Raw genomic sequence first — 49264 nt, forward strand, 5'->3', positions numbered from 1 at the left:
GGCCAGGCGTGGTGGACAGGAAAAAAGTCGGGATGATCGGGCGACCGGCGGCGCTGCTGCTGGCGACCGTCGTCGCGCTGGCGGAGCTTCCCGCCGGCGCGGCGCCGACCGGGACGATGCACGACATCGTCTATGCCGGTGCGCGGGCGATCGACCCCGAAACCGGGCTCGACGCGATCCGCGACATCGCGATCGACGGCGACCGGATCGTCGCGGTCAGCGAAGCGCCGCTGCGGGGACGGCGCATGATCGATGCGCGCGGGCTGGTCGCGGCGCCGGGTTTCATCGATATCCATTCGCACGCGACCACCCGCGAGGCGGCGGGCTATCAGGCGAAGGACGGGGTGACGACGCGGCTGGAGCTGGAGATCGGAACCTGGCCGGTTGCGGCCTGGTACGACGCGAAGCGCGGCCACGAGCTTTTGAACTATGGCACGAGCGTCGGCCACACGGCGGCGCGCTATTTCATCCAGAAGGGCGAGGGCGCTTCGGGGCTCGCGGCGCTCCGCGATCCGATGGAGAAATTCGGGGCGAAGGAGGCGGACGAGCCGCTGTCCGAGGCGGCCTCGATACGGCTCGCCGCGCTTCTCGAAGAGGGGGTGCGCGACGGCGCGATCGGCATCGGCAGCGGGACCCAATATGCGCCCGGCATCTCCCGCCGCGAGATGCTGGACGTTACCGCGATCGCGGCGCGGACGGCGACCTGCCTCTTCACCCACATCCGCTATGGCAGCCTGGTCGAGCCCGACAGCACGTTCGAAGCGGTGCAGGAAAGCATCGCCAACGCCGCTGTGACCGGCGCCTGCGTGCACGTCGCGCACATCAACAGCATGGCGATGCGCGACGCCCCTTTCCTGGCCATGCTGATGCACGACGCGCAGCGCCGCGGCGCCGATATCACCACCGAAACCTATCCCTGGGGTGGGTCGGTGGACGCCGTCCGCAGCCATTTCTTCGATCCGGGCTGGGAGCAGCGCTGGGGCGTCGGGGTCGGCGACCTGCAGTCGCGCCGGACGGGCGAGCGTCTGACCCAAGCCGATTTCGACGCGCTGCGCGCCGGGACGGCCGACGATGGGGTCATCATGCATATGAACAGCGAGGCGACGATCGCCGCGCTGCTCAAGGATCCGTCGGTGTTGATCGCGAGCGATGGCGGCCGGATCGAGGGCGCGAACGGCCACCCGCGTTCGGCCGGCACTTTTGCACGCGTCCTGGGCCATTATGTGCGCGAGACGGCGACGATCGGCCTTGCCGAAGCATTGAAAAAGATCACGCTGATGCCGGCGCGGCGGCTGGAGGCGTTCGTTCCCGCGATGAAGCGCAAGGGGCGTCTCCAGCCGGGCATGGACGCCGATATCGTGCTGTTCGATCCGCTGACCGTCGGGACGCGCGCGACCTATGGCGACGCCGCGCGCTATTCGGACGGGTTTCGCTATGTGATGGTGAACGGGGTGCTGGTGGTTGACGGCGGACGGCTTGTCGAAGGCGTGAGCCCCGGCCGCCCGGTCTTTTCGAAGTATAAGCGATGAGCATCCTGCTCAATCGCCCGTCGGCTGCGTCGCCGATCCCGCTCGCGGCGCTCGACCTGCCGAAGCCCTATCTGCTATTTTTGGGCGATGCGGCGGATACGACCTTCTTGAAGACGGGGCTGGGCTTGCGCGACTGGGCGCCGGATCTCTGCATCGCCGAGCATAAATGCGCGGGCGCGGCGGCGACATTGGAGCTTCCGGTCATGCCGCCGCGCGCGGCCTATGCGGCGGGCGCTCGGGCGCTGGTCCTTTCGGCCGCCTCGATCGGCGGCGCGATCCGCGAGAGCTGGATTCCCTATCTGGTCGAGGCACTCGCAGCGGGGCTCGACATCATCAGCGGCGCGCACGACCGGCTCGCGGACAATGGGCGGCTCCGGCAGGCGGCCGAGGCCCATGGTCGTCGCCTGATCGACGTCCGCACGCCGCCGCCGGGGTTGCCGATCGCAAGCGGGCGGCGGCGCAGCGGCAAGCGGCTGCTGACCGTCGGCACAGACTGCGCGCTGGGGAAAAAATACACCGCGCTCGCGCTCGCCGAAGCCTTTCGGGCGCGCGGGCTCGACGCCGATTTTCGCGCGACGGGACAGACCGGCATTATGATCGCGGGGCGCGGCATTCCCATCGACGCGGTCGTCAGCGACTTTGTCGCGGGCGCGGCCGAGATGCTCAGCCCCGATGCCGATCGCGCGCATTGGGACGTGATCGAGGGACAGGGCTCGCTGTTCCATCCCTCCTATGCCGGCGTTTCGCTCGGACTGCTCCACGGCTCGCAGCCCGATGTGCTGATCCTCTGCCACGCCCATGGCCGCGATCGGATCGTCGGCCTGCCCGACTATCCGCTGCCGTCGATCGGCCGCGCCATCGAGGTGACGGTGCAGCAAGCGCAGCTCACCAATCCCGCCGTCCGCTGCGCCGGCGTGTCGCTCAATACTGCGGGCCTGTCCGCCGACGAGGCCGAACGGGCGATCGCGGCGCTTGCGCGCGACTGGGGGCTCCCGGTGGCCGATCCGATGCGCGGTGGCCCGGCCTTCGACCGCCTGGTCGAGGCTTGCCTCCTATGATCCGCCTCCTGCTCCTCTTTGCGCTGGCGCTCGGTCTCGCCGGTGCGGCGGTGGCGCAAGGAAGCGACGATACGAAGCGCGATGCGGCGCTCGCCGATATCCGCGCGATGGTCGCGGGTGCGGCGGGTGAGAGCGCGCTCGTCGTTGCGATTACCGATCGCGACCGGACGCTGCTTGTCGCGTCGCACGGCTATGCCGACATCGACCGGCGCGTGCCCGCGACGTCCGACACGCGCTTCGCGATCGGGTCGATCTCCAAATCCTTCACGGTGGTCGCGTTGATGCAAATGGCCGACGAAGGGCGCTTCGACCCCGATGCGCCGATCGCGCGCTACCTGCCCGACTTTCGTCCCCGCAGCGCCTATGCGCCGATCACCGGACATTCCCTGTTGTCGCACGGTTCGGGATTGCCCAATTATCTCTCGCATGTCGCATCGATGCGCTTTCTCGTCACTGCGCTGCGGGATTTCGAACCGCGCTATCCGCCCGGCGAGCATTTCTGGTATTCCAATTCGGGATACCAACTGCTCGGTTATGCGGCCGAGGCGATCGACAAGCGGCCATTTCCGCTGATCCTGCAGCAGCGCATCTTCGATCCGCTCGGCATGGCGACGACGGCGCCGCAGATCGATGACCGGCTGCGCGGGCGGATCGCGAACAGTTATGTGCGGGCGCCCGACGGCGGGTTGGTGGCGGCGCCGTGGTTCGACTATCTGTCGGCGGACGGGGCGATCGTCTCGACCGCTCCCGACATGAGCGCCTATGCGCGCATGTTGCTCGCGCGCGGCAATGCCCCGAAAACCCGGCTTCTTTCCGACCGCGCCTTCACGCGGATGACGACGCCGGTTCGCGACGACTATGGCTATGGTTTCGATATCGCCGGCGGAGGCTACAGGCTCGTTCACACCGGATCGATCGCGGGCTTCCAGGCCTATCTCGCGGTCGACCTCGGGCAAGGTCTGGGCCTTGTCATCCTCGGCAACGGCCCCGCCGACCAAGCGCTTCGCGGGCGTATCGTCGCGCGTCTTTTCGGGACGTCCTCCCCAGAGCAGCCCGATCTTCTGTGGCGCGACCCGGCAAGCTTTGCGGGCCGTTTCGTCGGGGCAGACGGCAGGACCCTTGGCTTCCGAACCGGACCGGCGGGCGATCTGTCGGTCGATGCGGGCGGTGAGACCCTCGCCCTCGCGCGGCTTGGCCGCGAAGCATGGGGGGCCTTTCTGACACCGGCGGGCCCGCGCGCGTTCCTCTTTGCCCGCGACGCGTCGGGCGCCGTGACGATGGTCTCGGAAGGCGATGCGACCTATGTGCGGGAGGACCTGCCCCGACCGATCGCGCCACCACCGGCTTTTCGTCCCCTCGTCGGGCGCTATGCGGCGCATGGCGAAGAAGGACCGAGTGTGCGCATTTTCGCGCGCGGGACGGTGCTGATGATGTCCTACGCCGATTCCAGCCTGGCGACGCCGCTTGTCGCCGACGGCCCGGGCCGGTTCCGTTTCCGGGAGCCCGACTACGCCCCCGAATGGCTTGAGTTCGACACGATCGGGGAAAACAAGGCGCAGCGCCTCATTCTCAGCGGCGTTTCGCTCTATCGTATCGACCTGCCATGATCGATGTGCGGCGCATCGGCCTGGCGCTGTCGCTCCTGTTCTGGACCGTTCCGGCCGCCGCCGAACCGTCGACCGACGCGGCCTTTGTCGGCTGGGCGCGCGACCATGCGATCGCCTTGCCCGCTTGTTCCTCGATTTCGTCGGGCGCCGATTATTCCGCCATCGCGAATAGGATCGGCGGCGCGCGTCTGGTCGCGCTTGGCGAGCCGGTGCATGGCGCGCACGAACCGCTCGCTCTCCGCAATTGCCTGTTTCGCTATCTGGTCGAGACGCAGGGATTTACCGCGATCGCCCTCGAATCCGGCCTCCATGAGTCGCGGCGACTGAGCGATTATGCCGCAGGCGGTCAGGGCGATGTTCGCGATATCGCGCGTTCCGGCTTCACCTGGGGCTTCTGGCGCTTTCCCGAAAATATCGAACTGCTCGAATGGATCCGCGCCTATAATCTTGATGCCCGGCATGTCCGCAAGATCGCCTTCTATGGCATCGACATGAGCGGCGGCGACGCCGATGGGGCATGGGCGCGGGCGCGGGTGACGCTCGATGACGGGATCGCGTATCTGGCGCGTGCGGCGCCGGCAAAGTCGGCGCCTGTTCGCCGGAAGATCGCGCCTTTTCTCGCGCGCTTCTCCGTGCCGGGCTACCGCGCCCTCGGCAAAGGCGAGCGTGCGCGTCTGCGCCAGGGGATTGGCGATATTCTGGGCTTCTTCGATCTCCATCGCGCCGCGTTGATCGGCGCATCGTCGCGCGAGGATTATGACTGGGCGCGGCAGAATATCGTTGCCGCCCGGCAGCTCCAGGCCCTCTTCGACGTGTCGCGAGACCCCGGCGCCGACGCCGCCTTGATGCCCGACGACTATCGCGCCGATGCGGCCCGCGATGCCGCGATGGCCGACAATGCGCGCTGGGCCCTCGGTCGCATCGGTCCCAAGGGGCGCATGTTGCTTTTTGCCCATAATGGGCATGTGATGAATGGGCGTACGCGCGGTGGCCTTTGGTCGGTCTATGCCCAGCCGCCCGCCGCCATGGGATTGCATTTGCGCCGGGCGTTCGGCGACGACCTGCTGATATTGGGCACGAGCGCGCCGGCAGGGAAGAGCGAGGCTGGTGCAATATCCGGAACCGTCGACGCCGCGCTTGCGTCTACCGGCCTCGCGCATTTCCTGATCGATATCCGCTCGCCTGATCCGGCCGCGTCGGCCTGGCTCTCACGCGAGCAATCGATCAGCGTGAATTATGCGGCCGTGAATTTGATCGAGCCCCGCCAGGCCTTTGATGCCCTGGTTTTCGTCAGCAGGCTGACGCCGTCCGGCGGAACACGCTAGATTGGCCTCGACGACGATCGACCCGTCAAAGCAGCGACGGCATCGGCTGGCGTCCGGGCGTGGCCAAAGCGGTTTGTGACAGGCCTTCTTGATATGTGCCGACGATCTCGGCGACGATCGACAGCGCCAGTGTCGCCGGGTCGCGCGTCGCGGGAATGAGGCCGGCGGGCGAGGTCAGCCGTCCAATCGCCGCGTCGTCGAGACCCTGTGCCCGCAACATCTCCAGCCGGTCGCGCCGGCTCCGTTGGCCGCCGATGGCGCTCACGAAAAGATGCGGACTAGTCAGCGCCCAGGGCAGCATCACCTCTTCCCAATCATGGTCGTGGAACAGGAAAGCGAACGCCGTCCAGGGGTCCGGGACGAGGTCGGGCATCGCCGATCTCATGGTCAGCAGCGAGGCTTCGACCCCGCTCGCCGACAATGTCGCCACATCGTCGACGGAGGGAGAGAAAGCGCGGGTTTGAGCACCAAAAAAATGCGCGAGCCGTGCGGTGGCGGTCAGGGCGTCGCCATGACCCATGACCATGATACGAAGGCACGGCCGATAGGCGACGCGGAAGGAGTCGCCGCGCCATTGCGGTTCTCTTTCGGCCGGGTCGCCGAGCGACAGACCGTCGCGTGCGATTTGCATGGCGGCCGGGCGGCGTGCGTCGAGCGATGCGACAAGGGCCGCCAACAGACCGGGGTCGGGCCGCGGCGTGAACAGCAGGTCGATCCCGCCCCCGCACGGCAGGCGAATGTCGACATAGGGCGAGCCGGTGCCGAAGCGGACGACCCTGCTCTGGTTCGCCTCGAGGACCGACAGCGCTTCGCCGACGATCGCCGCCTCGACGCAGCCGCCGGAGAAGGAGCCGCAAAACCGCCCATCGCCCGTCACCATCATCTGAGCGCCGAGCGCGCGCGGCGACGAACCGTCGATGCCGACCAGCGTGACGAGAATGGACTCCTCGCCGTGCTCGGCCTGCAGCGCGAAACGCAAAATATCCGCCGGTCCGATTGCCAGGCCGCTCATTTTACGGAACAGGGGGCGCAGGGCGGGCGCGAAGGAGAGGCGGGCATGATCGATCGGCGGGCCGTCGGCGCCATCCTGCTCGCCGCCGGGCGATCGCGCCGGTTCGGACCGGAGGACAAGCTTTTGTCGCCGCTCGAGGGCCTGCCGGTGGCGGTGCATGCGGCGCGGGGGGTCGTCGAACTCGCCCCGTCGCGGCGTATCGCGATCTGTCCCGATCGCGACGGGGCGCTCGCGCGCCTGCTCGCGGGCGAGGGGTTCGAGATCGTCGCCAATCCCCATCCCGAGCGCGGCTTGTCGGAATCGCTGCGGCTAGGAATCGGCGCGCTGTCGCCGGGGCCGGCACAGGCGGCGCTGCTCTGCCTCGCCGACATGCCCTTTGTGCGCGCGGACCATCTGGCGGCGCTCCTCGCGCGCTGCGATCCCGATCGCGCGCCGGTCGTCGCGTCGGCGCGCGATGGCGTGGCGATGCCGCCGGCGCTGTTCGCGCGATCGCGGTTCGCGGCGCTCGAACGGGCGAGCGGCGACCAGGGTGGCCGAGCGCTGCTGGAGTCGGCCGTTCTCGTCCCGGCGCCGCCGGGGCAGCTGGATGATATCGATCGGCCGGCGGACCTGCCTCCCGGTTGAGGCCGAGGCGACGGCGTCATGCGATGTCCGGCAGCTTGTCGATCAGCTTGTCGAGCGTGACCGGATAGTCGCGGACGCGAATGCCCGTCGCATGATAGACGGCATTGGCGATCGCCGCCGCGACGCCGCAGATGCCGAGCTCGCCGACGCCCTTCGCTTTCATCGGCGACGTCGTCGGGTCGACCTCGTCGAGGAAGATCACCTCCTGATGCGGGATGTCGGCGTGGACCGGCACCTCATAGCCGGCGAGGTCGTGGTTGACGAAAAAGCCGAAGCGTTTGTCGACCGCGAGTTCCTCCATCAGCGCCGCGCCCGCGCCCATCGTCATCGCGCCGATGACCTGGCTACGCGCCGCCTTGGGGTTGAGGATGCGGCCCGCCGCGCACACCGCGAGCATCCGGCGGATGCGGATTTCGCCGGTGTAGCTGTCGACCGCCGCTTCGACGAAATGCGCGCCAAAGGTCGATTGCTGTTCCTTTTCGCCAAGATCGCCGAATTCGATGATATCCTCTGCGACGAGATCGCCGTCGGCGCTCGCCTTGGTGAGCGCGACGCTCTTGCCGCCCGCGCGGACCTCGCTCTTGTCGAAGACGGCATCGGCAGGGTCGAGGCCCAGCTTCTCGGCGATCGCGGTGCGCAGCTTGACGCAGGCGGCATAGACCCCCGCCGTCGAGCTGTTCGCACCCCATTGGCCGCCCGAACCCGCCGAGACGGGGAAGCGCGAATCGCCCAGCCGCACCTCGACCTGGTCGAGCGGCACGCCCATCATTTCGGCGGCGGTCTGCGCGATGATCGTATAGCTGCCGGTGCCGATGTCGGTCATGTCGGTTTCGACGACGATCCGGCCCGAACGCTCGAGCCGCACCCGCGCCGCCGAATTGCCGTTGATGTTGTTGCGGAACGCCGCAGCGACCCCGGTCCCGACCAGCCAGCGCCCGTCGCGGGTCTGCCCCGGCTTGGGATTGCGCTGCTTCCACCCGAATTTTTCGGCGCCCAGCGTCAGGCATTCGTTGAGCCGCCGCTGCGAGAAAGGCCGTTCGGGCTTTTCGGGGTCGACCTGCGTGTCGTTGAGGACGCGCAGCGTCACGGGATCGATGCCCAGCTTTTCGGCCATTTCGTCGATCGCGATTTCGAGCGCCATCAGCCCCGGCGCCTCGCCCGGCGCGCGCATCGCATTGCCCTCGGGCAGGTCGAGGACCGACAGCCGCATCGCGGTCATCCGGTGCGGCGCGGCATAGAGCAGGCGCGTCTGCCCGACCGCAGTTTCGGGTCCGCCGCCCTTCAGGTCGCCCGACCAGCTTTCATGGCCGATCGCGGTCAGCTTGCCGTCGGTCGTTGCGCCCAGCCGGACGCGCTGGATCGTCGCGGGGCGGTGGGTGGTGTTGTTGATGATCAGGGGTCGCTGCAGCGCGACCTTGACCGGCCGTCCCGCCACCTTCGCGCCGAGCGCGGCGAGCACCGCATCAGCGCGGACGAACAATTTGCCGCCGAACCCGCCGCCGATATAGGGCGACACGAGCCGGACATTCGCCTTCGGAATGCCCAGCGTTTTCGCGACGTCGCCGACCGACCAGTCGATCATCTGGTTCGACGTCCACAGCGTCAGCCTGTCGCCGTCCCAGCTCGCGATCGACGCGTGCGGTTCCATCATCGCATGGCTGTGGTCGGGCGTGGTGTAGCGCGCGTCGAGCGTCACCGGCGCGCTCGCGAAGGCCGCATCGAAATCGCCGAAGCGGCTGTCGGCTTCGGTGCCGAACGAGGGCGGCGGCTTGACCGCACCGTCCAAAGATTTGGCGAGGTCGAACTGGCCCTTGGCGCGCTCATATTCGACGCGGACTAGCGACGCGGCGGCGCGCGCCTGTTCGAAGCTTTCGGCGACGACGAGAGCGACGGCCTGGTGATAATGCTGGATCTCGGGACCGCCGAGCAGGAGCGCGGTGTTGAAATCGCCCTTGACGAGCGGACCCGCGCTGGTCGCGGTGACGATCGTCAGCACGCCCGGCGCCGCCTGCGCTGCCGCAAGGTCCATCGACGCGATCCGGCCCTTGGCGATCGCGGCGCCGACGATGAAACCATAGGCCTGGTTTGCCGCCGCGTCGTGCCGTTCATAGGCATAGGGGGCGGTGCCGCTGGTCTTCAGCGTCCCTTCGATCCGATCGGTCGGCTTGCCGACGACCCTTAATTGATCGATCGGGTTTTCGGTTGCGGGCGTGTCGAACTTCATGGCTCAACCCTTCGCTTGCGCCAGCACCGCAGCGAGCGTGCGCTCGACCAGCGGCAGCTTATACGCATTTTCGTGGCTCGTCCTGGCGCCGGCGAGCAGCGCTGCGGCGACCGCCTTGGCGCCGCGCGGCATTTCGGTATCGGCCGCCGCGACGCGCCAGGGCTTGTACCCCACTCCGCCGAGCGCGACCCGGCCGCTGCCGTCCTTCTGGACCACCGCGCCGACCGAGATCAGGGCAAAGGCATAGGAGGCACGGTCGCGGACCTTGTGATAGATATGCGTGCCGCCGATCGGTTTGGGCAGCGTCACCGCGGTGATCAGCTCGCCCGGCGCCAGCATCGTTTCGAGATGCGGCGTGTCGAGCGGCGCGCGATAGAAATCGGCCAGCGGAATCGCGCGCGTCTGACCCGCCGCATCGACCGTCTCGACCGTCGCGTCCAAGGCCTGCATTGCGACCGCCATGTCGCTGGGATGGGTGGCGATGCACGCGTCGCTTGCCCCGACGACCGCGTGCAACCGGCTGAAGCCGCCGATCGCGGCGCAGCCGCTGCCCGGCGTGCGCTTGTTGCACGGCTGGTTGGTGTCGTAGAAATAGGGGCAGCGTGTGCGCTGGAGCAGATTGCCCGCCGTCGTCGCCTTGTTGCGCAATTGCCCCGATGCGCCCGCGACCAGCGCGCGCGAAACAAGGCCATAGTCGCGCCGTACCCGCGCGTCGGCGGCCAGGTCGGTGTTGCGCACCATCGCCCCGATCCGCAGCCCGCCTTCTGCCGTCGGTTCGATTTTGTCGAGCGACAGCCGGCTGACGTCGATCAGGTGCGCCGGTGTCTCGATCTCGAGCTTCATCAGGTCGAGCAAATTGGTGCCACCCGCGATAAAGCGCGCACCCTTGGTGTTCGCAAAGGCGGCGGTGGCGGCGGCGGGCGTCGCCGCCCGCTCATAGGTGAAGCTCTTCATGCCTTCACTCCCGCGACGTCGGCGATCGCATCGACGATGTTCGAATAAGCGCCGCAGCGGCAGATATTGCCGCTCATTCGCTCGCGCAGCTCGCGCGGCGTGACCTGCGGCGCATCGGTCAGGTCGGCGGTGACATGGCTCGGGATGCCTGCTTCGATCTCGCCCAGCACCGCGACCGCCGAACAGATCTGGCCCGGGGTGCAATAACCGCATTGATACCCGTCATGGGCGATGAAGGCCTGTTGCATCGGATGCAGCGTGCCGGGCAGGCCCAGCCCTTCGATCGTCGTGATCTTGTCACCGTCGTGCTGGACGGCGAGCGACAGGCAGCTGTTGATCCGCCGTCCGTCGACGATGACGGTGCAGGCGCCGCACTGGCCATGGTCGCAGCCCTTCTTGGTCCCGGTCAGGCGCAGATGCTCGCGCAGCGCGTCGAGCAGGGTGGTGCGCGTGTCGAGTTCCAGGTCGTGCGGCGTGCCGTTCACCTCGAATGCCACGCGCGCGGTGGGCGGCGGAGCCGCAGTCTTGCCGGTCGCCGCGACGGCTGTTGCGGGCGACGTCACGGTCGCCGCCGCAACCGACGCGGCGCCGCTGGCGAGCAGCCCGCGCCGCGAAATCGAAAAATCGTCCGGTGTCGCCATGCCATGTCCCCGATGATCCGTATCGCTCGCGGACGTGCAGTCCCCGCTGAGCCTCGACGATGATATGCTGGGCGGGACGATGCGTTGCCGTCCCTCGATGATTTTGGTTGTTCGTGAAACTATCACAGGGCGGGGGATCGCGGCAACCGCCGAGAATGGCGTGGCGCGGTCCGAACATCGGCGGCCCGCAACGATCGCTTGACCCTGTAGGGGCTACAGGGTGCATAGGTTCGCCGACTCGATAGAGGTCGAGAGGGAATGATTTTGACCGATATGCCAATCACAAGCGCGAGCCGGGCCCGATTGCGGCTTCGTTCCGTTCCTGTTAGGCGGCGGGCGATGTCGGCTTTCCTCGTCCGCCTTGCCCTCACGATCGCGCTGCTGTTCGGCAGCGCCGTGGCGCCGGCGATGGCGGGCGCCGAGGCGGGACATATGATGGAAATCATCGACCTCGATTGCGACATGTTTGCCGTCCCGGCGGATGTCGATCAAAAATCTTCGGACAGCGCGCCGCCGTTCCATCTCGATCATCATCATTGTTCGGCCTGTGCCGAACTGAATGGTCGTTCGCCGTCGCCGGACCGGCGCGTTGCGAGCGGCTTGTTCTTCCGTGAGCCCGCGACGGTCCTCGCGTCCTACGCGACGGCCCCCCCGACCCAGCCTCCCGCCGCCTGATCCTTGCTTCGCGCGGGCCTTCGCCTGCGTCGTCACGCATTGATCAGGAGTATTTATGTTGAAATCATTGGGCACCCTGCTGTTCGCAGGGATGCTGGCCATCGCGGGCGGTCCGGCGCTTGCCGAACCTGTTGCGCTGTCCGACGCATTGGCGCGCGGACAAGAGGTGTCGCCCCGCATTGCCAAGGCCAAGGCCGAACTGAAAGCGGCCGAAGGCCGTGCCATGCAGGCGGGCGTGCGTCCGAACCCCACCATCTCCGCCGAGGTCGAGAATTTCAGCGGCACCGGCCCCTATCGGACCTTCGGGCAGACCGAGACGACGGTTGCGGTGTCGCAGCCGTTCGAACTCGGCGGCAAACGACGGGCGCGTAAGGCGGTGGCTGCGGCCGAACGCGCGTTTGCGCAGATCGCGCTGCGGAAGGCCGAAGCCGATCTCAGCTATGACATTATCGTGTCGCATGCTGAGCTTCGCGCTGCCGAGGACCGCGCGATACTGGCGCGCCAAGTGCTGGTCCGCGCGGCTGAACTCGCGCGGATTGCCGAGACGCTCGTCGATGTCGGTCGCGATCCGCCGCTGACCAGGCTGCGCGCCGATGCCTTGTTTGCGGAAGCCGGGGCCGAACGGCTGCGCGCCGAGGCGGAACTGCTGTCGGCCCGGCAAAGGCTGGCGTCGCTGATCGGGAGCGAGGATCCGGAGCTTTCGGCGCTGCCGCAGGATATGGCACCGCCGCCGACCTTGCCGGCAGGCGCGCAAAGCCTCGATGAGCGCCTTGCGGTCGCCGAGCGCGATGCCAGCAGCGCCCGCGTCCGGCTCGCCGAAGCCGATGGCGTTCCCGATGTTACGGCGTCGGGTGGCGTGCGGAGTTTCCGCGAAAGCCGCGACACGGCGTTCATCGTCGGTGTTTCGATCCCGCTCCCGCTGTTCAACCGCAATCGCGGCCATATCGCGGCGGCGCGGGCCGATGGCGATGCGGCCGAGGCCGGGCTGGCACAAACCCGTCTCGACACGCGCGTTTCGCGCCGCGACGCCGAATGGATGCTGGCGGCCGCCACGGAACGCGTGACCGCCTTGTCCAGGGTCGGCCTTTTCCAGGCGAACGAAGCCGCGCGGGTGGCCGAGATCGGATATCAGCAGGGCAAGTTCACGCTGATCGAACTGATCGACGCGCAAGACGCGCTGACCGGCGCTCATCTCAAACTCATCGAAGCCGAACTCGATCGGGCCCGCGCGCTGGCCGCGCTGGGCCGCGCGAACGCGCAATAAGGAACAGACATCATGCAAATCTTGGACAATCGAAATCGCCTGCTGGCGGTGGTCGCGGTCGCGGTGCTGGCCGTGGGCGGCGGGGGCGTGCTGATCGGCCGGTCGATGACGCCGCCGGATGCGGCGCTCGCGGCGGCTCCCGCCGGGAAGGAAGAGGAGGGCCATGGCGAAGGGCAGATCCTGATGGACGAAGCGCGGGCCAAAGGCGCGGGCATCGTCACCGAGACGATCGGGGCGGGCGGCCTCGGTTCCGAAATTCTGGCGCAGGGCGTTGTGGCCCCGACTCCCGAGGGCGAGGCTATCCTGACCGCGCGCGCCGACGGCGCGATCATCGCGATCCATCGCCGTCTGGGCGACGCCGCGCGTGCCGGAGAAGCGGTCGCGGTCATGGAAAGCCGCGACGCGGCGGCGATCGCATCGGAGCGTAGTTCGGCAACCGCGCGTCTCGCGCTCGCCCGATCGACCTATGTGCGCGAGAAGAAGCTTTTCGACGCGCGGATCACGGCGAAGCAGGATCTGGATGCCGCCGCAGCGGCGCTTGCCGAGGCCGAGGCCGAAGCGCAGCGCGCGCGGTCGGCTGCATCGGCCGCCAATCTCTCGGGCGATGGCCGCACGCTGGCGGTGACCAGCCCGATTTCGGGGCGGATCACCCGATCGGATGCGAAGCTCGGCGCCTATGTGCTTGCGGGAACCGAATTGTTCCGGGTCTCCGACCCCCGGCGCATCCAGATCAACGCCGCAGTACCGGCCGCCGACGCGCGGCGCATCCGGCCGGGTGATACCGCAGTGATCGAACTGGCGGCCGGCGAGACCGTCAACGCCGTCGTGCGCTCGGCGACGCCCAGTCTCGACCCCGACAGCAAGGCCGCGACGATCGTCCTCGTGCCCGACGGCATTGGCGGCCTGACCCCCGGTCAGGGCCTTCGCGCGCGGATCAAGCCGTCGGGCGCGGCGGGGGCGACGCTCATCGCGCTGCCCGAAGAGGCGGTGCAGACGGTGGAGGGGCGCGCGGTCGTATTCGTCAAAACCGCGAAGGGCTTTCAGGCGACGACCGTGGTGACCGGCCAGCGCGGCGGTGGCCGCATCGAAATTGTCGACGGCGTGAAACCGGGCGCGGTCATCGCGACCAAGGGCGCTTTCCTGCTCAAGGCCGAAATCGGCAAGGGCGAGGCGGAGCATTGAGATGATCGAAAAACTTCTCGATGCGTCGATACGCTTTCGCTGGGGCGTGGTTCTCCTCACCCTCATCGTCGCGGCCTATGGCATCACGCAGCTGCTCAAGCTGCCGATCGATGCCGTGCCCGACATCACCAACAAGCAGGTGCAGATCAACACCGCCGAGCCCAATTTGGGGCCTCTCGACATCGAACGCCTTGTTACCTTCCCCATCGAAACCGCGATGGCCGGCATACCGGGCCTGCAAACATCCCGTTCGATCTCACGCAACGGGTTCAGTCAGGTCACCGTGATCTTCGACGATCACACCGACCTTTATTTTGCGCGCCAGCAGGTCGCCGAACGGCTGGCGCAGGCCAAGGGCAACCTGCCCGACGGCGCCGAGCCGCAGATGGGACCTGTCTCCACCGGGCTCGGCGAAGTGCTGATGTACACGGTCGATTTCGACCGCAGCATCAAGACCAAATCTGCGGGCGCCGGCAAGCCGGGGCTCCAGCCCGATGGCTCCTATATCACGCCCACCGGCGAAGTGCTGGCCGACGAGGTGGCCAGGCTCGGTTATCTGCGGACGGTTCAGGACTGGGTGATCCGCCCGCAAATGCGGTCGGTCTCGGGCGTCGCGGGAATCGACTCGATCGGCGGCTATGAAAAACAGTTCGTCGTCCAGCCCGATGCGACGAAACTGGCGAGCTACGGCATTTCCTTTTCGGAGCTTGCCGACGCGCTCGAACGCGCCAATATTTCGGTCGGTGCGAACTTCGTCGAGCGCGGCGGCGAGGCTTTCCTGGTCCGCGCTGACGGACGCATCCGCTCGCTCGACGAGATTTCGCGTGCGGCGGTTGCCAGCCGCGGCGGCGTCGCCGTCACGGTCCGCGATGTCGCGACGGTGCGGATCGGCGGTGAATTGCGGACGGGTTCCGCGTCGGAGAATGGCAAGGAGCTGGTCGTCGGTACCGTGCTGATGCTTGCGGACGGCAACAGCCGGATCGTGGCGTCGGACGCCGCCGAACGGTTGCAGGCGGTCGCGAGGTCGATGCCCCCGGATATCGTGGTCAAGCCGGTGCTCGACCGCTCGCAGCTCGTCGATGCCACCATTGGCACGGTGGAAAGGAATCTGGCCGAAGGCGCGTTGCTCGTCGCGGCGGTGCTGTTCTGGTTGCTCGGCAACGTCCGCGCCGCCATCATCGCGACATTGGTCATTCCGATCTCGTTCCTGATCATGGGGACGGGGATGACCATCACCGGCACGTCGGGCAATCTGATGAGCCTTGGCGCGCTCGACTTCGGCCTGATCGTCGATGGGTCGATCATCATCATCGAAAACTGTCTGCGGCGACTGGCCGAACGCCAGCATCACGAAGGGCGACTTCTGTCCCTGAGCGAGCGACTGCACGAGGTGTTCGAAGCGTCGCGCGAAATGATCAGGCCCACCATCTATGGTCAGGCGATCATCTTCCTCGTCTTTGTGCCGCTCCTCACCTTCACCGGGGTCGAGGGCAAGACCTTCGCGCCGATGGCGATCACGGTGCTGCTGGCGCTGGCGGGGGCGTTCGTCGCCTCGCTGACCTTCGTCCCGGCGATGGTGGCGCTGCTCCTTCGCGGCAAGGTCGCCGAAAAGGACGTGCGCGCCATCGCTTGGGTGAAGAGGCGGTATGCGCCGTTGCTCCTGCGCGTGATTGCCCGCCCCTGGCCATGGATCGGGGCCGGCGGCGGGACCTTCGCGGCGGCGATCATGGCATTCGCCATGCTCGGCAGCGAATTCATCCCGGTGCTGGGCGAAGGCAATCTCGCGATGCAGGCGCTGCGCATCCCCTCGACATCGCTGAACCAATCGCAGGCGATGCAGTTGCAGGTCGAAAAGGCGGTATCCGCGCTGCCCGAGGTGGCGTTCGTCTATTCCAAAACCGGTACGGCGGAGGTCGCGAGCGACCCGATGCCGCCGAATGCGTCCGACACGTTCATCATCCTGAAGCCGCGCGACGCCTGGCCCGATGGCGTCCGGACCAAGGATGAGGTGATCGCCCGCGTCGAGAAAAGGCTGGAACCGCTCGTCGGCAATGCCTTCGAGGTCAGCCAGCCGATCCAGCTGCGCTTCAACGAACTGATTGCCGGCGTGCGCGGTGACATCGCGATCAAGCTGTATGGCGACGATCTCGATGCGATGGGCGAGGCGGCGCAGCAGGTGGCGGCCGTCCTGAACCGGGTTCCGGGCGCCGCCGACGTCAAGGTAGAACAGACGGCGGGCTTTCCCGTGCTCGATGTGCAATTCGATCGCGACGCGATCGCGCGCTACGGGCTGACGCTTCGGGACGTCAGCGATACGGTCGCGGCCGCGCTGGGGGGGCGCGAGGCCGGGATCGTGTTCGAAGGCGATCGGCGGTACGACATCGTTGTTCGGCTCGACAGCGCGACGCGCGACGATCTGGACGCGATAGGGGCGCTTCCCGTGCTCCTTCCCGGTGAGGGCGGCGCGCGGGCTTCGGTGCCGCTCGGCGAACTGGCAAAGTTCGGCTTCTCCGAAGGCCTGAACCAGGTCAGCCGGGAAAACGGCAAGCGCCGCGTCGTCGTGCAGGCCAATGTCCGGGGCAACGATCTGGGATCTTTCGTTGCCGAAGCACGGGCGAAGGTCGACGCCGAGGTCAGGCTTCCGGCCGGGAGCTTCATCGAATGGGGCGGGCAGTTCGAAAATCTGCAAGCCGCCACCGCGAGGCTCTCGATCGTCATCCCGGCAATCTTTGCCGCGATCTTCGGCATATTGTTCCTGGCCCTGGGCGGCGTGCGGCAGGCGATCGCGGTCTATTCCGCCATTCCCCTGGCGTTGGCCGGCGGCGTCTTCTCGCTGCTGCTGACCGGACTGCCCTTTTCGGTATCGGCGGCGGTGGGCTTCATCGTGCTTTCGGGCGTGACGGTGCTCAACGGGCTGGTCGTGATGTCGAGCATCAACGGACGCCTCGACGCAGGAAAGGCCGTGGATGTCGCGATTGCCGATGGGGTCATGGAGCGCGTGCGCGCGGTGCTGATGACCGGGATCGTCCCCGCCATCGGCTTTGTCCCGATGGCGCTCGCCACCGGAACCGGCGCCGAGGTCCAGAAACCGCTGGCGATCGTCGTGATCGGCGGGCTGATGACCTCGACGCTCCTCACTTTGTTCGTTTTGCCCGCGATCAGCCATTTGCTGCTGCGCGGCCGCCCTGTCGGGCCCGCGATGGGTGACGATACGCCAAATGAGCGGGGCGCCCTTCAGGATGCGGGCCGGAAGGGGGAAGGAGCGCGCGCAAGCTGACAAGCGTGAGCGCCGCAGGCATGGGGACGCCTGTGCCGGCGGCGTGCACGATATCGGACCGACGATGGTCTCATCTGAAAATGCGCCATGATCTGGCGATGATGGTGCGCGACGCAGTCCGTGCCGGACCAGTCTCACGCGCGAATTCCCTGATAGCAGGCTATTAACAGGGAAAATCCGCAAAAATGGCACGATATTGGCATTATTGCTCTCGCGCGATGCCCGGAAAACCGGGATTTTCAACAGCATTTCCCTGCTCCCGGTATCAGGGAATCGACCATGGCATAACAGGGAACAACTGAAGCATTAACAGGGAAGTCCGGCGGGCTAACAGGGAATTGCGTCATTCGCCGATTCCGTCAGCTTTCGACGCTCTCCACCAGCTGTCGGCAAAGCCGGTCCAGTAGCCGCTCCATCTCGACATCCGGGGCGATCGATGCTGTTCGCCAGCGCCGATGTTCCAGGAAAAGGGTCGCCCATAAGCGCGGTCGAGGCCGACCGTTCACGATCCAACCAGCACGAATTCAACGGAACCGCGCCTCTGCGCGGAGCCTTCGGCAAATATCAGCGACGCATTCCGACCGATTTTGTCCGGATGGCGGACGATGGCTCGTGGATCTCGGCATCCAGCGACCTGACCTGGTACGACGCGCGGGCCATGCATCCGACAAGGACCGAATACCGGCTATACTATCGTAACAATGCGGTCACGACCCTGACGGCCGAGGGTGACGTGTTAGTCTTGTCTTTGCGATCTGACGACACCGCCCTTGCGCTGGTGGCGCCCGGTTCTGGACTTGCCGCTGCCCGAATCTTCTGGCTGTTCGGAATAGAGATCGCTCCGGGTGCGGGTTTCGCGGCGCTGGACCTCGATCCGGAAGCGCAGCAAGGCATCGCTACACGTCTCGGGCTGGGGTCTCACCAGGCGGCTGACGCCTGGTCGTCCGACGATCCGGTCCGGGTGTCGCTAGGCGATGCTACGCTGCGGGACGAGACGTCACGCCTGCAGCAGCTGATCGGAACAGTTACCAAGTCGAACGCGGACCCCGGCCTGGACGATTGGTTCCCCGAACAAGTGCCGGCGGCACTCGGCGGTGAAGGCATGGGGCAGACCATCCGCGGCATTCTCGCTCCCCGTTCCGGGCAGTAAACGGCCGAAACGCGCTCCTCGTTGCAGATCAGGCGGACGCCACATAATGCTGCTCGAAATAGTGGTGGGCCAGACGGTCCGTATATTCGTCGAGGTTATCCTGCACGGTGAGTATCCGGCAATGCTCCTTGCCGCCGTTGGCCGGTCCGCGCAGGCCACGGCCGGCCATCTGCATGTAGAGCGCCGGGCTGAATACCGGCCTCGCGATCACGATGAGATCAGTCGCCGGGGCGTCGAATCCAGTCGTCAGCGCCGAATGGTTGCACAGGACGCGGATATCGCCGCGCCGGAAACCAGCAATGAACCAGCGGCGCGAGTTCCGGTCGGTTTCTCCTGATACCGCAGCCGCCCGGACGCCGCGCAGATTCAGCTGCGCTGCGAGGCGGCGGCCATGGGCGACCGACGTCGCGAAGACGAGCGCGGATTTCTCCGGAGCGGCGCAGATAGCATCCACGATCATGTCATTACGCTCCCCGATTTCACCGAGGCGCTCGAGTGCCGTATCGGGCACCTTGCCGAATTTGCTGATTGTCCGTCGTCAGAACATTTGGCACAACTCGCGGCGCAAATTAGCGGAGTGCGGGCCTCGTCAGGGGGTTGATGTTAGGCGGCGAGCTTGCGGTGCTGCAAGCGCCGATGTTCGATGGTCTGTCGCTTGATCCTTTCGCGCTGTTTGATGATTGCCGGAGCCCTGCCGAAGTAAGCGTCGGCGGGCGTCACGTTGTTCAGGCTCTCGTGGTATCGCTGGTGATTGTAGTGCTCGACGAAGGCCTCGATCTGGGCTTCGAGGTCGCCGGGCAGGAAGTAGTTTTCCAGCAGGATGCGGTTTTTCAGGGTCTGGTGCCAGCGCTCGATCTTGCCCTGGGTCTGGGGATGACACGGGGCGCCGCGGACATGGCTCATCTTGTTGGCCTCGATATATTCCGCCAGCTCACCCGCGATGTAGCTGGGGCCATTGTCGCTGAGTAACCGGGGTTTGTGCAGCCCCGTGGCGCTGTCGCAACCAGAAGCCGCCAGGGCGAGGTCCAGCGTGTCGGTGACGTCCTCGGCTCGCATGTTGGTGCACAGCTTCCAGGCGATGATGTAGCGCGAGAAGTCGTCGAGCACGGTCGACAGATACATCCAGCCCCACCCGATGATCTTGAAGTAGGTGAAGTCGGTCTGCCACATCTCGTTCGGCCGCGTGGTTTTCGTGTGGAACTGATCGGCAGCCTTGATCACGACATAGGCCGGGCTGGTAATCAGGTCGTGGGCCTTGAGCAGCCGGTAAACCGTGGATTCCGATACGAAGTAGCGCTGCTCGTCGGTGAAGCGCACCGCCAGCTCACGCGGTGACAGGTCGCTGTAATCCAGCGCCAGCTCGATGATCTGGTCGTGGATGCCCGCCGGGATGCGGTTCCACACCCGGCTCGGCGCCGACGGCCGATCTTCCAGCGCCTCCGGCCCGCCTTCGAGGTAACGGTCATACCAGCGATAGAACGTCCGGCGGGGGATGCCGAGCTGGTCCAGCGTGCGCTTGGCCGGCAGGTGCGACTGCTCGACGATCCTGATGATCTCGAGCTTCTCGGATGCGGGGTACCTCATTCGTCGTCGCCCCCATCCGCGATCATGCTTTTTTTAAGCAGGCGGTTTTCCAGGGTGAGGTCGGCCACGCATTCCTTCAATGCCCGGGCTTCGCGGCGCAGGTCCTGGACCTCGCCGGTGGTCGCGGCACGGGCGGTGTCGCCGGCCAGGCGGCGCTTGCCAGCTTCCATGAACTCCTTCGACCAGGTGTAATACAGGCTCTGCGCGATGCCTTCCTTGCGGCACAGCTCGGCGATGCTGTCTTCCCCGCGCAGGCCATCCAGCACGATGCGGATCTTGTCCTCGGCCGAAAAGTGGCGCCGGGTCTGTCGGCGGATGTCCTTCACTACCCGCTCTGCTGGGGCCTTGGCGGGCGATTTTACATTGGAGGATCTGGGCTTCATCTTCGTTCCTTCGTCACTACGACGAAGCCCAGATCCTCCTTAAATCACAACCTCAAATCTGTGCCATTGGTGCTGACGGCAGACAATGTAGGCGTCGCCCGCGCCCGATAAGATAAGCCGGCGTGATCGCGGCCACCGCCGCGTCGAACGGCCGCTTCCCGGGGCATGTTGAATCCGTTTGAAGGGCTAAAATCGGGCGCAGAGCCGACAAAAAAGGCGGCCTGTGAAGGCCGCCAGGTTGATGATGAAGGAGCACCTTCATCGGGTCGCGCCGCAGCCCTTACCGCAGCGTCAGGGATTCGCTACGGAAATAGACCGCGTGTCATTCGAATAGATTGTAACTGATGCTGCCGCGCAACACGTTGTAACATTGGAAACTATTCAATCGGTTTTTCGAAATCTCGGTGAAAAAACAGTCGTCATTTCGAAAGGGCAATGGCGGCGTTCACCAGATCCCGTACCTTGGCAGCCTCACCGGCCAGATCCTGTAGCAGCCGGGGAATTTCCTCGTCGTCGATCCTGCGTGTGGTGAGGAAGGCCGTGCTGCAATCCTCCATAATCATACCGGCTTGCGTGCAGAGCTGATCGATCAGGTCCCGCGTGTCTCGATCCATAGCGCACCTCCGACGTCTACAAGGCCGAGGGGGCGCGAGAAGTCGATATCCAGCTTTTTCAACCAATTGAGATCTTTGAGACTGGACTTGGGCGGGTGTTCGAGCATTGGTCGTCGGGCTGAACCGGATCGAGGTTCGGATGCCGCGGGGCGCTGCCTGTAGCGGCCTTGGGTCAGTGGGAAGGCGCAATCATGTGTCTGCCCCCAAGGAGACCCAAGATGACCGACACCGAACTCAAACCTCCCGTCGCACCCTCGAAGGCAAGCATCGTCGAACAGCTACTGGCCAAGGCGGCGGGCGCATCGATTGCCGAGATTGGCGCTGCAACCGGGTGGCAGCCCCACAGCTGCCGCGCCTTCCTCACCAGCCTCAAGAAGAAGGGCAGGGTGATCGAGCGCTCGAAGCGCAAGGACGGAACGACGATCTATCGGATCATCAAGCCGGGTAAGTCGAAGGTTGTCGTTGCAAGCCCGGACACGGCGACTGTGCCGGCGACGGCGGGTGCCAGCTGATGGCGCGATCACGCCTCAAGCTGGACGACGTCGATACGCTCGGCACCATCGACGCTCGGGAATGGTGGGTGCGCCTTTATGGCGCACCCGCACCTTCGATCGCACTCCCGCTCCTTAAGATCGGCCTCGCGTATCGCGTGCAAGCCGACGCAGCAGGGATACGGAACAGGAAGCCGCCGACGTTCACAGAAGCGCCGGGGAAGGGCAGGGTGGTACGATCGCGTAAGTTGACACCGGGTACCCGGCTGGTGCGCGATTGGCATGGTATCGGGCATGTCGTGACCGTCCGTGAAGACGGGTTCGACTATGACGGCCGGCACTGGACATCGCTGACCGCGATCGCGAGCGCAATCACCGGCGCGAAGTGGTCGGGCCCGCGGTTCTTCGGGCTCGCGTCATGAGCGTTGTCGTCAAGACTGTTCGCTGCGCGGTCTATACGCGCAAGTCTACCGAGGACGGCCTTGAACAGGAGTTCAACAGCCTTCACGCCCAGCGGGAAGCGTGTGAAGCCTATATCATGAGCCAGCGTCATGAAGGATGGACGCTGGTTCCCAACCAATATGATGACGGTGGCTTTTCGGGCGGGTCGATGGCGAGGCCGGGTCTGCAGCGACTGCTCGCCGATATCGAGGCCGGGCAAGTCGATGTCATAGTCGTCTACAAGGTTGACCGGCTGACCCGGAGTCTCGCGGACTTCGCGAAGATCGTCGAACGCCTCGACCAGAAGCAGGCAAGTTTCGTGTCCGTAACCCAGTCATTCAACACGACGACCAGCATGGGACGGCTCACACTCAATGTGCTGCTGAGCTTCGCGCAGTTCGAGCGCGAGGTCACCGGCGAGCGGATCCGCGACAAGATTGCGGCTTCGAAGAAGAAGGGGATATGGATGGGCGGCCCGTTGCCGCTCGGCTACGTGGTCAAGGACCGTAAGCTAGTCGTCGAGCCTGCCGAAGCCGATCAGGTCCGCCATATCATGCGCCGCTACCTTGAGATCGGATCGGTGCCGGCGTTGATCGACGCGTTGGACGAAGAAGGCGTCCGCACGAAAGTCCAGCACCGGACCAGCGGCCCGCACCGCGGCGGCATACCATTCCAGCGCGGCAGCCTGTTCCATCTGCTCAAGAACCCGATCTACCGAGGTATGATCGTCCACAAGGGTCAGGCCTATCCCGGCGAGCATGAGGCCATCATCGACGATGAACTCTGGGACGCTGTTCAGAATCGCCTCCGCGACAAAGCCCCGTCCCGGCGGAGAGCAACGAACGATCGCCAGCAGGCAATGCTCGCTGGTCGCGTCTTTGACGCAGAAGAGCGCCCGATGGTGCCGAGCTACAGCGTCAAACGATCACGGCGCTATTGCTATTATGAGACCCGTTCCGATCTCGCGGGGAAAGGGCGGCCCACGCGCGCCCGCGTTCAGATGGCTCAGCTCGACGCCTATATAGTCGGCAGTGTGCGCGAACTGCTCGGCGATCAGCATCGGCTGCGGCGGATATCGGGTATCGCAGATGGCGCAGGCCTACATGCGATGTTCGTCGATGCCGATCGACTGGATAAAGCGCTGCACGACGGGCCGAGCCACACAGAAACGCTGCGCTCCCTCGTGCAGTCGGTTCAGGCGACGCGTGACCGACTGCTCGTAAAGATCGACGCCCGCCCGTTGCTCGGCAGCGATGATGAGAGCTGCATATGGGATATCGTGCTGCCGCCGCTTCCCAGGAAGCCGTTCCGGGAGGCCAAAGTGATCATGCCGGTGGACAACCGACCGGGCATCTCGGCCGATCCCAAGCTCGTCGAGTTGCTGCGCGATGCCGCCAAGGCGCTCGCGCTAGTCGAAAGCGATCCCGAGCTTCCCCTTCATCGTATCGCCGAGCGTGAAGGTCGATGCCGGAAGCAGATGACACAACTGCTCAAGCTCAGCTGGCTGTCGCCACGGATCGTGGATTCAATAGCGGCAGCCGATCAGCCGAAGGGTCTGACCCGGCAGCGACTGATGGCCATCGACCTTCCTTATCGTTGGCAGGACCAGGAGGCCTTGCTCGGGCTCGCCTGACGAGGCTGTATACATCTCGGGTACAACTCGCCGCCTCAGCATTGAGGCGGCATTTTTGTTGGTGGAGACTTTGAGCGGAAATCGCCAGTTGGCGTCGCGACGAGGAGCGTCTCTCGCCACATAGCGCTATACGTGTCGTCGCAAAGCGCGCGGAACTGCGCCGCTTTGCGGTATATCGCTGCTCGGCAGGTAAAAACTCGCGTCCCGCAGGACTGAGTGGTGCGGTCGAGAAGACTCGAACTTCCACGGCCTTTCGGCCACAACGACCTCAACGTTGCGCGTCTACCAGTTCCGCCACGACCGCACATCATGATGGTCCGGATCGGGTCCGGTACCAGGTAGGAGCGGGCGCCTAGCAAAGCTTTTCGGGCGATGCAAGCAAGCTGTGCCGCATTTATTATTGCACCTGCGAACAAGCCGCCTCGCGCGCTTCGGCGCATGTCACGAAAACGACTCCAAAGAGTCTCCCAACTGTCATCGCTCTGGCGTCAGACCGTCACCGAATCACCCTAGTGGCGGCGTCACCGGGGGCGCGGCGGGACAATCCCTTCGCACCGGCCGGTGATTTTTCAGCAGGGGCGCCGCTCGACCGATCCGGGGGCGCACAGCGGACAACGGAGAATTTCATGGCGGCTTTCGCGCGCGTTCGTTTGGTCATGCTCAGCGGCGTGGCCTGTTCTATCCTGGCCGCTTGCGGCGCCGATGGCGTTGCCTCGCCCGGCGAAGGGGTCATCGTGATTCCCGCGCCGACGCCCACCCCGACCCCGACCCCCACGCCGACCCCGACCGGCGTCACCCCCGCCGCCGCCTGCCCGAGCATCGCCGGCCCCGCGCTGTCGGATCTCGGCACGATCACCGGCCCGCAGGGCACCTGGCGCAACTGCGGCTTCCCCGCACGCTTCACTGCCTCGACCGCGATCCCCAAGGTTGCGGGCGTCATCTATTCGCTCCCCGGCCGCGTCGATGTCGGAACCGACCAGGGCGCGACGAGCACCAACACCGACGTCACGCTGACGATCGATCCGGGCGTCACCATCTTCGGCGCGACGGGCGTGTCCTACCTCGTCGTCAACCGCGGCAACCGCATCGACGCGGTCGGCACCGCGGCGCAGCCGATCGTCTTCACCGGTCGCGGCAACGTCGTCGGTTCGGCCGATGACAATACGTCGCAGCTGTGGGGCGGCGTCGTCCTGCTCGGCCGCGCGCCGGTCACCGACTGCCTCGCGCCGGGCGCCACGCCGGGCACCGCGGCTTGCGAACGCGATACCGAGGGCACGTCGAACGCGCTCTATGGCGGCGCGCAGCCGGCCGACAATTCGGGCCGCATGTCGTTCGTCCAGATCCGCTACTCGGGCTTCATCCTCAGCGCCGACAAGGAACTGCAGGGCCTGACCCCGTCGGGCGTCGGTTCGGGAACCACGATCGAGAATATCCAGGTTCACAACAGCTCGGACGACGGCATCGAAGTATTCGGCGGGCGCGTCAACATGCGCAACCTCGCGATCACCGGCGCCGAGGACGACGGCCTCGACACCGACGTCGGTTACAAGGGCAATGTCCAGTTCCTGCTCGCGGTGCAGCGCGCCGGCGGCACGGTCGGCGACTCGATGCTCGAAATCGACTCGAACGGCAATGAAGACACGACCCCGCGCCAGAATGTCGCGCTGTCGAACTTCACCTTCATCCACCGCGCCAATGCGGCGGGCAACACCGCGTCGGTGCTGATCCGCGGCGGCGCCGACTATCGCCTGATGAACGGCCTGATCGTCGCGCCGGGCATTTCTTGCGTCCGCATCAACTCGGCGACGACGGTCCAGACCGCCGGGCCCGACGAAGCCGGTCCGCCGAAGTTCGACTCGGTCAACATGCAGTGCGGCGGCGCCAGCGCCTTCCTCGGCACCAGCGGCGTCACCAACGACCAGGTCGCGACGATCTTCAACGCGGGCACGAACAACAGCTCGACCTATGTACCGACGCTGTCGAACATCTTCATCAACGGCGCCACCGAAACCGGTCGCCCGGCGTTCAACCCGGTTCCGATCAACGCCTATTTCGTCAACGCGGGCTATGTCGGTGCGGTGCGCGATGCCGCCGACACGCGCTTCAGCGGCTGGACCTGCAACAGCGCGACCGCGAGCTTCGGTTCGTCGAGCGCGGCTTGCACGCTCATCCCGGTCTGACGCGCCTTCGTACCTGAACAAGGGGCGGGGCGTACCACAGAGGCGCGCCCCGCCCCGCTTATCATCCGAATTATAGGGGTTTTTAGGGCCATGACCAAAAGGTCGATTTTCGCCAGCATGCTGCTCCTTTCGTCGGCGTTGGTCGCACCGGCCGCGCTGGCACAGGACGCTGCACCTGCGGGTTCGAGCAGCGAAGCCGCGCCGCCGGCCGACGATGTGGCTGAGGCGGCTCCGGCCGAGGACGAGGCGGACGTCTCGATCCCCGGCGGCGCCGACCAGGAAATCGTGGTCACCGGCCGCTATACCCCCAATGTCGTCCGTGCGACGCCCGAAGTCGTGTCGGTCCTCTCCTCGGCCGACATCGCCCGCACCGGCGAAGGCGACATCTCGGGCTCGCTGCAGCGCGTCACCGGCCTGTCGGTCGTCGGCGGCGGTTTCGTCTATGTCCGCGGCCTCGGCGACCGCTATTCGCTGGCGCTGCTCAACGGCTCGCCGCTGCCCAGCCCCGAACCGCTCAAGCGCGTCGTGCCGCTCGACATCTTCCCGTCGAACGTCATCGATTCGACGCTCGTCCAGAAAAGCTATTCGGTGAACTTCCCCGGCGAATTCGGCGGCGGCGTGATCAACCTCACGACCAAGTCGACCCCGCGCGAGAATTTCCTGACCTTCAGCGGCGGGATCGGCTGGGACAGCGAGACGACCAATCAGCTCGGCTATACCTATTATGGCGGCGACACCGACTGGACGGGCTTCGACGACGGCACCCGCGACGTGCCGAAGTCGCTCGCGGCGGCCTTTGCCAGCGGCAAGCCGATCATCGAGGGCGCCGATTTCAGCAAGGACGATCTCGAAGCGATCGCGATGGACCTCGTCAATGCGCCGACGACGCTGCTGCAACAGAACAACCATATCCCGGTCAACTGGTCGGCGGGCGTCACCGGCGGTCTCACCATCCCGATGGCCGACGGCGAACTCGGCATCATCGCCACGGCAGGGATCAGCAACAAGTGGCGCACCCGCGACACGTTGCAGCAGACCTCGGTCGAAGCCGACCTGTCGGGCGATCCGCAGACGAGCTACAACCGCGTTGTCACCGACAACCGCATCGTCGTCAACGGCCTGCTCGGTTTCGGGCTCGAGATCGGCGATCACAAGCTGCGCTGGACCAGCCTCTATATTCGCGACACCTTGAAGCAGGCGCGCCTCGCGCTCGGCACCGACCAGAACCAGGCCGGGCGCGACATTATGAAGCAGGACACCGCCTGGTACGAACGCCAGCTGATCAACACGCAGTTCGTCGGCGAATTCCATTTCGACCGGCTCAAGCTCGACCTGCGCGGCGGCTATGCCAATTCGCAGCGCGAGGCGCCCTATGAGCGCAGCTTCACCTATGTCCGCACCAACCTGCCCACCGCGCAGGACCCGGTCGGCGACAAGTTCGTCAACGATCTGGGCGGCAACAAGGGCGACGCGACGATCGCCTTTTCGGACCTGAACGAAGATCTGTGGTCGGGCGGCGTCGACCTGTCGTACGAAATCGCCCCGCGCATCACCGGGACGGTCGGCTATGCCTATAGCGACACCAGCCGCACCTCGGTGCGCCGCGCCTTCCAGTATCGCGCGTCGAACCTGCCGGTTCCGGTGCAGCAGCTGCGCCCCGACTATCTGCTCTCCGACGCGTCGATCCAGCTTTACGACATCACGCTGCTCGAAACCTCGGCGCAGGACGGCACCGCGGCGTTCGACGCGGCGCTGACCACCCACGCCGGCTATGCACAGGTGCAGGCCGAACTGATCGCCGGCGTCAACATCAATGCCGGTGTGCGATACGAGGATGCCAGGCAGACGGTGTCGCCGATCGACCTGTTCAACTCGGGGGCGTCGTCGATCGTCGATACCAATTTGAACAATGACTATTGGCTGCCTGCGGTCACTTTGACCTGGGAAGTCGCGCCCGACATGCAATTGCGCCTCAGCGGATCGAAGACGATCGCGCGCCCGCAGTTCCGCGAGCTTGTGGCGCAAGTCTATCAGGATCCCGAATCGAACCGCCTGTTCCGCGGCAACCCGTCGCTGACCGACAGCCGCCTGACCAACGCCGAAGCGCGCTACGAATGGTATTTCGCCAAGGATCAGCGCCTGACCGTCGCCGGCTTCTACAAGTCGATCGACAATCCGATCGAGGCCTATACGTCGATCTCGGACTCGTCGGTCAACACCAGCTACGCCAATGCGCCCAAGGCGACGCTCTATGGCGTCGAGTTCGAGCTGCAGAAATATTTCCCGCTCGACAGCCTCTCGGATGCGTCTTTCTGGGCCAGTCGGCGCTTCGTGCTGATCGGCAACTATACCTATACCCAGTCCGACATTTCGGTGGCCGACGGCGACACGACGGTGATCAACGGCGTGGTGCAGGACGCGGCGAACTTCTTCTTCGACGGCTCGCCGCTGACCGGCCAGTCGGACCATCTGGTCAATTTCCAGATCGGTCTGGAAGACCAGGACAAATTGTCGCAGCAGACCTTGCTCCTGACCTACGCCAGCCCGCGCGTTACCAGCCGTGGTCCGTCGGGCCAGCCCGATCTGCGCGAAAAGCCGGGCATCTCGCTCGACTTCGTCGCGCGACAGGGCATCAACCTGCTCAACAAGGAAATCGAACTGAAGTTCGAGGCGCGCAACCTGACCGGCCGTAGCTACAAGGAAGTGCAGGAATTCGGCGACAACCGCATCTTCTTCAACCGCTACAAGCTCGGCCGCAGCTTCTCGCTCAGCGCGTCGCTGAAATTCTGACCGGTGTGGCGGGTCCGGCTCCTGTCGCCGGACTCGCCCGCTTGTCAAAAAACTGTAATCTTCCCGTCAGCTGATTGTCACCAATCGCCCGTAGGCGATTCGCGAGGCATCATGGTGATGCGGGGGATAGACAGGTTTTCATGGCGACGCTGATGTCTCGATCGGCCGTTCGGTTGCCCCGCGGATTGCCCGCCTGGCTCCGTGTCGGCAGGCGTTCGCCGCGTGCGATCTGGCCGCTGCTCGCCGTCGGCCTGCTCGCGTTTTTGCTGGCCTTTCAGCTCGTGATGCTTGTCTGGACGCTGGTTACCCCGCTGTCGCCGCTCGGCGCGTGGCAGCCGCAAACGGCGGTGATCGCATCTCCCGCCGAGCGCCGCGCGCTCTTCACCAGCTTTGATCCTTTCTTTCGCACCGGCGCCCAAGGGCCCGCGTCGGCGACCGTGACCGCGCTCGGCCTGACGCTGTTCGGCGTCAACATCAACGAAGCGACCGGCGGCGGTTCGGCGATCATCGCGGCCGAGGATGGCGTCCAGAACAGCTATGCCGTCGGCGACGAGATCGCGCCGGGGGTGAAGCTGGTCGGGGTCGCGTTCGACCATGTGCTGCTCGACCGGGGCGGGGCGCGCGAAAGCCTGTTCCTCGACCAGAGCGGCGACGCACCCGTCGCGACGCCCGCGACCCCGTTGCCGGCGCCGACCCCTGAAATCGGCTCGGCCCCCGCGAACCCCAATGCCGTTGCGGGCGAATTGTCTCCTGCGGCGCTCAAGAGCGGTGTCGGCTTCGCGCCGCGCAGCGAGAATGGCAGGGTCACCGGCGTGGTCGTCCAGCCGCAGGGCGACGGCGCGACCTTCCGCGCCTCGGGGCTGCGGCCCGGCGACGTCATTCGCGGGGTCAACGGCCGGCCGATCGGCTCGGCTGGCGATGCCGCCGCGCTCGCCAATCAAATCACACCGGGGGCCCGCCTCTCGCTCGAAGTCGAGCGCGGCGCGCAGGTCGTCCCGATCGCCATTTTTGTCTCGAAGTAGGGTTTATGCGTCTCAAACTGTCCCTGATGCTTGCCGCCGCACTGGTTTCGGCCACGCCGCTTCCCGCCCTTGCGCAATATACGCTCAACGTGCGTGACGCCGATATCCGCGCCTTCATCCAGGACGCGGCGCGGATCACCGGGCGCACCTTCGTCATCGACGGGCGGGTCAACGGCAAGGTATCGGTGGTCACCGACCGCCCGCTGTCGCGCAGCGAATATTTCGAAATTTTCCTCGCGACCCTGCGCTCGAACGGCCTTGTTGCCGTGTCGGGGCCGAACGGCAGCTATCGCATCCAGCCGATCGACGGCGCCGCCTCGCAGCCGGGCCGCATCGGCAGCGACCGCGCAGCGCAGAACCAGTTCGTCACCGAAATCATCCGTCTGCGCCATATCGATGCGGTCGCGGCCGTCGAAACCTTGCGCCCGTTGGTCAGTCCGCAGGGGTCGCTGACCGCGAACCGCAATGCCAACAGCCTGGTCGTCGCCGACTTCGCCGACAATATCCGCCGCATCCGCGCGCTGGCGTCGAGCATCGACCGCGACAGCACGACCAGCCAGATCGTCACGTTGAAAAATGCCGGCGCGCGCGAGATCGCTGCGGCGTTGCAGGCATTGGTGCCGTCGGCGGGGGAGGGCGCCCAGTCGCCCCTCGCGATCGTGCCGATCGACAGCAGCAACGCGATCGCGCTGCGCGGCGATCAGGCGCTCGTCGCGCGCTTCGTGTCGATGGCCAACGACCTCGACGCCAAGGCTGCGGGCGGCACCGAACTGCGCGTCTATTGGCTCGAGCATGCCAATGCCGAAACGCTGCTGCCGACGTTGCAGCAACTGATCGGCGGCGGCAGCGACCCGGCGCAAAAGGCCGGTCTGCCGGCCGCAACGTCGTCGTCGAGCGGGTCGTCGGGAAGCAGCAGCACGCCGGCGCCCGCCGCGACGACCGCTACGACGCCGACCTCGGTCAGCGGTTCGGGCGGCAGCATCGCGACGCGCGGACCGGCGATCGTCACGCGCTACGAAGGCGCCAATGCGATCATCGTCGCCGCGAACAGCGAGGTGCAGCGGATGCTCGGCGAGCTGATCCGCCAGCTCGACAGCCGCCGGCAACAGGTGCTGGTCGAGGCGATCGTTGTCGAGATCGGCGACGATGCGGCAAAGCAGCTCGGCGTCCAGTTCCTGCTCGGCGGCAAGAATATTCCCTTTGTCGCGACGAGCTACAGCAACGCGACACCGAACATCCTGACCCTCGGCGGCGCCTATGCCGCGACCAAGCTGTCGCAGGACACGACGACGGTCAACGGCAACACCACGGTCACCACGACCGGCAGCTCCTTTGGTACCAGCCTGCAGGAGGCGGCCGCCGCACAATTGCTGTCGGCGACCGGCGGTTTCGCGGGCTTTGCGGGCGACATCGGCAAGAATACGATTTTCGGCGCGATCATCAACGCGGTGAAGTCCGACACGACGTCGAACCTGCTCGCCACCCCGCACATCGTCACGCTCGACAACCAGGCGGCGAAATTCCTCGTTGGGCAGGAAGTGCCGATCACGACGGGCGAGGCGCTCAGCGGCAATTTCGACAATGCCTTCCGCACCGTCCAGCGCGAGGAGGTGGGCATCAAGCTCGAGGTCACGCCGCAGGTCAATGGCGCTGGCGAGGTGAAATTGTTCCTGCGGCAGGAAGTGTCGAGCGTCGCCGGGCCCGTGTCGTCGCGCAACAGCGACCTGATCCTCAACAAGCGGTCGTTCGAAACGGTGCTGACCGTCGATGATGGCGAAATCCTCGCGATCGGCGGGTTGCTCAACGACGACGAACGCAAGACGATCGAGCGCATTCCTTTGCTCAGCGACATTCCGCTGATCGGCGAGCTGTTCAAATCGCGCAGCCGCAGCCGGTCGAAAACGAACCTGATGGTCTTCATCCGCCCGACGGTGCTGAAAAGCCGCGAGGACAATGCCGCGCTCACCGCGCGTCGCTACGGCTATATCCGCGACACCCAGCTGCGCCGCAATCCCGACGAGGAACCCGCGATCGACACGCTGGTCCGCGACTATATGGGCACCACCCCGCCGTCGCCGCCGACCGCCGCCGACATCACCGTCGGCCCGGTCGACCTGCCCGCGCTGCGCGGTCCCGAAGGCAGCGTGACGACGACCGACGTGCCGCCCTCGATCTCGAACGCTCCCGCCCCGCCGACCGGAGACTATCCGTGACCGATCCCGAACCGATCGCCGCTCCCCCGGCGCCGGTCGACATTCCCTACGCCTTTGCCCGCAGCCACGGCGTCGTCATCGCGCCGGGCGAGGGCGGCGCCTGGCTCGCGACGCTGCGCGAAGGCGCCGATCCTGCGGTGCTGATCGAGGTGAAGCGCTATCTTGCCGCGCCGCTCAAGGTCGCGACCGCGAGCACGGCCGACTTCGACCGGCTGCTCTCCGACCATTATGCCGTCGACGCCTCGGCGGCGGCGATGGCGGGGTCGCTCGACGGCAATGACCTCGACTTCAGCCTGCCCAGCGCCGAAGATCTGCTCGACAGCGCCGACGATGCCCCCGCGATCCGGCTGATCAACGCGATCATCGCCGAAGCGGTGCGCCAAGGCGTCAGCGACATCCATATCGAGCCCTATGAAAGCGGGCTCGTGGTCCGCATGCGCACCGACGGCGTGCTGCGCGAACATCTGCGTATGCCGCCACATGTCGCGCCCGTCGTCGTGAGCCGCATCAAGGTGATGGCGCGGCTCGACATCGCCGAACGCCGCGTGCCGCAGGACGGCCGGATCGGGCTGACGCTCGCGGGCAAGGCGGTCGATGTTCGTGTCTCGACGCTGCCGAGCCGCGCCGGCGAACGCGTCGTGATGCGCATTCTCGACAAGGATGCGGCGGGGATCGATTTCGACGTGCTCGGCCTGTCGGGCACTGCCGACCAGATCTTGCGCGAGGCTCTCGCCGAACCCAATGGCATCATCCTCGTCACCGGGCCCACCGGTTCGGGCAAGACGACGACGCTTTACGCGGCGCTGAAGCAGCTCAACGATGGCCAGCGCAATATCCTGACGGTCGAGGATCCGGTCGAATATGCCGTCGACGGCGTCGGCCAGACGCAGGTCAACGCCAAGGTCGGCCTCGATTTCGCGGCCGGGCTGCGCGCGATCCTCCGCCAGGATCCCGACGTCGTGATGGTCGGTGAAATCCGCGACCGCGAAACTGCCGATATCGCGGTGCAGGCGTCGCTCACCGGGCACCTGGTGCTGTCGACGGTCCACACCAACGATGCCGTCGGCGCGATCACGCGCCTCAAGGACCTGAAAGTCGAACCCTTCCTGCTCGCCTCGACCTTGCGTGCGGTCATCGCCCAGCGCCTCGTTCGCAAGCTTTGCGACCAGTGCCGCGAGCCGGTGCAGGCCGACAACAGCATCGCCGCGATGCTCGGGCTCGACATCGGGACGGTTATCTGGCGCCCCAAGGGCTGCGATCATTGCAGCGGCACCGGCTTCAAGGGCCGCATCGGGGTGTTCGAGGCGATCAAGGTCGACGAGACCGTCCGCCGCTACATCTATAATGGCGGCGACGAGGCGATGATCACGCGTCATGCCTTCCTGAAATCGCCGACGCTCGCCTCGGCGGCGCGCGCGATGGTCGCCAAGGGGCTGACAACCGCCGAGGAAGCGATCCGCATCGCGCGGCGCGAGGAAATCGATGCCTGATTATCGCTATGTGGCGATCGATCCGCAGGGCCGCGAGCGCAAGGGGCGGCTGACCGCCGCCAACGACGATGCGGCGCGCGCCGACCTGACCGCCCGCAAATTCCATATCGTCGCGGTCGAGGCTGCGGGGGCCAAGCCCGCAGCAGGGCGGTCGCTGTTCGCCTTTCGCCGCACGACCTTGTCGAGCAAGGAGCTGGCGCTGTTCACCCGCCAGCTCGCGACGCTCGCCGAGGTCGCGCCGCTTGAAGAGGCGCTGCGCACGCTGACGCGGCAGAGCGAGGCGGAAACAGCGCGCGTCGTCATCGGCGACGTCCATGCCGGGCTGCTCGAAGGCCGCCGCCTCGCCGACGCGATGGCCCGCCAACCGGGCAGCTTCCCGCCGCTCTATCGCGCGATGGTCGCGGCGGGCGAAACGACGGGCAGCCTGACCACCATCCTCGCACGCCTCGCCGACCTGCTCGAACGCCAGGCCGAAGTGCGCGGCAAGCTGATCGCCGCGCTCGCTTATCCGATCGTGCTCAGCTTCGTGGCGATCGGCGTCGTCGCCGCGCTGATGATCTTCGTCGTCCCGCGCGTCGTCGAACAGTTCAACGATGTCGGTCAGCAACTGCCGTTCCTGACCCGTGCGGTGATCGCGATTTCCAGCTTCGCCGCCAACTGGTGGTGGTTGATCGCACTGCTCATCGCTGCTGCCGTTTTCGGCTGGGTCACCGCGATGCGGCGGCCCGCTTTCAAGGCAGCGGTCGATGCGCGGCTGCTTCGCCTGCCCTTGCTCGGGCGCCTGCTCCGCGATCTTCACGCCGCGCGCTTCGCCCGCACGCTGTCGACGATGGTGTCGAGCCGCCTGCCGCTCGTCGAGGGGCTGCGGCTGACCGTGCCGACGATCCGCAACGCCGCGCTGGCCGGCGCGACCGCGACGATCGTCGACCAGGTGCGCGCGGGCGGCGGGCTGTCGGCGGCGCTCCGCGATGCGGGGGTCTTCCCGCCCTTGCTCGTTTACATGACCGCGAGCGGCGAAAGCGCCGGGCGGCTGGAGCAGATGCTCGAGCGCGCCGCCGATTATCTCGAGCGCGAATTCGACCGTTTTACAGCCGCCTCGATGGCGCTTCTCGAACCTGTCATAATTGTCGTTATGGGGTCGTGCGTCGCCCTCATCATTCTCGCCATCCTGCTGCCGATCCTCCAGTTGCAGAACCTTGCCGGACTATAATATCATGTCGCTTATGCAGCTTTTCTTCCGCCTGATGCTCGATCCCGCCCGGCCGCTGCCACAGCAGCGCCGTAAGAAGGACGAGCGCGGCTTCACCTTGACCGAGTTGATGGTCGTCATCTTCATCATCGGACTGCTCGCCACGGTGGTGCTGATCAACGTGCTGCCCAGCCAGGACCGAGCGATGGTGACCAAGGCGAAGGCCGATATCGCGACGCTCGAAACCGCGCTCGAACAATATCGCCTCGATAATCTGAGCTATCCGCAGTCGGGCGACGGGCTGGGTGCGCTGTCGACGCCGCCGCCTTCGCTCGCGCAGCCCGAACGCTATCGCCGCGGCGGCTATATCAAGCGTTTGCCCGAGGATCCGTGGGGCCGACCCTATAATTATCAGGTCCCCGGTCCCAATGGCGCCGCCTTCGACATCTATTCGCTCGGCGCCGACGGCGCCCCCGGCGGTACCGACGACAACGCGGATATCCACGGTGGAGACCGCTAAGCCATCCAAGTCCCGGAAGAACGGCTTCACCCTCGTCGAGCTGATGGTCGTGCTCGCGATCATGGCGCTTGCCGCGACCGCGGTGGTGCTCACCATCCCCGGCGAGGAGCGCAATGTGCGCAGCGAGGCAGACCGCCTCGCCGCGCGCCTCGCCGCCGCGCGCGACGTCGCGGTGATCGAGGGACGCAGCGTGTCGGTCAATCTCGCTCCCTCGGGCTATGGCTTCGAACGGCGGATCAAGGGCGAATGGGGGCCGCTTCCCGGCCGCCCGTTCGAACAGCGCAACTGGCCGTCCGATGTACGGTTCGCTGCGGGCAATGGGCAGGGCGCGGCGCGCATCCTGTTCGACCGCGTCGGCACCAGCCCGACCCCGCAGGCGATCATATTGAGCGGCGGCGACGCGCGCGAGGTCGTGCGGATTTCCGCGACGGGGGAGGTCAGCCGTGACCAATGACGCCGTCCGGTTTTCGCCATCCGGCGAAAACGGCTTCACCCTGCTCGAAATGCTCGTCGCGCTCAGCATCATCAGCATCGCCGCGCTGACCCTCGTGCGCCTCGACGCCTTTGCGGTGCGCACCGCCGGCGACCTCGACGAGACCACCATCGCGGGTATCGTTGCACAGAATCGGGCGGTCGAGCTGTGGACCGACCCCGCGCCGCCGACGATCGGCAGCAGCGCGATCGGTGTGTCCAACGCCGGGCGCAACTGGCGGGTCGAACAACGCGTCGCCAAGACCGCTGACGACAGCCTGCTCCGCATCGACCTGCTCGTCCGTCCCGAAAACGGGCGCGGGCAGGCGGCGCTGACGATTATCCGGTCCAGCCGATGAAGGACGAGCGCGGCTTCACCCTCGTCGAGATGCTCGTCGCGCTGTCGCTGTTCGCCGCGATCGCTGCGATCGGCGTCGGCTTGCTGCGCAGCAGCATCGATACGCAGGACGCGGTGCAGGACCGGTTGAAGGCGATGGGCGGGATCAACCGACTGCGCGCCGTCATGGCAAACGACCTGGCGCAGGCGCTGCCACGCTCGACGCGCGGGCCGTCGGGCGAGACGGTCGCCGCCTTTGCCGGGTCCGAAACCGGCTTTGCGCTGGTCCATGGCGGCGCGGCGTCGCTCGACGGCGGGCCGCGTCCGAATATCGAACGGGTCGCCTATACGCTCACCGGCGGGGACTGGCGCCGTGCGGTGCAGCCGATGCTCGACGGCACGCCGCTCGGCGACGGCGACCGGCTGGTCGGCGAGGTCACCGGAGCTGCCGTACGCTATCGCGACGACAAGGGGCAGTGGGGCAGCAACTGGACGTCGGAACCCGGCGACCGGCTGCCGCGCGCCGTCGAGGTGCGCCTGACGCGGCAGGGCCGCGCGCCGCTGGTGATGCTGTTTTTGACCGCGCCGACACCGCTGCCGCCACGCGTGCCGCCCGGAGCCGGTGCGCCATGAGACGATCCGTTTCCGATGAACGCGGCGCCGCGTTGCTCAGCGTGCTGCTGCTCGTCGCGGTGATGGCGGTGATCGCCGCGACGGCGCTCGACCGGCTGACGCTCGCGACGCGTATCGCGGGCAGTGCCGCGACGGTCGATCAGGGCCGCGCCTATAGCTTTGCCGCCGAGCAGATAGCGCTGCGCCGCGTCGCCGATCTCGTCGGGCGCGATCCCGCCAAGCTGACCCTCGCCGGCGATTGGCTGGGCCGCGACTTCGTGCTGCCGTTGCCGAACGGGCAGGGGACGGCGCGGCTGACCGACGCGAGCAATTGTTTCAACCTCAACAGCCTGGTGGCCGAAACGATCCCGGGACGCTTTAGCCAGCGCCCCGGCGGCACCGGCCAGTTCGCCGAATTGATGACCTTGCTCGGGGTCAATGCCGACGAAGCCCGCGCCGTGGCGGGCGCCACCGCCGACTGGATCGACAGCGACAGCATCAACGGCCCGCTCGGCGCCGAGGACGGCGTCTATCGTTCGCTCCCGGGCAGTTACCTTCCCGCCAACCGCAAGATGGCCGATATCAGCGAACTGCGCGCGGTGCGCGGGATGACACCCAAGCTGTATGCGCGGCTGAAACCGTGGATCTGCGCGCTGCCCGTCGCCGTCCCGGTCAAGCTTAACGTCAACACCCTCGCCCCCGAACAGGCGCCGCTCGTCGCGATGCTGCTGCCCGGGCAGTTGAGCATCGCCGATGCACGCGCGGCGCTGGCGGCGCGGCCCGCGGGCGGCTATGGCAGCAGCGTGCGATTCTGGGAGTCCGGGCCGCTCGCCCGGCTCGACCCGCCGACCGATGTCGCTGAGCAGGCGGGGGTGACGAGCCGCTGGCTGATATTGACGACCGACGTGACAATGGGGGATGGTTTCTTGACTTCAGTTTCGCTCATCGACGCGAACGGCGGCGCGCCTTCGGCGGGCCAGATGCCGCCGGTGATCGTGCGGCGCGATTGGGGCGAAACCGACTGACATGGCGCGCACTTTGCTTCTCTGGCTGCCGACCCAGGCGGCGCTGTCGGGCGGCGGCGCCGACGCGGCCTGGCTGCGCGTCGACGACGGCGTCATCGTCGATTCGGGGCAGGATGACGGCTGGGTCGATGCGTGGGAAAAACCGCAGGACGACGAAGCCGACGACCGGCTGGTCGCGCTCGCGCCCGCCGCCGATGTGCCGCTGCGCTGGCGGTCCTATCCTGATGCCGCCCCGGCGCAGGCGGCGGCGATCGCGCGCGTCGATACGCTGCGCGACAGTCTGGGTGACGCATCGTTGCTGCACATTGTCGCGGGCCAGCCCGCCGATGCCGGGCAGGCGGTGCCGGTGGCGGTAACGACGCACGCCGCGATGGCCGCATGGACCGACTGGCTGCAGACGCAGGGTCTGGTGCCGGCAGCGATCATCCCTGCTGCGGCCACGCTGCCGCCGCCCGAGCCCGACAGCCTGTGGACGGCCGAGTTCGGCCGCGAACAGATTTTGCGCAGCGACGACCGCAGCTTCGTCTCGGACCCCGAACTCGATCCGCTGATCGCTGCCGGACGCACGATCGCGCCGCTCGACGCCGACCGGATGCGCGAGGCGTTGTTGCTGTCATTGTCCGCGCCGCCGCTCGATCTGCTGAGCGGCGCGTGGCAGCCGAAGCGCAACTGGGCGATCGACCCGGCGATGATGATCTGGATGAAGCGGCTGGCGGTCGCGCTGCTAGTCGTCACGCTGCTGATCCCGATCCTCTATGCGATCCGGATCAACGCCGATATCGCCCGCGCCGACGAGGCTGCGGTCGCCACCGCCAAAAAGGCCGGCGTGACGGCGAGTGATGCCGCGGCGGCCGAGGCCGAACTCGACCGCCGGCTCGCGGCGGCGGGCGGCGGACCGCTCGCTTTCTCGGTCCCGGCGTCGGCGCTCTATGATGCGATGCGCGACACGCCGGGGGTGGCGCTCAAGACGCTGTCGCATCGCACCGACGGCACGTTGTCGACGACGCTCGCGGCGCCGCGTACCGAGGATATCAACGCCGTGCTGCTCGCGCTGCAGGCGCATGGCTACAAGATTACGGCGCAGCCGATGGCAGGCACCGACGGCACCCAGATGGCGACGGTCACCGTGAGGGCGGTGCCATGACCGAGCGGATCGCAAACTGGTGGCACGGCATGTCGCGGCGCGAACGCTGGCTGGTCGGGGCCGCCGGCGTGCTGGCATTCGGTGTCCTGATCTGGCTGCTCGGGCGGCCGGCTTATGCCGGATTCGTCAATCTCGAGGCCGATCATCGCGCCGCGATCGAGCGTCAGGGCCGCGTCGCGGCGAAGGTACAATTGCTTGCACAGCGCCCCGCGACTTCGGCTGCGGCGGCAAACGACACCGTCGCGATCGACCAATTCCTCACCCAGTCGGCGGGCGAGATCGGACTGACACTCGACCGCAACGAGGCGCGCGGCCAGGGACAGGCGACGATCGCGATCGCTACCGCCAAGGCGCCGGTGCTGGCCGATTGGCTCGCTTCGCTCGAGGCGCAGGGTTTTGTCGTCGATCAGCTGACGATCACGCCGGCGGCCGACGGCACCGTGGGCATGACCGCCGAACTGCGGCGGGTGGGCGGCTGATGCGCCGCCGGCTGCTCTTTGCCGCGATCCTGATCGCCCTGATCCTGATCGTCGCGACCTTTCCGATGCGCCTCGCGCTCGCGATGGCGGGCGCCGAAAACTCGGGTCTGACGGCGCGTGAGGTCAATGGGTCGGTCTGGGCGGGCGAATTGATCGAAGCGCGGCTCGGTGCGCTGCCGCTCGGCAATGTGAAGGCCAGCCTGTCGCCGTTCGCGCTGCTCGGGGGCGATGTCGATCTGGCCTTCAGCCGCCCCGATCCGCGGCTCGGCGAACTTTCGGGGCGCCTGCACGGCAGCAATCCGCGCGGGCTTTCCGATCTCAGTGGCACGACATCGCTGTCGGGCGGCCTTGGTCTCGTTCCCGTCGACAGCCTGCGCTTCGAGGGTGTCGAGGTGCGCTTCGACGAACATGGCCGCTGCACGAAAGCGAGTGGGCGGCTCCAGTTGACGGTCGGCACATCGATCGCCGGTCTCGACCTGTCGCGCGGCCTGACCGGCCCGCTGCGCTGCGCCGAGGGGCGCGCGCAGGCGGTGCTCGCCAGCCAGTCGGGCATGGAGCGGCTGACGCTCGGTTTCGACGGTAGCGGCGCCTATCGCGCCGAATTCGCGATCAATGCCGATGATCCCGCGATGGCGGCGGCGCTGTCGGCGATCGGTTTCCGCGCCGGCGCGGGCGGCTTCGTGCTGGTCAGCTCGGGTCGTTTCTGACCGATGACGGCGGCGCTCGACGCCTTGCCGATGGGCGCGGGCGTCGGCATCGCGGCGCTACTCGGGCTGATCCTTGGCAGCTTTGTCGCGACCTTGGTGCTTCGCTGGCCCGAGGGGCGCTCGCTGCTCGGGCGCTCGCATTGCGACGGGTGCGGACGCCCGCTTGGCCCGCTCAACCTCATTCCGCTCGTCTCGGCGCTCGTGCAGCGGGGGCGTTGCCGGACATGCGGCGCCCGGATCGATCCCTTTCATATGCAGGTCGAACTCGCGTCGGGGCTGATTGGCGCGCTGGCGCTGACCATCATGCCGGGTATCGCCGGTTGGCTCTGGGCGCTGTTCGGCTGGCTGCTGTTGCCGCTCGCCTTGCTCGACGCGCGCCATATGTGGCTGCCCGACCGCCTCAGCGCGGTGCTCGCCGTCACCGGGCTGCTGTTCGCCGGGCCTTTGCTCGACACGGGCCTGCTCGATCGCTGGATCGGGGCGCTGGTCGGCGGAGCGTTGCTCGCGCTCGTTGCGCTCGCCTATCGGCGCGGACGGGGCCGCGAGGGCATGGGCGGCGGCGATCCCAAGCTGGTCGCGGCGATCGGTTGCTGGCTCGGCTGGCAGGCGCTGCCGCTGATGATCCTGCTCGCCAGCGCGGGCGGCATGATCTGGGCGCTCTTCACCCAAGGAAAAGGGGATCGGCCGCTATCGATGCGGGCGATCCCCTTCGGTGTCTTTCTGGCCATCGCTGCCTGGGCGACGGCGCCCTTGTGGCCGCTGCTTAGCGCTGGATGACCACGGTCACCGCGCGGCGGTTCTTGGCATAGGCTTCCTCGGTCGAACCGAGTTCGGCCGGGCGTTCCTTGCCATAGCTGATCACCTCGATCCGCGACGGGTCGATACCCAGCGACGCGAGATAGTTTTTCGCGGCATTGGCGCGGCGTTCGCCGAGCGCGATATTATAATCGCGGGTACCGCGTTCGTCGGCATGGCCCTCGAGCAGGACGCGCACCGCCGAATTGCGCTGCAGCCACTGCGCCTGGTTCGACAGCGTCGCCTGGTCCTCGGCATCGACATTATATTGGTCGAAACCAAAGAAGATGCGGTCGGACGACACGCTGTTGAGGAAGTCCTGCTGCGAACCCGGGATCACGGCGTTGCCGCCGCCCGAATTGCCGCCGCTGCCGTCGTCGATGCCGTCGGGGTTGGGGGGGAGCACCTCGGGCGCCTTTTTCGAGCAAGCGCCCACGGCGAGCATCGCGATCGCGGCGATCATGGCGGTGGTTTTCCGTATCGTCATGTTGTCGTCCCTTTCGTGTTAATCGAGATGGTCCTGTTCATGTTGGGATTAACCCATGTTGAACCCGGATTTTCAACCCGAGGTATCAAGATTGGTTCCGCCGCATCAATAGGGCGGGTTGGCCTGTTACGGCAACACCGGCCCCCAGCTGGGGTCGGAGCCGTCCTGCGGCGTTTGCAGGCGGCGCATGTTCACGCCGGTCAGATCGACCTGCCACAGGCTCGACTTGCCGGTCGCGCCGCGCGTCGTGCGGAAGAATTGCAGGACGCGGCCGTTGGGCGACCAGGTCGGCGCCTCGTCCTGCCAATCGTTGGTCAGCAACCGTTCGCCGCCGCCCGACGGGGTCATCACGCCGATGCGGAACTCGCCGCCGCCCATCTTGGTAAAGGCGATCAGGTCGCCGCGCGGCGACCATTCGGGGGTGGCATAGCGCCCGCCGCCGAAACTGATCCGCTGCTGGTTCGATCCGTCGATGTTCATCGTATAGACCTGCTGGCCGCCCGACCGGTCGCTTTCGAAGACGATCTTCTTGCCGTCGGGCGAGAAGCTGCCGCCGACGTCGATCCCGGGATTGTTGGTCAGCCGCACCGGCGTGCCGCCGTTGGCCGAGATACGATAGATGTCGGTGTTGCCGCCGGTCGCCATCGAATAGAGGATCTGCGTGCCGTCGGGCGACCAGCGCGGCGCGAAGGTCGCGTTGCGGCTTTCGGTGACCAGCTTCTGCGTTCCCGCCGCGACGTCATAGATGAACACGCGGACGCGGTCGTTCAAATAGCTGACATAGACGATCTTCTTGTAATCGGGCGAGAAGCGCGGGCTGATCGCCAGCGCCTGGCCGTTGGTGATGAAGCGGTGGTTGCCGCCGTCCGAATCCATGATCGCAAGACGCTTGATGCGATTCCCCTTGGGGCCGCTCTCGGCGATATAGGCGACGCGGCTGTCGAAGAAGGGCGCTTCGCCCGACAAGCGCGAATAGATGGCGTCGGCGCATTTATGCGCGGCGCGGCGCCAGTCGCTGGGCTGGATCTCGAATCCCTGCCGCACCAGTTCGCTGCCAAGCTGCGTATCATAGAGATAACAGCCCACGATCAGGCCGCCGGTGCTGTTGGTGCGGACAAAGCCGTGGACGACATTTTCGGCGTCGCGCGCCTGCCAGTCGGCGAAGCGCGGCGCGGTGACTTCGGGCATGGTGATCGCGCGCACGCTGCCCGGCCCGAGCGGGGCATAGAGGCCGCTGCGTTCGAGGTCGGCGGCGATGACTTCGGCGATCTGGCGGCCGAGGCTGTCGGTGCGCAGGCCCGCGACGGTGGTGACGGCGGGGGTGGCGAGCGCGGGGACCGCGATGACGGTGCGGTCCTGCGACAACGTGCCCTCGATCGTTTCGCGGGGTTCGGTCGGCGCCGGTGTCGCGGGCGGCGTCGGTGTCGGTGTAACCTGCGCGAGCGCCGGGGACGCGGCGAGCGCCAGCACGAGGGCCAGGGCGGTGGAGCGGAGGATCATGTCACTTACCTCTTGATGAAATCGAGCGTGTAATTCTGCCAGAAGCTGTAATTTTCCTCGGGCAGGTCGAAAGGCGCGGCGAGTTCGACCGCGCGTTTGGCGCATTCCTGATGCCGCTGGACCTGGAACTTGTTGCTGTCGTTTTCGCCGGTCGTGGTGACGCTGGAAAAACCGGCGAGTGCGCCCGACGCGGTCAGGCGGAACTTGACGACGGTTTTCAACTGGTCGACGTCGACGCCGCTGACCGAGCAGCGCTGCCAACGGGGATTGACCTTCGATTTGATGCTGACATCGATCGATTTGCGGACCTCTGCGGCGGTCGCGGCGGCGGGAGCTCCGACCGCCGCCGGCTTTTTCGTCGCCTCCTTGCCCAAACCGTCGGTGATGCCGTCGAGACGGCCCGTCGGTCCGCGCGTTCCCGTCTTGGTTGGGACCTTTGTCGGGGTTTTTGGCGTCGCTTTCTGGGCGGCGGGAGGCGGCGCCTTCTTCGGCGGCACCGGCGGTGCTTTTTTCACGACCTTCGGCGCCGGTGCCGGGGTCGGGCGCACCACGGGTTCGGGCAAGGGAGGCGCCGGCAGGGGTTCTGGCGGCGCGTCGTCGAGGCTGTCCTCCTCGCCCAGCCGCGGCGCGGGCGGCGTGTCGCTGATCACGGGCGCGGTCGAGACCGGCGCGGTCTCGGCGATCAGATCGACCTCCATCGGCGGATTGTCGAAGCGGCGTTCGCCGGCGGTCCATTGCACCGACAACAGCCCGATTATCAGGACATGCGCGGCCACCGCGATGGCGATGCCGCGTGCCTGATTGCCGGTCGCTGCCTGTGTTGCCGCCATGATGCCAGCCTATTGCGCGGTTTCTGAACCGTCGGTGACCGCCGCCGGTTCGCTGTCCGACCCCGTGGTGACCAGCGCGATGCGAGTCAGCCCGGCGCGATTGAGCTCGCCCATCACGCGCATCACGCGGCCGTAATCGAGGCCCTTGTCGGCGCGCAGCATGATCTGCTGCGGCCGTTCGCCTTGCTTCTGCGCGGCGGCCAGCGCGTCGAGGCGGGCCGGAAGCTCGGCTTCGGGCACGACCTCTTCGCCGATATAGATGGTGTCGTCGCCGTTGATCGACAGCTGCACCGGCTCCTGCTCCTCGGTCTCGCCCGGCTTCGCCCGGCTTTCGGGTAAATCGACGGGAACGGCGGAGGCGAGCAGCGGCGCGGTGATCATGAAGATGATCAGCAGCACCAGCATCACGTCGACGAGCGGGGTGACGTTGATTTCGGACATCGGCGCGCGGCGGGCGCCGCGACCGCGCCGTCCGCTCGAACCGCCCGAGGGACCCGACATGCCCATCAGCCTTCGATCTCGAGTTCGCGGCTGAAGGTTGCATGCAGCCCGTCGGCAAAGCGGCCAAGCCGCGATTCGAGGCGGTTCAGCCGCTGCGAGAAGCTGTTATAGGCGATGACCGCCGGGATCGCGGCGAACAGGCCGATCGCGGTCGCGAACAGGGCTTCGGCGATGCCCGGCGCGACGACGTCGAGGCTGCTGTTGTTCGACGCCGCGATCGCGGTGAAGGCGCGCATGATGCCCCAGACGGTGCCGAACAGCCCGACGAAGGGCGCAACCGAGCCGATCGTGGCGAGAATGCCGATCTTTTCGTTGAGCTTGTCGACCTCGCCCGCCAGCGCGGCGTTCATCGCGATGCCCAGCCGTTCGCGGGTGCCGTCGCGGTCGATCGTCTTGCCCGCCACCGAGCGGCGCCATTCGGAAATGCCGGCGGCAAGGACGCGCGCGCTCGGCAGTTCCTCGCGGCCATTTTCCTCATAGAATTTGTCGATATTGCCCGCGCGCCAGAAATCGCGCTCGAAGCGTTCGGACGCCTTCATCATCTTGCCGACGCCGCGGCCATGGGTGACGATCACCGTCCAGACGTAGATCGAGGCCGCCAGCAGCCCGATCATCACGCCCTTGACGACCCAGTCGGCCTCGAGGAACAGCGCGATCGGGGACAGCGTCGCCGCGTCGGCGGCCAGCGAGATATTGTTCAGCAAGGGGGGATGTCTCCATTCATAATGGCGGTAAATCGGTCGGCCCAGCCCGTCGGCTGGCGGCGGGGGCGGCCGTCGGGCGACAGGAACGCCGCTGTGACACGGCCTTCGGTTAACCTGTCCTGACCGCGAAGGATGCGCTGCGCGATGATGACGCTGGCGCCGCGCACCGCCTCGACGGTGCTGACGACGAGCAGATCGTCGTCGAGTTTGGCGGGCGCGCGATATTTGATCGCCAGGTCGGTGACCGCCCAGGCGCCTTCGCCCGCCTCCATCGCGGCGCGCTGGTCGATGCCGGCGAGGCGCAGCATGTCCGATCGGGCGCGTTCCATGTAGCGCAGATAATTGGCGTGATAGACGATGCCCGACAGGTCGGTGTCCTCGAAATAGACGCGCGCACGGTAGTGATGCGCGGCCCCGACAAAGGCGCCGGGGACGAAGGGGGGCGGGGCGTCGCTCATCGGGTTAACCGATAGCGATGCTTCGACTCGTCGCAAACCCCTGATCAACGCTTTGTCGCAGGGGCGGGACGATTGGTGGCAGAAAAGCGCGGAAGTTGGCGAAGGTGCCGCGTGGCGTGACTCAGGCTTCGGGGTCGAAGAGGCTGTCCTGGCTTCCGGTCGGCGGCAATAAACCCAAATGTTTCCAAGCGCTTGCGTTCATCATCCGGCCTCTCGCAGTGCGCGCGATCAGGCCGATCTGGAGCAGATAGGGCTCGATCACATCCTCGATCGTGTCGCGCGGCTCCGAAAGGCCCGCCGCGAGCGTTTCGACCCCCACCGGCCCGCCGCGATAAATGTCCGCGATCATAAGGAGATAGCGCCGGTCCATCGCGTCGAGGCCGAGCGCGTCCACTTCGAGCCGGTTGAGCGCGGCGTCGGCGGCTTTCGCATCGACGATCGCGTGCCCCGCGACCGTGGCGAAGTCGCGGACGCGGCGGAGCAGGCGGCCGGCGATACGCGGTGTGCCGCGCGCGCGGCGCGCGATTTCGAGCGCGCCGTCGGGAGCGAGCGGCAGCGCGAGCAGCCGCGCGGCGCGGGTGATCACCTGTTCGAGTTCGCCATGGGTGTAGAAATTGAGCCGCACCGGAATGCCGAAACGATCGCGCAGCGGTGTCGTCAGCAAGCCCTGCCGCGTCGTCGCGCCGACGAGGGTGAATTTGGGGAGGTCGATGCGCACCGACCGCGCCGACGGGCCTTCGCCGATCATGATGTCGAGCGCGCGGTCCTCCATCGCGGGATAGAGGATTTCCTCGACCGCGGGCGACAGGCGGTGGATTTCGTCGATGAAGAGGACATCGCCGTCCTCGAGGTTGGTGAGCAGCGCGGCGAGGTCGCCCGCCTTGGCGATCACCGGGCCCGACGTCGAGCGGAAGCCGACGCCAAGCTCGCGCGCGACGATCTGCGCCAGCGTCGTCTTGCCCAGCCCCGGCGGGCCGAAGAAGAGCACATGGTCGAGCGCATCGCCGCGCGCCTTCGCCGCCTCGACGAAGATGCGGAGGTTTTCGCGCGCGGCCGCCTGGCCGACGAACTCGGCGAGCGTCTTGGGGCGCAGCGCGGCGTCGGCGTCCTCGGGGGTGCGAAGGGGGGTGGTGAGGTCGGTCATTGGCTCGGCGCGCTTTCCCACGGAGCCGTGAAGCGGACAGGGCGCCAGACGAAGCGATCGGGCTGCGACCTGTAGCTTTCGAGTTTGGCGGTAGATCGCGGTAGTTCGGGCGAGAGCCAGTAATAGGTTTCGCCGGCCGCCTTCGCCGGAACCGTCGCATAGCCCTCCACGATACCCTTAGCGTCGGGTTCGCCCATCCAGAAAAGGCAGTGATCGCCCCAGGCCGGAGCGGCCACGACGATATGATCGCCGGTGCGCAACTTGTCGTCGCCCTCGATCACCAGCATACGGTAGGCGATCTGGTCGGCGGGGTTGCCGTCCTTCCGGATCAGCGCTTCCTCGACGCGCAGCCGCGCTTGTTTGTGGGCGCCGGTTGCAGGCTGTTGGCGTTCTGTTTCGAGCAACAGGCGCCCCGTGCGGCAGGCCTGGGCTTGCTGGGGAAGCGCCATCACGCTCGCGGCCGCCAACAGGAACAGCGCGCGTTTTCGTTTCGTGCCTGAGATGGCGGTGAGGGTCGGCTCAGTCATAATGGTCTATTGCCTCGCCGGTGATCGAAACCCAAGGCTCCTTGCGTTCTTCATAGACCGAATAATCGGGGACGAAGCCGTGGCCGGGCTCGAAATTGCCGAGCGGGATCGCATAGGCGTCGTGATAGGGCCGCGCGCGGTACCAGACGCCCGCGCCGCAGGTGGGGCAGAAGAAGAAATCGGCGGTGTTGCCGCTGGCGCCGGTATATTGCCACATCTTCGGTTCGCCCTCGGTGCGGACCTGATCTTCGGCGAAGCGGACCTGCGCGGCAAAGGCGCTGCCACTGCGCGCCTTGCACTCGCGGCAGTGGCACACCGACACGCGGATCGGCTCGCCGCTACAGGCGATACGGATTTGGCCGCAGCGGCAGGAGGCGTGGCGGGTGGGGGTGGTCATTCGAGCGTTCCGCCCGTGTTGCCTGCGGCAGTCAGCAAGGGCACGAAGGAGGCGCTGGCATCGCGGCGGCAAGCCTCGATCGCCGTGATCCAAGCCTGGCGATAGGCCTTGCTGTCCATCACGAATTTAAAACGCGGCGCGTCGATCAGCATTCCAAGCACCCGTATGATGCCGAAGAGATACTCCTGCTCGACATCCCACGCGGTCCGATTCGACCGAGACCAGTCGATATCCCGGACCACTTGATCGCAGGGATAAACGATCGTTTTTCCATCCTGCAGTTCGAAATTCTGAACCGTGAGCGACAGTTCAATGCGCGTCAGGCCCGGCGTCAGGCTTTTGGCCGAAAGCCTGTTCCCTTCAAAACTTGCGAGAAGTTCTGCGTCGAAGGCCGCCGAGCCCGATGACTTCGCGATGGCCATACCGGTCATGGCGCCCGAGACGTCGAGGTCGCCGGCCAGCACCATATTTCCGTGAGCACCGCTTCGTAGCCGTTCGGCGGTGGGCTTCAACATCAGGTCGAGTTTTTTGACGCCCGCCGCGTCCTGGGCGACAGCGCGACCGGGCAGCAGAAAAAATGTCAGCGCCGCAACGATCGCAATCCCGCTGGCAGAAAGGCGACGCGTCATCTCGCTGCCTTCTTCAGCGCCAACCGCACCAGCGCATCGAGGCTCGCGCCTGCACCCAATTCCTCGCTCGCCGCTGCTACCGCGGCGCTTGCTTCGCCGGGTTTGAAGCCAAGGCCGGTGAGCGCGGCGACCGCGTCGCCGAGGGGGCCTGATTTGGTAGCGGAGGAGGGACTTGAACCCCCGGCAATGCCGCCGAGCGCACCCGCCTTGTCCTTCAGTTCATGCGTAATCCGCTGCGCCAGCTTCGGCCCGACGCCGTTGGCGCGCGCGATCATCGCGCTGTCGGCGCTGGCGAGCGCGCGCTGGAGGTCGGCGACTTCGAGCGCCGAGAGGATCGCGAGCGCTACCTTGGCGCCGACGCCCTGGACGCTGGTGAGCAGGCGGAACCAGTCGCGCTCCTCGGCGCGGGCGAAGCCGAGCAGGCGGAGGAAATCCTCGCCCACCAGCATTTCGGTGTGGATGGTGACGTCGCCGCCCACCGCGCCGAGCGCGTCAAGGGTGCGCGCCGAGGCCTCGACCAGATAGCCGACGCCGCCGACGTCGATCACCGCATGGCCTGCGCCGCTGCTGTCGAGCCGTCCGGTGAGTTTTGCGATCATGTCGCTGTGCTAGCGCGGGGAGAATGAAAAGGGAACAAGGAAGAAGGAATCTCGCACGAAGCCACGAAGCCACAAAGGGGGTCGCGCCTTCACATCCGTTCGTGCTGAGCCTGTCGAGGCACCGCTCTCCCTCGGGCCGTGAAGAAAAGGACAGCCTTTCGACAAGCTCAGGGCGAACGGGATAGAGATCTTTGTGGCTTCGTGGCTTTGTGTGAGATTTTTTTGGGGTAGTGGCTAGCGCAAAGGCCTGTGGTTCGCGTGGCAGATTGCGACCGCGAGCGCGTCGGCGGCATCGGCCCCCGCGACCTTCGCGCCGGGCAGCAGCACGCGCAGCATCGCCTGCACCTGTTCCTTCGCCGCGCCGCCGGTGCCGACGATCGCTTTTTTGACGAGGCGCGGGGCATATTCGCCGACCGTCAGCCCGGCGCGCGCGCAGCCGAGCAGGACGACGCCGCGCGCGTGGGCGAGCTTGAGCGTCGATTGCGGGTTGTCGTTGACGAACACCTCCTCGACCGCAGCCTGGGTCGGGGCGTGGTCGGCGATCACCGCCGCGAGGACCGTATCAAGATAGGCGAGCCGGTCGGGCAGCGGGCTCTTGGCGTCGGTCTTGATCTGGCCGTTGGCGATGTGGCTGATCCGGCTGCCCTCGACGCGGATGACGCCCCAGCCGGTGCAGCTGAGCGAGGGGTCGAGGCCGAGGATGATCATGGTCTTGATCCTCCCCATCGACTTGCGATGGGGAGGTGGCAGTCCCGCAGGGACTGACGGAGGGGATGCGAGCGTAGCGAGCGCTGCGCGCTCGGCCCCTCCACCACTCGCTTCGCGAGCGGTCCCCCTCCCCATCGC

47 protein-coding genes and 1 tRNA gene are annotated in these 49264 nt (G+C 66.6%); 28 read left to right on the top strand and 20 right to left on the bottom strand.

Annotated elements, in window-relative coordinates; all coding sequences use genetic code 11:
• The 4 genes from ACREB7_RS07030 to ACREB7_RS07045 all read left to right on the top strand — a co-directional run.
• On the top strand, nucleotides 1-1529 hold a 1529-nt coding region (locus ACREB7_RS07030), incomplete at its 5' end, for an amidohydrolase family protein (protein ID WP_431591580.1).
• Nucleotides 1526-2587 (top strand): DUF1611 domain-containing protein, encoded by a 1062-nt coding sequence (locus ACREB7_RS07035; RefSeq protein ID WP_431591581.1) that lies wholly within the window; start codon nucleotides 1526-1528, stop codon nucleotides 2585-2587. The genes ACREB7_RS07030 and ACREB7_RS07035, both read left to right, overlap by 4 nt.
• Complete coding sequence (locus tag ACREB7_RS07040) at nucleotides 2584-4194, top strand: serine hydrolase domain-containing protein (protein ID WP_431591582.1); 1611 nt, start codon at nucleotides 2584-2586, stop codon at nucleotides 4192-4194. The genes ACREB7_RS07035 and ACREB7_RS07040 overlap by 4 nt, the downstream gene beginning before the upstream one ends.
• Nucleotides 4191-5519, top strand: a complete 1329-nt coding sequence (locus ACREB7_RS07045) for an erythromycin esterase family protein (protein ID WP_431591583.1) — start codon at nucleotides 4191-4193, stop codon at nucleotides 5517-5519. The genes ACREB7_RS07040 and ACREB7_RS07045 overlap by 4 nt, the downstream gene beginning before the upstream one ends.
• Nucleotides 5520-5544: 25 nt before the next feature.
• On the opposite strand, the gene ACREB7_RS07050 is transcribed toward ACREB7_RS07045, so the two are convergent.
• On the bottom strand, nucleotides 5545-6498 hold the full coding sequence (locus ACREB7_RS07050) for an XdhC family protein (protein ID WP_431591584.1): 954 nt from the start codon (nucleotides 6496-6498) through the stop codon (nucleotides 5545-5547).
• 78 nt (nucleotides 6499-6576) lie between these two features.
• Between ACREB7_RS07050 and ACREB7_RS07055 the strand changes: the two genes are divergently transcribed.
• Nucleotides 6577-7155 carry a nucleotidyltransferase family protein gene (locus ACREB7_RS07055; RefSeq protein ID WP_431591585.1) on the top strand — a complete coding sequence of 193 codons (579 nt, stop codon included), beginning with the start codon at nucleotides 6577-6579 and terminating at the stop codon, nucleotides 7153-7155.
• A gap of 16 nt (nucleotides 7156-7171) precedes the next feature.
• On the opposite strand, the gene paoC is transcribed toward ACREB7_RS07055, so the two are convergent.
• From paoC to paoA, 3 genes are read right to left on the bottom strand one after another with little or no spacing between them, the layout of a single operon-like run.
• A complete protein-coding gene (paoC, locus tag ACREB7_RS07060; RefSeq protein WP_431591586.1) occupies nucleotides 7172-9379 on the bottom strand; it encodes an aldehyde oxidoreductase molybdenum-binding subunit PaoC in 2208 nt (735 codons plus the stop codon).
• Nucleotides 9380-9382: 3 nt separating this feature from the next.
• Nucleotides 9383-10333: an FAD binding domain-containing protein gene (locus ACREB7_RS07065; RefSeq protein WP_431591587.1), complete on the bottom strand. Its 951-nt coding sequence runs from the start codon at nucleotides 10331-10333 to the stop codon at nucleotides 9383-9385.
• Nucleotides 10330-10974: an aldehyde dehydrogenase iron-sulfur subunit PaoA gene (gene paoA / locus ACREB7_RS07070; RefSeq protein ID WP_431591588.1), complete on the bottom strand. Its 645-nt coding sequence runs from the start codon at nucleotides 10972-10974 to the stop codon at nucleotides 10330-10332. The genes ACREB7_RS07065 and paoA overlap by 4 nt, the downstream gene beginning before the upstream one ends.
• A gap of 258 nt (nucleotides 10975-11232) precedes the next feature.
• Here paoA and ACREB7_RS07075 point away from each other — a divergent pair, with 258 nt between their 5' ends.
• The 5 genes from ACREB7_RS07075 (at nucleotide 11233) to ACREB7_RS07095 (ending at nucleotide 18522) form a co-directional block, all read left to right on the top strand.
• Nucleotides 11233-11649 (top strand): hypothetical protein, encoded by a 417-nt coding sequence (locus ACREB7_RS07075; RefSeq protein WP_431591589.1) that lies wholly within the window; start codon nucleotides 11233-11235, stop codon nucleotides 11647-11649.
• 55 nt (nucleotides 11650-11704) lie between these two features.
• Nucleotides 11705-12913, top strand: a complete 1209-nt coding sequence (locus tag ACREB7_RS07080; RefSeq protein ID WP_431591590.1) for a TolC family protein — start codon at nucleotides 11705-11707, stop codon at nucleotides 12911-12913.
• Between the two features lie 12 nt (nucleotides 12914-12925).
• Nucleotides 12926-14095: an efflux RND transporter periplasmic adaptor subunit gene (locus ACREB7_RS07085; RefSeq protein ID WP_431591591.1), complete on the top strand. Its 1170-nt coding sequence runs from the start codon at nucleotides 12926-12928 to the stop codon at nucleotides 14093-14095.
• A 1-nt stretch (nucleotide 14096) separates the two neighbouring features.
• On the top strand, nucleotides 14097-17372 hold the full coding sequence (locus ACREB7_RS07090) for an efflux RND transporter permease subunit (protein WP_431591592.1): 3276 nt from the start codon (nucleotides 14097-14099) through the stop codon (nucleotides 17370-17372).
• Between the two features lie 436 nt (nucleotides 17373-17808).
• Nucleotides 17809-18522: a hypothetical protein gene (locus tag ACREB7_RS07095; RefSeq protein WP_431591593.1), complete on the top strand. Its 714-nt coding sequence runs from the start codon at nucleotides 17809-17811 to the stop codon at nucleotides 18520-18522.
• 28 nt (nucleotides 18523-18550) lie between these two features.
• Here ACREB7_RS07095 and ACREB7_RS07100 read toward each other — a convergent pair whose 3' ends face one another.
• The 3 genes from ACREB7_RS07100 to ACREB7_RS07110 all read right to left on the bottom strand — a co-directional run bounded on the left by ACREB7_RS07100 (nucleotide 18551) and on the right by ACREB7_RS07110 (nucleotide 21103).
• Nucleotides 18551-18982, bottom strand: coding sequence for a DEAD/DEAH box helicase (locus tag ACREB7_RS07100; protein WP_431591594.1), 432 nt, complete (start codon nucleotides 18980-18982; stop codon nucleotides 18551-18553).
• Between the two features lie 143 nt (nucleotides 18983-19125).
• A protein-coding gene (locus ACREB7_RS07105) for an IS3 family transposase (RefSeq protein ID WP_431591595.1) occupies nucleotides 19126-20489 on the bottom strand; the annotation gives its coding sequence in 2 pieces (ribosomal slippage) (nucleotides 19126-20139 and nucleotides 20142-20489; 1362 coding nt in all).
• Nucleotides 20490-20908: 419 nt separating this feature from the next.
• Nucleotides 20909-21103 (bottom strand): hypothetical protein, encoded by a 195-nt coding sequence (locus ACREB7_RS07110; RefSeq protein WP_431591596.1) that lies wholly within the window; start codon nucleotides 21101-21103, stop codon nucleotides 20909-20911.
• A 218-nt stretch (nucleotides 21104-21321) separates the two neighbouring features.
• Here ACREB7_RS07110 and ACREB7_RS07115 point away from each other — a divergent pair, with 218 nt between their 5' ends.
• Genes ACREB7_RS07115 through ACREB7_RS07125 form a run of 3 tightly spaced genes read left to right on the top strand, consistent with a single transcriptional unit; the run spans nucleotide 21322 to nucleotide 23668 of the window.
• Nucleotides 21322-21615: a DUF3489 domain-containing protein gene (locus ACREB7_RS07115; RefSeq protein ID WP_431591597.1), complete on the top strand. Its 294-nt coding sequence runs from the start codon at nucleotides 21322-21324 to the stop codon at nucleotides 21613-21615.
• A complete protein-coding gene (locus tag ACREB7_RS07120; RefSeq protein WP_431591598.1) occupies nucleotides 21615-22016 on the top strand; it encodes a DUF2924 domain-containing protein in 402 nt (133 codons plus the stop codon). Before ACREB7_RS07115 ends, ACREB7_RS07120 begins: the two co-directional genes overlap by 1 nt.
• Nucleotides 22013-23668: a recombinase family protein gene (locus ACREB7_RS07125; RefSeq protein ID WP_431591599.1), complete on the top strand. Its 1656-nt coding sequence runs from the start codon at nucleotides 22013-22015 to the stop codon at nucleotides 23666-23668. Before ACREB7_RS07120 ends, ACREB7_RS07125 begins: the two co-directional genes overlap by 4 nt.
• Before the next feature lie 217 nt (nucleotides 23669-23885).
• Here the strand turns inward: ACREB7_RS07125 and ACREB7_RS07130 are convergent.
• A tRNA-Leu gene (locus ACREB7_RS07130) sits at nucleotides 23886-23972 on the bottom strand.
• A gap of 322 nt (nucleotides 23973-24294) precedes the next feature.
• On the opposite strand from ACREB7_RS07130, the gene ACREB7_RS07135 reads away from it, so the two are divergent.
• The 15 genes from ACREB7_RS07135 (at nucleotide 24295) to ACREB7_RS07205 (ending at nucleotide 40624) form a co-directional block, all read left to right on the top strand.
• Complete coding sequence (locus ACREB7_RS07135; protein WP_431591600.1) at nucleotides 24295-25848, top strand: hypothetical protein; 1554 nt, start codon at nucleotides 24295-24297, stop codon at nucleotides 25846-25848.
• A 90-nt stretch (nucleotides 25849-25938) separates the two neighbouring features.
• Entirely contained in the window at nucleotides 25939-28638 is a 2700-nt protein-coding gene (locus ACREB7_RS07140) for a TonB-dependent receptor domain-containing protein (protein ID WP_431591601.1), read from the top strand.
• Nucleotides 28639-28790: 152 nt separating this feature from the next.
• A complete protein-coding gene (locus ACREB7_RS07145; protein ID WP_431591602.1) occupies nucleotides 28791-29660 on the top strand; it encodes a type II secretion system protein N in 870 nt (289 codons plus the stop codon).
• Nucleotides 29661-29665: 5 nt separating this feature from the next.
• Complete coding sequence (gene gspD, locus ACREB7_RS07150; protein WP_431591603.1) at nucleotides 29666-31873, top strand: type II secretion system secretin GspD; 2208 nt, start codon at nucleotides 29666-29668, stop codon at nucleotides 31871-31873.
• Entirely contained in the window at nucleotides 31870-33363 is a 1494-nt protein-coding gene (gspE, locus tag ACREB7_RS07155; protein ID WP_431591604.1) for a type II secretion system ATPase GspE, read from the top strand. The genes gspD and gspE overlap by 4 nt, the downstream gene beginning before the upstream one ends.
• Nucleotides 33356-34573, top strand: a complete 1218-nt coding sequence (gene gspF, locus ACREB7_RS07160; RefSeq protein WP_431591605.1) for a type II secretion system inner membrane protein GspF — start codon at nucleotides 33356-33358, stop codon at nucleotides 34571-34573. The genes gspE and gspF overlap by 8 nt, the downstream gene beginning before the upstream one ends.
• Nucleotides 34574-34586: 13 nt before the next feature.
• On the top strand, nucleotides 34587-35072 hold the full coding sequence (gene gspG, locus ACREB7_RS07165; RefSeq protein WP_431591626.1) for a type II secretion system major pseudopilin GspG: 486 nt from the start codon (nucleotides 34587-34589) through the stop codon (nucleotides 35070-35072).
• Nucleotides 35059-35526, top strand: a complete 468-nt coding sequence (locus ACREB7_RS07170; RefSeq protein WP_431591606.1) for a GspH/FimT family pseudopilin — start codon at nucleotides 35059-35061, stop codon at nucleotides 35524-35526. Before gspG ends, ACREB7_RS07170 begins: the two co-directional genes overlap by 14 nt.
• Nucleotides 35516-35902, top strand: a complete 387-nt coding sequence (gspI, locus tag ACREB7_RS07175; RefSeq protein ID WP_431591607.1) for a type II secretion system minor pseudopilin GspI — start codon at nucleotides 35516-35518, stop codon at nucleotides 35900-35902. The genes ACREB7_RS07170 and gspI overlap by 11 nt, the downstream gene beginning before the upstream one ends.
• The gene (gene gspJ / locus ACREB7_RS07180; protein ID WP_431591608.1) at nucleotides 35899-36513 is read left to right on the top strand and encodes a type II secretion system minor pseudopilin GspJ; all 615 of its coding nucleotides are present in this window, start codon (nucleotides 35899-35901) and stop codon (nucleotides 36511-36513) included. The genes gspI and gspJ overlap by 4 nt, the downstream gene beginning before the upstream one ends.
• A complete protein-coding gene (gene gspK, locus ACREB7_RS07185; protein ID WP_431591609.1) occupies nucleotides 36510-37517 on the top strand; it encodes a type II secretion system minor pseudopilin GspK in 1008 nt (335 codons plus the stop codon). The genes gspJ and gspK overlap by 4 nt, the downstream gene beginning before the upstream one ends.
• 1 nt (nucleotide 37518) lies before the next feature.
• Nucleotides 37519-38661 carry a type II secretion system protein GspL gene (gene gspL / locus ACREB7_RS07190; RefSeq protein ID WP_431591610.1) on the top strand — a complete coding sequence of 381 codons (1143 nt, stop codon included), beginning with the start codon at nucleotides 37519-37521 and terminating at the stop codon, nucleotides 38659-38661.
• Nucleotides 38658-39140, top strand: a complete 483-nt coding sequence (gspM, locus tag ACREB7_RS07195; RefSeq protein ID WP_431591611.1) for a type II secretion system protein GspM — start codon at nucleotides 38658-38660, stop codon at nucleotides 39138-39140. The genes gspL and gspM overlap by 4 nt, the downstream gene beginning before the upstream one ends.
• A complete protein-coding gene (gspN, locus tag ACREB7_RS07200) occupies nucleotides 39140-39847 on the top strand; it encodes a type II secretion system protein N (protein ID WP_431591612.1) in 708 nt (235 codons plus the stop codon). Before gspM ends, gspN begins: the two co-directional genes overlap by 1 nt.
• A gap of 3 nt (nucleotides 39848-39850) precedes the next feature.
• Nucleotides 39851-40624, top strand: a complete 774-nt coding sequence (locus ACREB7_RS07205) for a prepilin peptidase (protein ID WP_431591613.1) — start codon at nucleotides 39851-39853, stop codon at nucleotides 40622-40624.
• Here the strand turns inward: ACREB7_RS07205 and pal are convergent.
• The 12 genes from pal to ruvC form a co-directional block, all read right to left on the bottom strand.
• On the bottom strand, nucleotides 40611-41129 hold the full coding sequence (gene pal / locus ACREB7_RS07210; RefSeq protein ID WP_431591614.1) for a peptidoglycan-associated lipoprotein Pal: 519 nt from the start codon (nucleotides 41127-41129) through the stop codon (nucleotides 40611-40613). The genes ACREB7_RS07205 and pal overlap by 14 nt on opposite strands.
• A gap of 126 nt (nucleotides 41130-41255) precedes the next feature.
• Nucleotides 41256-42629 carry a Tol-Pal system beta propeller repeat protein TolB gene (gene tolB / locus ACREB7_RS07215; protein ID WP_431591615.1) on the bottom strand — a complete coding sequence of 458 codons (1374 nt, stop codon included), beginning with the start codon at nucleotides 42627-42629 and terminating at the stop codon, nucleotides 41256-41258.
• A gap of 5 nt (nucleotides 42630-42634) precedes the next feature.
• Entirely contained in the window at nucleotides 42635-43459 is an 825-nt protein-coding gene (locus ACREB7_RS07220; protein ID WP_431591616.1) for a hypothetical protein, read from the bottom strand.
• A 9-nt stretch (nucleotides 43460-43468) separates the two neighbouring features.
• Entirely contained in the window at nucleotides 43469-43966 is a 498-nt protein-coding gene (tolR, locus tag ACREB7_RS07225) for a protein TolR (RefSeq protein ID WP_431591617.1), read from the bottom strand.
• Complete coding sequence (tolQ, locus tag ACREB7_RS07230) at nucleotides 43966-44664, bottom strand: protein TolQ (RefSeq protein ID WP_431591618.1); 699 nt, start codon at nucleotides 44662-44664, stop codon at nucleotides 43966-43968. The genes tolR and tolQ overlap by 1 nt, the downstream gene beginning before the upstream one ends.
• A complete protein-coding gene (locus ACREB7_RS07235) occupies nucleotides 44658-45122 on the bottom strand; it encodes a YbgC/FadM family acyl-CoA thioesterase (protein ID WP_431591619.1) in 465 nt (154 codons plus the stop codon). The genes tolQ and ACREB7_RS07235 overlap by 7 nt, the downstream gene beginning before the upstream one ends.
• 121 nt (nucleotides 45123-45243) lie before the next feature.
• Entirely contained in the window at nucleotides 45244-46266 is a 1023-nt protein-coding gene (gene ruvB, locus ACREB7_RS07240) for a Holliday junction branch migration DNA helicase RuvB (protein WP_431591620.1), read from the bottom strand.
• A complete protein-coding gene (locus ACREB7_RS07245) occupies nucleotides 46263-46793 on the bottom strand; it encodes a hypothetical protein (protein ID WP_431591621.1) in 531 nt (176 codons plus the stop codon). The genes ruvB and ACREB7_RS07245 overlap by 4 nt, the downstream gene beginning before the upstream one ends.
• On the bottom strand, nucleotides 46786-47190 hold the full coding sequence (locus ACREB7_RS07250; RefSeq protein WP_431591622.1) for a GFA family protein: 405 nt from the start codon (nucleotides 47188-47190) through the stop codon (nucleotides 46786-46788). Before ACREB7_RS07250 ends, ACREB7_RS07245 begins: the two co-directional genes overlap by 8 nt.
• The gene (locus tag ACREB7_RS07255; protein WP_431591623.1) at nucleotides 47187-47819 is read right to left on the bottom strand and encodes a hypothetical protein; all 633 of its coding nucleotides are present in this window, start codon (nucleotides 47817-47819) and stop codon (nucleotides 47187-47189) included. Before ACREB7_RS07255 ends, ACREB7_RS07250 begins: the two co-directional genes overlap by 4 nt.
• Nucleotides 47816-48418 (bottom strand): Holliday junction branch migration protein RuvA, encoded by a 603-nt coding sequence (gene ruvA, locus ACREB7_RS07260; protein ID WP_431591624.1) that lies wholly within the window; start codon nucleotides 48416-48418, stop codon nucleotides 47816-47818. The genes ACREB7_RS07255 and ruvA overlap by 4 nt, the downstream gene beginning before the upstream one ends.
• A gap of 234 nt (nucleotides 48419-48652) precedes the next feature.
• Nucleotides 48653-49126, bottom strand: coding sequence for a crossover junction endodeoxyribonuclease RuvC (gene ruvC, locus ACREB7_RS07265; protein WP_431591625.1), 474 nt, complete (start codon nucleotides 49124-49126; stop codon nucleotides 48653-48655).
• Nucleotides 49127-49264 lie beyond the last annotated feature (138 nt).

Source organism: Sphingopyxis sp., assembly GCF_050725615.1.
Classification (GTDB): Bacteria; Pseudomonadota; Alphaproteobacteria; order Sphingomonadales; family Sphingomonadaceae; genus Sphingopyxis.

Coding starts and splice junctions, on each gene's coding strand:
- ACREB7_RS07090 (WP_431591592.1), top strand. CDS start 14,097: ATGATCGAAAAACTTCTCGATGCGTCGATACGCTTTCGCTGGGGCGTG.
- ruvC (WP_431591625.1), bottom strand. CDS start 49,126: ATGATCATCCTCGGCCTCGACCCCTCGCTCAGCTGCACCGGCTGGGGC.
- ACREB7_RS07145 (WP_431591602.1), top strand. CDS start 28,791: ATGTCTCGATCGGCCGTTCGGTTGCCCCGCGGATTGCCCGCCTGGCTC.
- ACREB7_RS07080 (WP_431591590.1), top strand. CDS start 11,705: ATGTTGAAATCATTGGGCACCCTGCTGTTCGCAGGGATGCTGGCCATC.
- gspG (WP_431591626.1), top strand. CDS start 34,587: ATGCAGCTTTTCTTCCGCCTGATGCTCGATCCCGCCCGGCCGCTGCCA.
- ACREB7_RS07235 (WP_431591619.1), bottom strand. CDS start 45,122: ATGAGCGACGCCCCGCCCCCCTTCGTCCCCGGCGCCTTTGTCGGGGCC.
- ACREB7_RS07120 (WP_431591598.1), top strand. CDS start 21,615: ATGGCGCGATCACGCCTCAAGCTGGACGACGTCGATACGCTCGGCACC.
- ACREB7_RS07100 (WP_431591594.1), bottom strand. CDS start 18,982: ATGATCGTGGATGCTATCTGCGCCGCTCCGGAGAAATCCGCGCTCGTC.
- tolB (WP_431591615.1), bottom strand. CDS start 42,629: ATGATCCTCCGCTCCACCGCCCTGGCCCTCGTGCTGGCGCTCGCCGCG.
- ACREB7_RS07140 (WP_431591601.1), top strand. CDS start 25,939: ATGACCAAAAGGTCGATTTTCGCCAGCATGCTGCTCCTTTCGTCGGCG.
- ACREB7_RS07245 (WP_431591621.1), bottom strand. CDS start 46,793: ATGACTGAGCCGACCCTCACCGCCATCTCAGGCACGAAACGAAAACGC.
- ACREB7_RS07075 (WP_431591589.1), top strand. CDS start 11,233: ATGATTTTGACCGATATGCCAATCACAAGCGCGAGCCGGGCCCGATTG.
- paoA (WP_431591588.1), bottom strand. CDS start 10,974: ATGGCGACACCGGACGATTTTTCGATTTCGCGGCGCGGGCTGCTCGCC.
- ACREB7_RS07255 (WP_431591623.1), bottom strand. CDS start 47,819: ATGACGCGTCGCCTTTCTGCCAGCGGGATTGCGATCGTTGCGGCGCTG.
- paoC (WP_431591586.1), bottom strand. CDS start 9,379: ATGAAGTTCGACACGCCCGCAACCGAAAACCCGATCGATCAATTAAGG.
- gspK (WP_431591609.1), top strand. CDS start 36,510: ATGAGACGATCCGTTTCCGATGAACGCGGCGCCGCGTTGCTCAGCGTG.
- tolR (WP_431591617.1), bottom strand. CDS start 43,966: ATGGGCATGTCGGGTCCCTCGGGCGGTTCGAGCGGACGGCGCGGTCGC.
- ACREB7_RS07095 (WP_431591593.1), top strand. CDS start 17,809: ATGCTGTTCGCCAGCGCCGATGTTCCAGGAAAAGGGTCGCCCATAAGC.
- ACREB7_RS07110 (WP_431591596.1), bottom strand. CDS start 21,103: ATGGATCGAGACACGCGGGACCTGATCGATCAGCTCTGCACGCAAGCC.
- ACREB7_RS07205 (WP_431591613.1), top strand. CDS start 39,851: ATGACGGCGGCGCTCGACGCCTTGCCGATGGGCGCGGGCGTCGGCATC.
- ACREB7_RS07250 (WP_431591622.1), bottom strand. CDS start 47,190: ATGACCACCCCCACCCGCCACGCCTCCTGCCGCTGCGGCCAAATCCGT.
- gspN (WP_431591612.1), top strand. CDS start 39,140: ATGCGCCGCCGGCTGCTCTTTGCCGCGATCCTGATCGCCCTGATCCTG.
- gspJ (WP_431591608.1), top strand. CDS start 35,899: ATGAAGGACGAGCGCGGCTTCACCCTCGTCGAGATGCTCGTCGCGCTG.
- ACREB7_RS07055 (WP_431591585.1), top strand. CDS start 6,577: ATGATCGATCGGCGGGCCGTCGGCGCCATCCTGCTCGCCGCCGGGCGA.
- ACREB7_RS07085 (WP_431591591.1), top strand. CDS start 12,926: ATGCAAATCTTGGACAATCGAAATCGCCTGCTGGCGGTGGTCGCGGTC.
- ACREB7_RS07035 (WP_431591581.1), top strand. CDS start 1,526: ATGAGCATCCTGCTCAATCGCCCGTCGGCTGCGTCGCCGATCCCGCTC.
- ACREB7_RS07220 (WP_431591616.1), bottom strand. CDS start 43,459: ATGGCGGCAACACAGGCAGCGACCGGCAATCAGGCACGCGGCATCGCC.
- ACREB7_RS07045 (WP_431591583.1), top strand. CDS start 4,191: ATGATCGATGTGCGGCGCATCGGCCTGGCGCTGTCGCTCCTGTTCTGG.
- pal (WP_431591614.1), bottom strand. CDS start 41,129: ATGACGATACGGAAAACCACCGCCATGATCGCCGCGATCGCGATGCTC.
- gspL (WP_431591610.1), top strand. CDS start 37,519: ATGGCGCGCACTTTGCTTCTCTGGCTGCCGACCCAGGCGGCGCTGTCG.
- ACREB7_RS07125 (WP_431591599.1), top strand. CDS start 22,013: ATGAGCGTTGTCGTCAAGACTGTTCGCTGCGCGGTCTATACGCGCAAG.
- ruvB (WP_431591620.1), bottom strand. CDS start 46,266: ATGACCGACCTCACCACCCCCCTTCGCACCCCCGAGGACGCCGACGCC.
- ACREB7_RS07065 (WP_431591587.1), bottom strand. CDS start 10,333: ATGAAGAGCTTCACCTATGAGCGGGCGGCGACGCCCGCCGCCGCCACC.
- ACREB7_RS07040 (WP_431591582.1), top strand. CDS start 2,584: ATGATCCGCCTCCTGCTCCTCTTTGCGCTGGCGCTCGGTCTCGCCGGT.
- ACREB7_RS07115 (WP_431591597.1), top strand. CDS start 21,322: ATGACCGACACCGAACTCAAACCTCCCGTCGCACCCTCGAAGGCAAGC.
- gspM (WP_431591611.1), top strand. CDS start 38,658: ATGACCGAGCGGATCGCAAACTGGTGGCACGGCATGTCGCGGCGCGAA.
- ruvA (WP_431591624.1), bottom strand. CDS start 48,418: ATGATCGCAAAACTCACCGGACGGCTCGACAGCAGCGGCGCAGGCCAT.
- gspF (WP_431591605.1), top strand. CDS start 33,356: ATGCCTGATTATCGCTATGTGGCGATCGATCCGCAGGGCCGCGAGCGC.
- gspD (WP_431591603.1), top strand. CDS start 29,666: ATGCGTCTCAAACTGTCCCTGATGCTTGCCGCCGCACTGGTTTCGGCC.
- ACREB7_RS07135 (WP_431591600.1), top strand. CDS start 24,295: ATGGCGGCTTTCGCGCGCGTTCGTTTGGTCATGCTCAGCGGCGTGGCC.